The 57,671-nt window shown below is 31.4% G+C and carries 50 protein-coding genes (1 of these 50 running past the window's edge); 29 read left to right on the top strand and 21 right to left on the bottom strand.

The genetic code is table 11. The features are described 5' to 3' along the window. Window positions 1-3,029 (top strand): T9SS type B sorting domain-containing protein (locus CX675_RS00660; RefSeq protein ID WP_205728587.1); only part of this gene is annotated, 3,029 nt, incomplete at its 5' end. Window positions 3,030-3,080: 51 nt separating this feature from the next. Then, window positions 3,081-3,932: a phytanoyl-CoA dioxygenase family protein gene (locus tag CX675_RS00665; RefSeq protein ID WP_130733285.1), complete on the top strand. Its 852-nt coding sequence runs from the start codon at window positions 3,081-3,083 to the stop codon at window positions 3,930-3,932. On the opposite strand, the gene radA is transcribed toward CX675_RS00665, so the two are convergent. The 5 genes from radA to panC all read right to left on the bottom strand — a co-directional run bounded on the left by radA (window position 3,921) and on the right by panC (window position 8,820). After that, window positions 3,921-5,282 carry a DNA repair protein RadA gene (gene radA, locus CX675_RS00670; protein ID WP_130733286.1) on the bottom strand — a complete coding sequence of 454 codons (1,362 nt, stop codon included), beginning with the start codon at window positions 5,280-5,282 and terminating at the stop codon, window positions 3,921-3,923. The two genes, CX675_RS00665 and radA, sit on opposite strands and share 12 nt — an antisense overlap. A 6-nt stretch (window positions 5,283-5,288) precedes the next feature. Continuing rightward, window positions 5,289-6,503: an alpha/beta hydrolase gene (locus CX675_RS00675; protein ID WP_130733287.1), complete on the bottom strand. Its 1,215-nt coding sequence runs from the start codon at window positions 6,501-6,503 to the stop codon at window positions 5,289-5,291. Between the two features lie 89 nt (window positions 6,504-6,592). Beyond that, entirely contained in the window at window positions 6,593-7,531 is a 939-nt protein-coding gene (locus CX675_RS00680) for a lysylphosphatidylglycerol synthase transmembrane domain-containing protein (RefSeq protein ID WP_165395940.1), read from the bottom strand. A 24-nt stretch (window positions 7,532-7,555) separates the two neighbouring features. Then, window positions 7,556-7,906 carry an aspartate 1-decarboxylase gene (panD, locus tag CX675_RS00685; protein ID WP_130733289.1) on the bottom strand — a complete coding sequence of 117 codons (351 nt, stop codon included), beginning with the start codon at window positions 7,904-7,906 and terminating at the stop codon, window positions 7,556-7,558. 65 nt (window positions 7,907-7,971) lie between these two features. Continuing rightward, window positions 7,972-8,820: a pantoate--beta-alanine ligase gene (panC, locus tag CX675_RS00690; RefSeq protein WP_130733290.1), complete on the bottom strand. Its 849-nt coding sequence runs from the start codon at window positions 8,818-8,820 to the stop codon at window positions 7,972-7,974. A 107-nt stretch (window positions 8,821-8,927) separates the two neighbouring features. Between panC and CX675_RS00695 the strand changes: the two genes are divergently transcribed. From CX675_RS00695 to CX675_RS00745, 11 genes are all read left to right on the top strand, one after another. After that, on the top strand, window positions 8,928-9,734 hold the full coding sequence (locus tag CX675_RS00695) for a glycogen/starch synthase (RefSeq protein ID WP_130733291.1): 807 nt from the start codon (window positions 8,928-8,930) through the stop codon (window positions 9,732-9,734). A gap of 17 nt (window positions 9,735-9,751) precedes the next feature. Then, the gene (locus CX675_RS00700; RefSeq protein ID WP_130733292.1) at window positions 9,752-11,389 is read left to right on the top strand and encodes a DUF4270 domain-containing protein; all 1,638 of its coding nucleotides are present in this window, start codon (window positions 9,752-9,754) and stop codon (window positions 11,387-11,389) included. Between the two features lie 8 nt (window positions 11,390-11,397). Beyond that, a complete protein-coding gene (gene glmS / locus CX675_RS00705) occupies window positions 11,398-13,245 on the top strand; it encodes a glutamine--fructose-6-phosphate transaminase (isomerizing) (RefSeq protein WP_130733293.1) in 1,848 nt (615 codons plus the stop codon). Window positions 13,246-13,397: 152 nt separating this feature from the next. Next, the gene (gene atpD, locus CX675_RS00710) at window positions 13,398-14,909 is read left to right on the top strand and encodes a F0F1 ATP synthase subunit beta (RefSeq protein ID WP_130733294.1); all 1,512 of its coding nucleotides are present in this window, start codon (window positions 13,398-13,400) and stop codon (window positions 14,907-14,909) included. A 79-nt stretch (window positions 14,910-14,988) separates the two neighbouring features. Then, complete coding sequence (locus CX675_RS00715; protein ID WP_130733295.1) at window positions 14,989-15,270, top strand: F0F1 ATP synthase subunit epsilon; 282 nt, start codon at window positions 14,989-14,991, stop codon at window positions 15,268-15,270. Between the two features lie 64 nt (window positions 15,271-15,334). Next, window positions 15,335-15,859: a hypothetical protein gene (locus CX675_RS00720; RefSeq protein ID WP_130733296.1), complete on the top strand. Its 525-nt coding sequence runs from the start codon at window positions 15,335-15,337 to the stop codon at window positions 15,857-15,859. Continuing rightward, window positions 15,856-16,998: an aminotransferase class I/II-fold pyridoxal phosphate-dependent enzyme gene (locus tag CX675_RS00725; protein WP_130733297.1), complete on the top strand. Its 1,143-nt coding sequence runs from the start codon at window positions 15,856-15,858 to the stop codon at window positions 16,996-16,998. Before CX675_RS00720 ends, CX675_RS00725 begins: the two co-directional genes overlap by 4 nt. A gap of 75 nt (window positions 16,999-17,073) precedes the next feature. Continuing rightward, window positions 17,074-17,694, top strand: coding sequence for a dethiobiotin synthase (gene bioD, locus CX675_RS00730; protein WP_130733298.1), 621 nt, complete (start codon window positions 17,074-17,076; stop codon window positions 17,692-17,694). 84 nt (window positions 17,695-17,778) lie between these two features. After that, a complete protein-coding gene (gene bioA / locus CX675_RS00735) occupies window positions 17,779-19,050 on the top strand; it encodes an adenosylmethionine--8-amino-7-oxononanoate transaminase (protein ID WP_130733299.1) in 1,272 nt (423 codons plus the stop codon). 131 nt (window positions 19,051-19,181) lie between these two features. Next, the gene (locus tag CX675_RS00740) at window positions 19,182-20,333 is read left to right on the top strand and encodes a beta-ketoacyl synthase N-terminal-like domain-containing protein (protein WP_130733300.1); all 1,152 of its coding nucleotides are present in this window, start codon (window positions 19,182-19,184) and stop codon (window positions 20,331-20,333) included. 42 nt (window positions 20,334-20,375) lie between these two features. Then, window positions 20,376-20,819 (top strand): hypothetical protein, encoded by a 444-nt coding sequence (locus CX675_RS00745; RefSeq protein WP_130733301.1) that lies wholly within the window; start codon window positions 20,376-20,378, stop codon window positions 20,817-20,819. A gap of 57 nt (window positions 20,820-20,876) precedes the next feature. Here the strand turns inward: CX675_RS00745 and CX675_RS00750 are convergent, their stop codons facing one another. The 3 genes from CX675_RS00750 to aspS all read right to left on the bottom strand — a co-directional run bounded on the left by CX675_RS00750 (window position 20,877) and on the right by aspS (window position 23,174). Next, on the bottom strand, window positions 20,877-21,077 hold the full coding sequence (locus tag CX675_RS00750; RefSeq protein ID WP_130733302.1) for a cold-shock protein: 201 nt from the start codon (window positions 21,075-21,077) through the stop codon (window positions 20,877-20,879). Window positions 21,078-21,150: 73 nt separating this feature from the next. Further along, window positions 21,151-21,384, bottom strand: coding sequence for a hypothetical protein (locus CX675_RS00755; RefSeq protein ID WP_130733303.1), 234 nt, complete (start codon window positions 21,382-21,384; stop codon window positions 21,151-21,153). A 44-nt stretch (window positions 21,385-21,428) separates the two neighbouring features. After that, on the bottom strand, window positions 21,429-23,174 hold the full coding sequence (gene aspS / locus CX675_RS00760) for an aspartate--tRNA ligase (protein ID WP_130733304.1): 1,746 nt from the start codon (window positions 23,172-23,174) through the stop codon (window positions 21,429-21,431). Between the two features lie 94 nt (window positions 23,175-23,268). On the opposite strand from aspS, the gene CX675_RS00765 reads away from it, so the two are divergent. Beyond that, entirely contained in the window at window positions 23,269-24,276 is a 1,008-nt protein-coding gene (locus tag CX675_RS00765) for a TlpA disulfide reductase family protein (RefSeq protein WP_130733305.1), read from the top strand. Between the two features lie 153 nt (window positions 24,277-24,429). Further along, a complete protein-coding gene (locus tag CX675_RS00770; protein WP_130733306.1) occupies window positions 24,430-24,774 on the top strand; it encodes a toxin-antitoxin system YwqK family antitoxin in 345 nt (114 codons plus the stop codon). A gap of 122 nt (window positions 24,775-24,896) precedes the next feature. Here CX675_RS00770 and CX675_RS00775 read toward each other — a convergent pair whose 3' ends face one another. From CX675_RS00775 to recA, 4 genes are all read right to left on the bottom strand, one after another. Further along, window positions 24,897-26,702, bottom strand: a complete 1,806-nt coding sequence (locus tag CX675_RS00775; RefSeq protein WP_130733307.1) for a hypothetical protein — start codon at window positions 26,700-26,702, stop codon at window positions 24,897-24,899. Continuing rightward, entirely contained in the window at window positions 26,699-27,241 is a 543-nt protein-coding gene (locus tag CX675_RS00780; protein WP_130733308.1) for an RNA polymerase sigma factor, read from the bottom strand. The genes CX675_RS00775 and CX675_RS00780 overlap by 4 nt, the downstream gene beginning before the upstream one ends. A 16-nt stretch (window positions 27,242-27,257) precedes the next feature. Then, window positions 27,258-27,665 (bottom strand): hypothetical protein, encoded by a 408-nt coding sequence (locus tag CX675_RS00785; RefSeq protein WP_130733309.1) that lies wholly within the window; start codon window positions 27,663-27,665, stop codon window positions 27,258-27,260. A gap of 148 nt (window positions 27,666-27,813) precedes the next feature. Beyond that, window positions 27,814-28,818 carry a recombinase RecA gene (recA, locus tag CX675_RS00790; RefSeq protein ID WP_130733310.1) on the bottom strand — a complete coding sequence of 335 codons (1,005 nt, stop codon included), beginning with the start codon at window positions 28,816-28,818 and terminating at the stop codon, window positions 27,814-27,816. A 307-nt stretch (window positions 28,819-29,125) separates the two neighbouring features. On the opposite strand from recA, the gene CX675_RS00795 reads away from it, so the two are divergent. From CX675_RS00795 to CX675_RS00830, 8 genes are all read left to right on the top strand, one after another. Continuing rightward, a complete protein-coding gene (locus CX675_RS00795) occupies window positions 29,126-30,481 on the top strand; it encodes a rhodanese-related sulfurtransferase (protein WP_130733311.1) in 1,356 nt (451 codons plus the stop codon). A gap of 193 nt (window positions 30,482-30,674) precedes the next feature. Then, window positions 30,675-31,844 (top strand): regulatory iron-sulfur-containing complex subunit RicT, encoded by a 1,170-nt coding sequence (locus CX675_RS00800; protein WP_130733312.1) that lies wholly within the window; start codon window positions 30,675-30,677, stop codon window positions 31,842-31,844. Further along, a complete protein-coding gene (locus CX675_RS00805) occupies window positions 31,825-32,316 on the top strand; it encodes a gliding motility lipoprotein GldH (RefSeq protein WP_130733313.1) in 492 nt (163 codons plus the stop codon). Before CX675_RS00800 ends, CX675_RS00805 begins: the two co-directional genes overlap by 20 nt. A gap of 2 nt (window positions 32,317-32,318) precedes the next feature. Further along, window positions 32,319-34,607 (top strand): penicillin-binding protein 1A, encoded by a 2,289-nt coding sequence (locus CX675_RS00810; RefSeq protein WP_130733314.1) that lies wholly within the window; start codon window positions 32,319-32,321, stop codon window positions 34,605-34,607. Window positions 34,608-34,625: 18 nt separating this feature from the next. Beyond that, window positions 34,626-35,327, top strand: coding sequence for a CoA transferase subunit A (locus CX675_RS00815; protein ID WP_130733315.1), 702 nt, complete (start codon window positions 34,626-34,628; stop codon window positions 35,325-35,327). 2 nt (window positions 35,328-35,329) lie between these two features. Then, the gene (locus CX675_RS00820; protein ID WP_130733316.1) at window positions 35,330-35,989 is read left to right on the top strand and encodes a CoA transferase subunit B; all 660 of its coding nucleotides are present in this window, start codon (window positions 35,330-35,332) and stop codon (window positions 35,987-35,989) included. An 81-nt stretch (window positions 35,990-36,070) separates the two neighbouring features. Next, window positions 36,071-37,237 (top strand): class I SAM-dependent rRNA methyltransferase, encoded by a 1,167-nt coding sequence (locus tag CX675_RS00825; RefSeq protein ID WP_130733317.1) that lies wholly within the window; start codon window positions 36,071-36,073, stop codon window positions 37,235-37,237. A gap of 140 nt (window positions 37,238-37,377) precedes the next feature. After that, the gene (locus CX675_RS00830) at window positions 37,378-40,287 is read left to right on the top strand and encodes a M4 family metallopeptidase (protein WP_130733318.1); all 2,910 of its coding nucleotides are present in this window, start codon (window positions 37,378-37,380) and stop codon (window positions 40,285-40,287) included. Window positions 40,288-40,371: 84 nt separating this feature from the next. On the opposite strand, the gene CX675_RS00835 is transcribed toward CX675_RS00830, so the two are convergent. The 3 genes from CX675_RS00835 to CX675_RS00845 form a co-directional block, all read right to left on the bottom strand. Further along, a complete protein-coding gene (locus tag CX675_RS00835; RefSeq protein WP_130733319.1) occupies window positions 40,372-41,973 on the bottom strand; it encodes a fumarate hydratase in 1,602 nt (533 codons plus the stop codon). Between the two features lie 83 nt (window positions 41,974-42,056). Further along, complete coding sequence (locus CX675_RS00840) at window positions 42,057-43,175, bottom strand: DUF6438 domain-containing protein (protein ID WP_130733320.1); 1,119 nt, start codon at window positions 43,173-43,175, stop codon at window positions 42,057-42,059. A 4-nt stretch (window positions 43,176-43,179) separates the two neighbouring features. Next, complete coding sequence (locus CX675_RS00845) at window positions 43,180-44,601, bottom strand: nucleoside recognition domain-containing protein (RefSeq protein ID WP_130733321.1); 1,422 nt, start codon at window positions 44,599-44,601, stop codon at window positions 43,180-43,182. 197 nt (window positions 44,602-44,798) lie between these two features. Between CX675_RS00845 and CX675_RS00850 the strand changes: the two genes are divergently transcribed. Next, window positions 44,799-47,744, top strand: coding sequence for a S8 family serine peptidase (locus CX675_RS00850; protein ID WP_130733322.1), 2,946 nt, complete (start codon window positions 44,799-44,801; stop codon window positions 47,742-47,744). A gap of 45 nt (window positions 47,745-47,789) precedes the next feature. On the opposite strand, the gene CX675_RS00855 is transcribed toward CX675_RS00850, so the two are convergent. The 4 genes from CX675_RS00855 to CX675_RS00870 form a co-directional block, all read right to left on the bottom strand. Next, on the bottom strand, window positions 47,790-48,503 hold the full coding sequence (locus CX675_RS00855; RefSeq protein WP_130733323.1) for a 3'-5' exonuclease: 714 nt from the start codon (window positions 48,501-48,503) through the stop codon (window positions 47,790-47,792). A gap of 136 nt (window positions 48,504-48,639) precedes the next feature. Next, the gene (locus CX675_RS00860; RefSeq protein ID WP_130733324.1) at window positions 48,640-49,809 is read right to left on the bottom strand and encodes a serine hydrolase; all 1,170 of its coding nucleotides are present in this window, start codon (window positions 49,807-49,809) and stop codon (window positions 48,640-48,642) included. Between the two features lie 59 nt (window positions 49,810-49,868). Next, a complete protein-coding gene (locus CX675_RS00865) occupies window positions 49,869-50,339 on the bottom strand; it encodes a methylated-DNA--[protein]-cysteine S-methyltransferase (RefSeq protein WP_130733325.1) in 471 nt (156 codons plus the stop codon). Between the two features lie 78 nt (window positions 50,340-50,417). Next, complete coding sequence (locus tag CX675_RS00870) at window positions 50,418-50,888, bottom strand: DUF1573 domain-containing protein (protein ID WP_130733326.1); 471 nt, start codon at window positions 50,886-50,888, stop codon at window positions 50,418-50,420. Between the two features lie 145 nt (window positions 50,889-51,033). Between CX675_RS00870 and CX675_RS00875 the strand changes: the two genes are divergently transcribed. The 4 genes from CX675_RS00875 to CX675_RS00890 all read left to right on the top strand — a co-directional run bounded on the left by CX675_RS00875 (window position 51,034) and on the right by CX675_RS00890 (window position 54,587). Then, entirely contained in the window at window positions 51,034-52,326 is a 1,293-nt protein-coding gene (locus CX675_RS00875; protein WP_240723553.1) for a sensor histidine kinase KdpD, read from the top strand. Next, window positions 52,319-53,002 carry a response regulator transcription factor gene (locus CX675_RS00880; RefSeq protein WP_130733327.1) on the top strand — a complete coding sequence of 228 codons (684 nt, stop codon included), beginning with the start codon at window positions 52,319-52,321 and terminating at the stop codon, window positions 53,000-53,002. The genes CX675_RS00875 and CX675_RS00880 overlap by 8 nt, the downstream gene beginning before the upstream one ends. A gap of 78 nt (window positions 53,003-53,080) precedes the next feature. Continuing rightward, window positions 53,081-54,010: an SPOR domain-containing protein gene (locus tag CX675_RS00885; RefSeq protein ID WP_130733328.1), complete on the top strand. Its 930-nt coding sequence runs from the start codon at window positions 53,081-53,083 to the stop codon at window positions 54,008-54,010. Window positions 54,011-54,077: 67 nt separating this feature from the next. Further along, window positions 54,078-54,587, top strand: a complete 510-nt coding sequence (locus CX675_RS00890) for an acyl-CoA thioesterase (RefSeq protein WP_130733329.1) — start codon at window positions 54,078-54,080, stop codon at window positions 54,585-54,587. Between the two features lie 37 nt (window positions 54,588-54,624). Here the strand turns inward: CX675_RS00890 and CX675_RS00895 are convergent, their stop codons facing one another. Together CX675_RS00895 and CX675_RS00900 are read right to left on the bottom strand one after the other, a co-directional pair. Beyond that, window positions 54,625-55,320: an ABC transporter ATP-binding protein gene (locus CX675_RS00895; RefSeq protein WP_130733330.1), complete on the bottom strand. Its 696-nt coding sequence runs from the start codon at window positions 55,318-55,320 to the stop codon at window positions 54,625-54,627. A gap of 42 nt (window positions 55,321-55,362) precedes the next feature. Further along, window positions 55,363-56,829 (bottom strand): DUF5687 family protein, encoded by a 1,467-nt coding sequence (locus CX675_RS00900; protein ID WP_130733331.1) that lies wholly within the window; start codon window positions 56,827-56,829, stop codon window positions 55,363-55,365. Window positions 56,830-56,944: 115 nt separating this feature from the next. On the opposite strand from CX675_RS00900, the gene CX675_RS00905 reads away from it, so the two are divergent. Further along, window positions 56,945-57,671 carry the 5' portion of a ferredoxin--NADP reductase gene (locus CX675_RS00905; RefSeq protein WP_130733332.1) on the top strand. The gene runs 326 nt beyond the window's last position, so only the first 727 of its 1,053 coding nucleotides appear in the window; its start codon is at window positions 56,945-56,947; the stop codon falls past the right edge of the window.

Raw genomic sequence — 57,671 nt, forward strand, 5'->3', positions numbered from 1 at the left:
TTTCACCCAATAGTGAAGTGTTGTATTTTACTGAAGAGATTCCTGCTACTGTAGTTTATCAATGTGATTTAACTGCTTCTACTATATCTAACACTGTTTTGCCAGTTTATTCTGGTTCAAATCCTTTGGCTACGGCTTTACAGTTAGGCCCCGATAATAAAATATATATAGGCCAATTGGCTGCGAATAAATTAGGTATTATTAATGATCCTAATACTTTGAATATAGGATGTAATTTACAAATGAATGCTGTCGACTTAGGAGGTAGATATTGTTTTAGAGGCTTACCCCCTTTTGTGTCTTCTTTTTTCTTTACTCCAAATATTCAATTTGAAAACAATTGTGTAGGAGAGAATATACAGTTTCAGTTTAATACTAGTCAGCCTGTTTTAAGTGCTAATTGGGATTTTGGAGATGGTTTTACTTCTACTGCTATTTCTCCTTCTCATGTATATACGTCTATTGGGAACTATACTGTTTCTGTTCAAGTAACTACTGTACAAGGCACTGGAAATAATACTAGAGAAATTATTATTTCAGCAGTACCAATTGCGACAGAACCTAATAATATCTTAATCTGTGATACAAATAATGATGGGTTCTATAATTTCAATTTAACACAAAATGCATCCGCTATTCTTAACGGTCAATCTGCTACAGCGTTTGGTGTGCATTATTATGCAAATGCTACTGATTATGCCAATAAGATTGTTATAGCAAACCCAAGTGCCTATCAAAATTTAATAGCGTACCAATCTCAAACAATAGTAGCGGAAGTATATAATTTAGAAAATGGCAATTGTACAGCAACCACTACTTTTGATATTCAAGTATTTGAAATTCCAACTCCATTAACTATTGTTCCTGCTATTAGAAAATGTGATGATACTAGTTTTGGTACCAACAATGATAATCGAATTGTGTTTGATTTAACCCAAAATGAAAATACTATTTTAAATGGTCAGTCGAGCAACAATTTTACGGTTTCTTATTATAGTGATTCTGGTTTTACCAATAGTATAGCTACTCCTAACTCATATGTTAATACAAATTCTTTTGAAACGATTTATGTTCAGGTTATTAATATTTTCAATGCAAATTGTATTGCAACAACCTCATTCGAAATAGAAGTATATCCAAATCCTGTAATCAATTCACCTGTAACTCTAAAACAATGTGATGATGATAACGATGGATTTAGTGCTTTTAATTTAACAGAAGCTGAAAATTTAATAGTTACCAATGCAACTGAATTTACTATTGCTTATTTCGAAACGCTATTAGATGCCGAAAACAATAACAATATCATTACTAATGTTACGGCTTACACCAATCAAACGGTAAGTACAGATACTGTATATGTTAGAATAACCAATACTAATGGTTGCTATAGTGTTTCACAATTGAATCTTGTAGTTTCCACTACTTTAATTTCAAACAACATTCAAGAAACTTTTACCGTTTGTGATGATATGGCTTCTGGTTCTAATACCGATGGAATTGCCTCTTTCGATTTTAGCAGTATTAATGCACAAATTTTGGCGCAATATCCTAGTGGACAATTAGTAGATATTACTTACTATCGTAATATAACGGATGCCTTAGCAGAACAAAATGCGATTGCAGATATTTCTAACTATACTAATATTGGCTACCCAAATTATCAAGAAATTTATGTACGAGTAGATAGCCAGCTGAATAATGAATGCTTAGGTTTAGGTCATCATGTTACTTTATATGTTGAAAGGATACCCGTGGTGCAACCTCAAGTTTACAATCATTGTGATGATGATCAAGATGGTGTTTTTGGTTTTGATACTACCAACTTAGAAACTGACTTATTGAATGGATTAACAAATGTTACACATAGTTATTTCGATTCTCTAGGCAATCCTATAGCCATGACCAATCCGTTTTTTACTACGTCTCAAATAATTACAGTTAGAGCTACTAACAATTCAGCTACTGGTTGTTATTTCGAAACCACCATAACTTTTACAGTAGATGATTTGCCAGAAGCATTTCCAATACCTGTTGGTTTAATAACCGTTTGTGATGACGAAGTAAATCCTAGTTTCCAAGACGGTTTATATGCTTTTAATACCAGTAATTTTGAAAGCACTATTCTAGGTAATCAAAATGGAATGATAGTAACTTATTTTGATGAAAATGGAAACCCATTATCTAGCCCATTACCTAATCCCTTTATTTCAGGTTCCCAAAATATAACAGTTAACGTATCGAATCCATTAAATACGACTTGTGCTGCTAGTATGATTATCCCATTACAAGTAAACCCAGTTCCAGAGGTTGAATTAATTGGTGATGGGTTGGTCTGTAGCGATAATACTTCTTTTACACTTAATATCGATGCAGGTTTAATAGATTCAAGTACCCAAAATGAGTATAACTATCAATGGTATTTAGATAATTCACTTTTACCTAATGAAACGAATTACAATCTTGTGGTAAATAATGAAGGTGTTTACTCAGTGATAGTGACTAATGCAACGAATTGTTCGAGAACAAGAACAATAACAGTTACGGCATCTGATGTAGCTACCATTAATAACATTCAAATTAATGATTTAACCGACACGAATTCTATTATCGTTTCGGTATCAGGAAACGGAAGCTATGAATATAGTTTAGACAATGAAAATTATCAATCTTCCAATATATTTACTAATTTAGATGCTGGTATTTATACAGTTTATGTAAAAGACAGCTATGGTTGTGGAGTTACCACAAAAGAAATAAGTATTTTAGGTATTCCAAAATTCTTTACACCTAATGGAGATGGATTTAATGATACTTGGAATATTAAAGGAGTAAACAATACTTTCAATTCCAAAACGATGCTTTACATTTTTGATCGTTATGGTAAATTACTAAAGCAAATTAGCCCTTTAGGAAACGGATGGGATGGTACTTTTAATGCACAACAAATGCCATCAGCAGATTATTGGTATACCATAAAACTAGAAAATGGAAGAATACTTAAAGGCCATTTTACATTGAAAAGATAAGATTTTTTTATTGAGTATGTTATTTTAAAAAAATGTATATATTCGTGTATTATGCATTCACAAATCACAACCACACAATTAAAGCAGTTTTACGAACAAGGTTTTGTAAAAATAGAAAATTGTTTGTCTCCAGCATTATTACAAAAATTGCGTACCTTTTTTGATGAAGTAATAGCTGATGAAAATGACCTCCAAAAAGTAACCATTTCAGTGGGTGAAAAAAAGTTCATTACAAATGTGGAATTGCTGTGTTATAAAAATAATTTGGCTTGTTTAGAATTGTTGGGTCTGCCTTTTTTACTAGACATGGCTCAAAAAATTTGTGGACCCGATTTTTTTGCGATTCAAGAATTTGCGGTAATTAAAAATTCGGGTGATCAATTACCCGTTTTATGGCATCAAGACATGATGCATGAACGCACAGGCAATTGCTTTACGGTGGGTATTTATGTAGACGATGCCCATGCAGGTGATGGGGCTTTAAAAGTCGTTCCCAAAAGCCATTTGAGTTCAAAAACCATTTGTGAATTGGCACAAGAAGAAGCTATTGAAGTACCTATGAATGCAGGTGATATTCTCGTTCATGATATGATGTTGGCACATAGTTCTGCTATTTTACAAAAGCATGATAAAAGACGTGTCATTTATTTCGAATTTTTGTCGGCCAAACAAGTCGCTACAGAAGGAATTTATACAGCTGAATTAGTGGAAAACAGAACCCAATTGTTAGCTGTTGCCACCAGTTATTACCACTTGCAAAACCCTTTATTGCCGCAATTTCAGTGGAAAAAAAAGGTAACTTGCTATGAAAATGAAGAACAAATTAGAACCGCTTTACATACTATTTATGCCATGCCAATTCACGCCAAGCCATCTAATTATTGTTTTGAATTACCCAAATAACTCACTAACTACATCTTCAATTTTGGATACTAAAACCACTTTGATAGCGGTATTTTTTAAGGTAATTTTATTGTGTTTAGAAACCAAAATAGTAGTAAAACCTAGTTTTTCTGCTTCTTGAATGCGTTGGTCTATTCGGTTAACAGGTCTAATTTCACCGGAAAGACCTACTTCACCTGCAAAACAAAAACCTTCTTCTATACTGATGTCTTCGTTTGAAGATAAGATAGCAGCCACAACAGCCAAATCAATAGCAGTATCATCAACCGAAATTCCACCAGTAACATTCAAAAAAACATCCTTCATACCTAAACGAAAACCTGCTCTTTTCTCTAATACAGCTAAAATCATGTTCAAGCGTTTGGCATTATATCCTGTCGTACTTCGTTGCGGTGTTCCATAAACAGCCGAACTTACCAAAGATTGAATTTCTATCATTAAAGGACGCATTCCTTCTAAAGTACACGCAATTGCTGTGCCTGATAAAGCTTCTTCTTTATGTGAAATTAAAATCTCTGAAGGATTGTCTACTTCTCGTAAACCGTTGCCTAGCATTTCATAAATACCTAATTCTGCAGTAGAACCGAAACGATTTTTTAGAGAACGCAAAATACGATACACATGATTACGATCGCCTTCAAACTGTAGCACCGTATCTACCATGTGTTCCAAAATTTTTGGACCAGCAATAGTACCATCTTTAGTAATATGACCAATTAAAATCACAGGAACATTCGTTTCTTTAGCAAATTTAATCAGTTCTGCGGTACATTCTCTAATTTGAGAAATACTACCCGCTGAGGATTCTATATAATCGGTGTGTAAGGTTTGTATTGAATCTATAATGACAATTTCTGGTTCCATTTCCTGAATTTGTCTGAAAATATTTTGTGTTTTGGTTTCAGTAAGAATGTAACAATTGTCGCTGTTAGGAACAATACGTTCCGCACGCATTTTAATTTGTTTCTGACTTTCTTCCCCAGAAACATATAACGTTTTGTAAGGTAATTTTAAAGAAATTTGAAGTAAGAGTGTGCTTTTACCAATACCTGGTTCTCCTCCTAAAAGTGTTAAAGAACCAGGAACTAAACCGCCTCCTAACACACGATTTAATTCATTGTCTGTGGTGTTGAGTCGGATTTCTTGTGCCGAATCAATTTCTTTAATTAATAATGGTTTAGGGGCTTTGGAAATCGAATTAGTTTCTGTTTTCCAAGCTTTTTTTTCTTCTTTTTGAATAACTTCTTCTACTATGGTATTCCATTCTTTACAAGCATGACATTGGCCTTGCCATTTTGAAAAAGAAGTGCCACAATTCTGACAATAAAAAGCTGTTTTTACCTTAGCCATATCTTTTTATTCTCCTTCTTTTTTCTCTTCACTTCCTTCTTCAGGAGCGGGTTCAACATATTCTTCTACAGTAGAGGCGTCTTCCTTACCTTTTAAGCTTTCCGCTTTATCAAGCATGAATGATTTTGTTATTTCTCTAATTTCTTCTAAAGTATATCCTTTTCTATATTCTTTAACGGCTTTTTTAAATTCACCCGATTTTTCGTAATATAAGGCTTGGTGATAGGTTCCTAAAGTAGTTTTTGGATAGTTTTTGTCTGCATATTTTCCTAGTTCTTGTAATTCAAAATAGGCTTTATTTTTTAAGATGGCAGCTTCAATTGCTTTAAAGTCAGTTAATCTTGGTTTTAATTTCAATCCAAATTTTTCTTCTAACTTCGTATACTTATCAATTAAATATTGTGTATATCCTTTTTCAAGAGTAACAATTTTTTCTTTGTATTCCATCATTGAAATAGGTTGGTACCCATCAAAAATAAAATATAAAGCTTGAGGAATAGCTAAAGCAACAAGCGAATAATGACTTGCTCCTTTAAATTGGTCAAAACGATAATTAAATGTTTTGTTTGGTATAGGAGAAATGGTTTTGTCTAATGCTTTAGCACCATCATTTATGTCGGTTAAGTCTCCTTGGCCAATAGCATGATAATAAAAAATAGGTTTTTTTATCAGCGGTAAACGTTCTGCCACTCTTTTAATCATTTGAGGCGCTAATTCGGCACCAAGAGAAATATAGGCATTAAAAACAGGATCGTCTTTGTATAAATAGAAATTCAAGAAACCTGCTGTGGTATCATGACCAGCAATAATTCTAAAAGGTTGAGTTCTGTATTTACCTTCTATGTAGGGTAATAATTCAAAGCCAATGAATTCGAAAAAACTAGCTCCTTTTCCCGAAGGCAAGCCTGTTTGGTCATAATCGCTATCATCGAAGCGTTGTTCTCCATAGTTTTGATTGATGGCTACTATAATTGTTTCAGGTAAATCATCCCAATAATTACCATATTTTAAGTTGCCTTCAAAAGGATTTAAAAGATATTCTCCATCTAGTAATACTAAAACTGGGAATTTTTTTTCGATATCAAATTCATAATTTCCTGGTAAAGAAACGGTAAATGTTCTTTCTTGACCTAATTTTTTCGATTGGATAGATTCTGTAATTCTTTGCGAAAAAGTGAATGAAGTAACTAAGATAAATAGTAAAAGAATTCTCGTTTTCATATAGTTATAAGTTAGTTTTGTGTTTTTTCAGGGATAAACTATATTAATGTATGTTGATTCATGCATTAAAATATGTGGCAATATACTAATTAATTTTTATTGAAAAGATTCAAAAGTAAATAAGAAATTAATCCTAAAACAATAGTTAATATGGTTTGTGAAGTCCAGATAATCCAACCTAAAGCAGTGCCAGCATCTTCGGCGATACCATATAGTAAAAGTACTTTTGCTATAGAAATTGGGAAAGCACCAATACCTCCATTTGTAAACCCTACAGCTAAAGTTCCAAAAATAAATCCCATAATTACAATATCAAAAGAAATAGAAGCTGTTTCGGGTATTGAAAAAACACAAACATAAAACATCATTAAATAAGAAAACCAAATAAAAAAGGAGTGTGCTAAATACTTCCATTTGGTTTTCATTTTTAAAATACTGGTCATTCCTTCCACTAGTCCATTAAATTTACTTTTAATTTTTAGGATAAAAGACCATTTAGACCAACGCCATAGAAATAAAAAGAGAATCATTCCTGCTAAGGCAATTCCAAAAAGTAATGCAATTTTATGAGGTGATATGTGTGAAAATATGAACGTATTAATTTTTTCAAACTGGATTAAAAAAGCAGTGATTACAAAGAGTAAAAAAATGAGTAAATCTACCACTCTTTCCGCTACAATTGTTCCAAAACCTTTGTCAAAAGGAACTCCTTCATAATTTTTTAAAATAACAGCTCTACTTATTTCTCCTGATCTTGGAATAGTTAGATTTAATAGATAAGAGATGCTTACAGCAAAAAAGGAGTTGTAAAATTTAGGTTGATACCCTAAGTGATTTAATGAATATTTCCAGCGATATGCTCTTGACCAATATCCGAATAAAGAAATAAAAATAGACAAAAAAACATAAAAGTAGTTTGCTTCCCTAAAATAGTCTTTTATTCGTTTTAATTCTGTTTCAGTAAAAGACGAAAATTGATAATATATAAGAGCTATTCCAATAAGTAATGGAATAACAGTTTTTAACAATTTTTTGAATGAAAACTGCAAAACTTATGTTAGTGAATTATCTTTTTCGTTTGGAAAAACTAAAGTAGGCTTGAATTTTTTAGCTTCTTCAAAGTCCATAGAAGCATAAGAAATAATAATAATAATATCGCCTCTGTGAACTTTTCTTGCAGCTGGACCATTTAAAGTAATTTCACCTGTATTTTTGGGACCTTTAATGGCATAAGTTTCTAATCGTTCTCCATTATTAATGTTAACGATTTGTACTTTTTCACCTTCAATAATATTAGAAGCCTCCATTAATGTTTCATCAATGGTAATACTTCCTATGTAATTCAAATCGGCTCCTGTAACGGTAACTCTATGAATTTTTGATTTAACTACTTGAATATGCATGGTGCAAAGGTAATTATTTTGGATAAATTAATTATTTTTTTTTAAGAAATCTAATTGGCTATTTTTTAGTATAAAGAGATGTTGTCTATTAGTCTAATATTTTCGATATAAACAGCTATAAAACCTCTGTATTTTTTGGTTTTACTTTTCCTTACACAAGTACTTAACGTTTCTTCGTCAGCAATTTCAAAATATTCCAAATTAAAATCAGGATGTTTTTCAAAAACGTTAGAAACTATTTGGGTTACTTCTTTTGCAGATTTTGTTTGAAATTGCGTTTTTGCTGCTAGTAAAGTTTGATAAATAATTGCTGCTTTTTCTCTAGCTTTAGGGGAAAGTCTTTCGTTTCTTGAGCTCATTGCTAAACCATTTTTTTCTCTAAAAATAGGACATCCAATTATACATACAGGAAGATTGTGTTTTGCAACTAATTTTTTTACAATTTGTAATTGTTGGAAATCTTTTTCTCCAAAATACGCTTTTTGAGGTTGTATAATTTCAAAAAAGCGTTTTATGATAGTGCCTACACCATCAAAATGACCAGTTCTATGTTTTCCTTCCATTTTTGTTTCCAATCCATCATAGTTGAAATGTTCCGATACAATATCTTTTAAATAAATATCTTCAACTGATGGAGCGTATATTAAAATGTCTTTATGTAGCATTTTTATTTTTTCAATATCAGATGCTAAAGTGCGAGGGTACTTTTCTAAATCTTCTTTGTTGTTGAACTGTGTTGGATTAACAAAAATACTTACAATTACAGAGTCATTTTCTTTCAGTGCTTCTTTCATTAAAGAAAGGTGGCCTTCGTGAAGAGCTCCCATAGTAGGGACAAAACCTATTGTTTTATTATCATTAGTTAATAAACTTAAATGAGAAGATAAAACGTTCTGTTCAGTAAAAATAACCATAAGGTTTTAGATTAATTAGGATGCAAACTTACTATTTTACTAGATAAATCCATAAATTTTTGTAATTTTGCATGTTTTTTAAAAACAAATGTTAAACAAAATAAATTATGGAAGATAAGAGGATATTGTACGTATCATCTGAAGTGGTGCCTTATTTAGCAGAGAATGAAGTTTCATTACAATCATATGAATTTCCTAAAATGATAAATGATATTGGAGGCCAAATAAGAATTTTTATGCCACGATATGGAAATATTAATGAAAGAAGACATCAACTGCACGAAGTGATTCGTTTATCGGGAATGAATTTAGTGGTTAACGATATGGATATGCCTCTTATTATAAAAGTAGCTTCAATACCAAAAGAAAGAATTCAAGTATACTTTATAGATAATGATGAGTATTTCAAAAGGAAGGCTACTTTTACAGATGAAGAAGGTGTTTTGTATCCTGATAACGATGAAAGAGCTATCTTTTTTGCAAAAGGTGTTGTTGAAACGGTAAAGAAGTTAAACTGGGTTCCAGATGTAATTCATGTGCATGGTTGGATGGCCTCTTTATTGCCTGTTTATTTGAAGCATTATTATAAAAATGAAGGTATTTTTGCTGATACTAAGATTATAACTTCTGTGTATAATTTAGGTTTTGAAGGAGAACTAAATTCTGAGTTAGTTGGGAAAATGAGTTTTGATAATATTTCGAAAGAGACTACAAAAGATGTTGTTACTCCTAATTATGAAAACTTGATGAAACTTACCATTGATCATTCAGACGGTTTAGTTGTAGGGTCTGAGAATTTAAGCTCAACTTTAACAAAATATATAGAAACTTCGGGAAAACCTTTTTTACCTTTCGCGTCCAAAGATAGTGTTAGTGAGTTATATACTGATTTTATCAAAAAACATATTTTATAAATTACTGTTTTATTTATATGAAAAAAATTGCTTTAAATTGTGCTTTATTGTTAGCTGTTGTTTTTTTTAATTCTTGTGATAAAGATTTTAACTCTTTAGGATCTGATATTATTGGGGAAGAGCACTTTGGTTTAGAAAGAAGAGATGATTTTAGTCTTGTATCCTTTACAAAGGCAACAGGAGAAGTTCAGTCTAATAATTTGCCTTCTAATATGTTAGGGGTATACGATGATCCTTATTTTGGAAAAACTAAAGCTAGCTTTGTAACACAATTATCGTTGTCTGTAGTAAATCCTAATTTAGGTATTGAGAGGGAAATGCAGGCAAATGATTCGGTATTTTTGTATGTGCCTTATACAAGTACTAAAACGGCTACAGGAGAAGGGATTGAGCCAAATACATATGAGTTAACTTCTGTTTTTGGAAATGAAAATGGTACATTTGATTTAAAGATATTTGAAAATGGATATTTATTAAGAGATTTTGATGCTATTGATCCTTCTATTCGTCAAAGATATTATTCAAATGAAAATACTACTTTAATTGAGCCTAACTTAATTGGTTCTCAACTTAATGATTCTTCTGAACCTCTAGAAAATACAGGTTTTAAATTTAGTAATGAGGAAATCATTATTTATAAAACCAATGGTAATGGGGAGTATTTAAATAGTAATGGGCAAGTTACCACAGATTTAACCAAAAGAGTAGTCAAAGAAAGGCTCGCTCCAGGAATGTGGATTAATTTGAATAAAACTTTTTTTGAAAATAAAATTGTTAATGCCAATGAATCAGATTTGTTAAATAATAACATCTTTAAAGAATATTTTAAAGGATTGTATTTTCAAGTAACAGAAACCACGGGAGTAAATGCTTTGGCGTTATTGGATTTTACAAAAGGATATGTAACGGTTCAGTATCATGCTAAAGACGATGAAGCTACAGATCCTTTGAAGAAAAAATCGGTTAAGATAAATCTATCTGGAAATACTATCAATTTTTATGAAAACACATTCAGTTCAACTTATGTAACAGCTTTAAATAATTCAAATACTACTACAGGTGATGAATTGTTATATTTAAAGGGAAATAAAGGCTCTGTGGTTTTTATCGATTTATTTGGGCCAGATGCGGATTCAAATAATGTTCCAGATGAATTAGATGAGTTGAGAAATGATAACGTATTAATTAACGATGCATTTCTTACTTTTTATGTTAAAAACGATGGTCAGAAAAATGCTAAAAGAATCTATTTGTACGATGCTACAAATAATAAAGCATTGTTAGACTATGTCTATGATAGTACAACGGCTACAGATCCTAAAAATAACAAATTGCTTTTTGGAGGTATTCTAGAAGTAGAGGATGATAATGAAGATTTGGGGGTAAAATTCAAAGTAAGATTACGTAATCATATTAATAATATTGTTAATGGTGAAAATGAAAACACTAATAAAAATGTTAGATTAGGATTATCGGTAACTGAAAATATTGCTAATTCATCTAGTTACTATGTTTTTGATGAAGTTGCTTTTGGTAATGAAAAATTGCCAGTAGCTTCTGTTATTAATCCGTTAGGGACTATTGTTTATGGAAACAATACTCTAGACGAAAGTAAAAAATTGAAGTTAGAAATTTATTATACAATACCTAATTAATTAAGCTTATGTGTGGAATTGTAGGTTATATTGGGCACAGAGATGCTTATCCTGTTCTTATTAAAGGATTAAAAAGGTTAGAATATAGAGGGTATGATAGTGCAGGTATCGTTTTGTATGATGGTAACGATACTAAGTTGTCTAAGACAAAAGGAAAAGTATCCGATTTAGAAGCTAAAGCTGAAAAAGAAGATGTAAAACATGGAAATATAGGTATGGGACATACTCGTTGGGCTACACATGGTGTACCTAATGACGTTAATTCTCATCCACATTATTCAAATTCAGGAAATTTGGTGATTATTCATAATGGAATTATTGAAAATTATGAGCCTATTAAAAAAGAATTGCTAAATAGAGGGTATACTTTTCAATCTGATACAGACACAGAGGTGTTGGTAAATTTGATTGAAGATGTTAAGAAAAAAGAAAATCTTGGTTTAGGAAAAGCAGTTCAGGTAGCTTTAAACCAAGTGGTAGGAGCTTATGCGATTGCTGTTTTTGATAAAGAAAGACCAACTGAAATTGTGGTTGCCCGATTAGGTAGTCCATTGGCTATAGGTATTGGTGAAGATGAATTTTTTATCGCTTCGGATGCCACTCCTTTTATAGAATACACATCCAATGCTATTTATCTAGAAGATGAAGAAATGGCAATTGTACGATTGCATAAGCCTATGAAAGTTCGTAAAATTAAAGATGATTCTTTAGTTGATCCCTATGTTCAGGAATTACAAATGAATTTGGAACAAATAGAAAAAGGAGGGTACGAGCATTTTATGTTGAAAGAAATATACGAGCAACCAAATGTTATAAAAGACACTTACAGAGGAAGACTTTTGGCAAACAAAGGAATCATTCAAATGGCAGGTGTTGAAGATAATATTGAGAAGTTTTTAAATGCAGAACGAATTATTATTGTGGCTTGTGGAACTTCATGGCATGCTGGTTTGGTGGCTGAATATATTATAGAAGAATTTGCGAGAATACCAGTTGAAGTGGAATATGCTTCAGAATTTAGATACAGAAACCCAATTATAAACAAAGAAGATGTGGTAATTGCTATTTCACAATCAGGCGAAACTGCAGATACTTTGGCGGCTATAAAATTAGCTAAAGAAAATGGAGCTTTTGTTTTTGGAGTATGTAATGTAGTAGGTTCTTCTATTTCAAGAGAAACACATGCGGGTGCTTATACACATGCTGGTCCAGAAATCGGTGTGGCTTCAACAAAAGCATTCACAACTCAAATAACAATATTAACATTGCTTGCTTTGCGTTTAGCCAAAGCAAACGGTAAAATGGCAAATTCGGATTACCAACGTTATTTGTTAGAATTGGAATTAATACCAGAAAAAGTAGCGGAAGCATTAGCAACAAATGATGTAGCGAAAGAAATTGCGAAAATTTATAAGGACGCTCCAAATTGTTTGTATTTAGGAAGAGGATATAATTTTCCAGTGGCATTAGAAGGAGCTTTAAAATTAAAAGAAATATCTTATATACACGCTGAAGGTTATCCTGCTGCAGAAATGAAGCACGGGCCAATTGCTTTAATCGATGAATCTATGCCAGTTGTAATTATTGCGCCAAATAAAGGGCATTATGATAAAGTAGTGAGCAATATTCAAGAAATTAAATCCAGAAGCGGAAAAATAATTGCAGTTGTTACAAAAGGAGACGTACAAGTAAAAGCATTGGCAGACCATGTTATAGAAATACCTGAAACAACGGAAGCATTAACGCCTTTGTTAACTACAATACCATTACAATTATTGTCTTATCATATAGCTGTAATGCGAGGTTGTAACGTAGATCAACCTAGGAATTTGGCAAAATCAGTTACGGTAGAATAGTATTATTAAAGCGAAAATTTAAATTTTCGCTTTTTTATTGCAAAAAATTCAAAAAATAAATTGCAAAAGTGTCGACAAAAAAACTATCTTTGCACTCTGAAAAATAGAAGAGTTTTTCAATACTAAATAGCTATTTAATAAATACATAAGCAATGTCTAAAGTTACAGGAAAAGTTGCAAAAATTATCGGACCAGTTGTTGACGTGGTATTTAACACGGAAAATGCTGAGCTTCCTAAAATTTATGATTCATTAGAAATCACTAAAGCAGACGGAACAAAATTAGTATTAGAAGTACAATCTCACATTGGTGAAGATACTGTTCGTACTATCTCTATGGATTCTACTGACGGTTTGTCTAGAGGGCAAGAAGTTGTTTCTTTAGGAACACCAATTCAGATGCCTATTGGTTCTGAAGTGTTTGGTCGTTTATTTAATGTAATTGGTGATGCAATTGATGGTTTAGGTGATTTACCTAAAGAAGGATCAAATGGTTTACCAATTCACAGACCTGCACCAAAATTTGAAGATTTATCAACTTCTACAGAAGTTTTATTTACAGGTATTAAAGTAATCGACTTAATTGAGCCTTATGCAAAAGGAGGTAAAATTGGTTTATTTGGTGGTGCTGGAGTAGGTAAAACAGTATTAATTCAGGAGTTGATTAATAATATCGCTAAAGGTCACGGAGGACTTTCTGTATTTGCAGGAGTTGGTGAAAGAACACGTGAAGGAAATGACCTTTTAAGAGAAATGTTAGAGTCTGGAATTATCAAATATGGTGATGATTTCATGCATTCTATGGAAGATGGAGGATGGGACTTAACAAAAGTAGACAAGAATATCATGAAAGATTCTAAAGCTACTTTCGTATTTGGTCAGATGAATGAGCCACCTGGAGCACGTGCACGTGTTGCTTTGTCAGGTTTAACAATTGCTGAGTATTTTCGTGATGGAGCAGGAGATGGACAAGGGAAAGATGTACTTTTCTTCGTTGATAATATCTTCCGTTTTACACAAGCTGGATCTGAGGTGTCTGCATTATTAGGACGTATGCCATCAGCAGTAGGTTATCAACCTACATTAGCAACTGAGATGGGTGCTATGCAAGAGCGTATTACTTCAACAAAAACAGGATCTATTACATCTGTTCAAGCGGTTTATGTACCTGCGGATGACTTAACTGACCCTGCACCAGCAACTACGTTTGCTCACTTAGATGCAACAACAGTATTGTCTCGTAAAATTGCTGAGTTAGGGATTTATCCAGCGGTAGATCCATTAGATTCTACTTCTCGTATCTTAACTCCGGAAATTTTAGGTAAAGATCATTACGCTTGTGCTCAAAGAGTAAAAGAGATTTTACAACGTTATAAAGAATTACAAGATATTATCGCTATCCTTGGTATGGAGGAATTATCAGAAGATGATAAATTAGTTGTATCAAGAGCGCGTCGTGTACAACGTTTCTTGTCTCAGCCTTTCCACGTAGCAGAGCAGTTTACTGGTATTCCAGGTGTATTAGTAGATATCAAAGAAACTATTAAAGGTTTCAACATGATTATGGATGGTGAATTAGATCACTTACCAGAAGCAGCATTCAACCTTAAAGGTTCTATTGAAGAAGCTATCGAAGCTGGAGAGAAAATGTTGGCAGAAGCATAATTTAGTTGTTAGTTGTTAGTTGTTAGTTGTTTGTAAAACAGCCATCAACCTTCAACCTTCAACTGTTAACAAAAAAAATATGATTTTAGAAATTGTATCACCGGAAGCAACATTATTTAAAGGAGAAGTTACATCTGTAGCTGTTCCAGGTGTAAATGGTGAATTCCAAATGCTAAATAATCACGCACCAATTGTGTCTTTATTAGTAAAAGGAAATGTGAAAATAAATGCTCAAAAAATAGCCATTGAAAAAGAATTCATTTCTAAATTCAATAAAGTTAATGAGCAAACTTTTTGGTTACCAATTAATTCTGGTACTATCGAAATGAAAGATAATAAAGTGATTGTTTTAGCTGACTAAAACAAATATGCTAAATTAACAATTAAAGTCCTTCTATAAGAAGGACTTTTTTTATTTTTGGATTATGAATGAAGGCATTGTAACAGAAAAAGTAGTTATATATGACGATACTCTAAGTGTTTTAGAGTCAATTATGGCATCTATAATGTATACTCTAGTGATTGTAGTTGTTTTATTAATGGTATTTGTTTTTTACAGTTTTGGTATTAACAAAAATACATTTGGAATGACTCCAGCTTTTGTAACAGCTTTTTTTATGTTTCTTGTGCCTGCTGTAAATATTTCAGAAGTTAATATTGTTGAAATAGATTTTAAGAAGAGTAAGATTTTTACTACTCAAAAGATTGTTTTTTATAAAAAGGTTAAAGTTGTCAATGCAATAGAATTTGAATATGTAGCATTGAATAAATCTAATTTTTCTTACGTTATTACAATTTGGTACAAAGGGAATAGGCATTTTACTATTTTAAGTTTTTATAAAAAAGAAAAAGCGTTATTGTATGCTAGATTACTTTGTAAACAAATGGAGGTCGACTTATTAGATAAAACATCAGGCTTTTCTAAATGGATAGATAATTCAGATTTATGAAATTTCCAAAACTACTACAGGATAAACTCGAAACGCGTAAATTAAGCAATGCTTTACGAAGTATTCAGCCACAAACTAAATTAATCGATTTTGCAAGTAATGATTATTTAGGCTTTTCTAAAAATGAAGCTATTTTCAAAAATGTTCATCATTATTTAATGACTAAAAGATTAACTCATAATGGCGCAACAGGTTCTAGGTTATTATCGGGAAATCATGAAGTATATTTTGAAGCAGAATCTTATATAGCAAATTTTCATCAATCGGAAGCAGCTTTAATTTATAATTCAGGTTACGACGCTAACGTAGGGTTTTTTAGTGCAGTTCCACAACGAAATGATATTATTTTGTATGATGAGTTTAGTCATGCTTCTATTCGAGATGGAATTCAAATGAGTTTATCTAAAGCGTATAAGTTTAAACACAATGATTTGGTCGATTTGGAAAAACTATTGCAACGTTTTTCTACGACTAATACTGAAATTTATATAGTTACCGAATCTGTTTTTTCAATGGATGGTGATTCTCCAGAAATGGAAAAATTAGTAGCAATATGTCAACAATATGACGCTTTGTTAGTGGTAGATGAAGCTCATGCATTGGGTGTCTTCGGTAATGAACATAAATCTAAAGGCGAAGGATTGGTACAACAATATCAATTACAAGATAAAGTTTTTGCTAGAATAATAACTTTTGGAAAAGCTTTAGGTTGTCATGGCGCAGCAATTTTAGGAAATCATTCTTTAAAAGAATATCTCATCAATTTTAGCAGAAGTTTAATTTATACTACAGCGCTTTCTCCACATGCAGTTGCTACCATCTTATTAGCCTATAAAGAGTTAGCAAAAAGCGAAAAAAGGATTCAAAAGTTAGTAGAAAATTCTATTTTTTTTAATTCAATTGTCTCGCCAAAGCATTGTATGACTCAATTCCAATCTTCCATTAAATCGATTGTAATTCCAGGAAATGAAAAGGTAAAACAAATTGCCACTTATTTGCAAGATAAAGGATTTGATGTAAAACCAATACTTTCACCAACAGTTCCTATTGGTCAGGAGAGATTGCGTTTTTGTTTGCACACCTACAACTCTAAAAAGGAAATTCAGCAAGTAGTATCTCTTCTTTTGCTTAAATTATAAAAAATACAAGGGTTTTTTAATTGTCTTTTTCTCTATTCTTCCCGACCTTTGCCTGAAATATTTATAGCTTATAAAATGAAACTATTTATAACAGGAATAGGAACCGATGTAGGAAAAACAATTGCTTCAGCTATTATAGTAGAAGCATTGCAGGCAGATTATTGGAAACCAATACAAGCTGGCGATTTAGACACTTCAGACACACATAAAATTAAACAATATGTTTCAAATGGAAAGACTGTCTTTCATTCGAATAGCTATGCTCTTAATACACCAGCAAGTCCTCATTTTGCAGCAGAAATAGATGGAGTAACAATAGATCTTGCAGAAATAAAAGTTCCAGTAACATCGAATCATTTAGTTATTGAAGGTGCAGGAGGTATTTTGGTACCGCTTAATAGTGAGATAACTATAATCGATTTAATTCAGCCAGATTATAAAGTTGTTGTTGTTTCTAGGCATTATTTAGGAAGTATTAATCATACCTTACTTACCATAGAAGCATTACAAAATAAAAGAATTGAAATTGCTGGGATAGTATTTAATGGCGATGCAAATGAAGCAACCGAATCTATTATTCTTTCAAAGACCAAGCTACCTTGCTTAGGAAGAATTGAAAACGAACCTTATTTTGATGCAGCTGTGATTCGTTATTATGCCACCAAATTCAAAGAGAATCTTTTAAAAATTAAATAATGAATTACCAAAGAGAAAAGAAAAATAGACTTTTATCTTTGTAAACTATTTTACTGTAACTTCTAAATTCTAATTTCATTCAACATGACACTTTCAGAAAAAGATACGCTATACAATTGGCATCCTTATACACAACATAAAACAGCTTTTCCACATCCAGTTATTGTAAAAGGACAAGGCGCATTACTTTGGGATGAACATGGAAAAGAATATATAGACGCAATAGCGAGTTGGTGGGTAAATCCATTTGGACATGCTAATACTTTCATCGCAAAAGCAATATATAATCAATTAACGCAATTAGAACATGTTTTATTTGGAGGGTTTACGCATGAACCAGTAATACAACTCTCAGAAAAACTCGCTACTATTTTACCATCTAATCAAAAGAAGTTTTTTTATTCTGATAATGGCTCTACTGCAGTTGAAGTTGCTTTAAAAGGTGCCCTTCAGTTTTTTTATAATAAAGGGCAAAAAAGGACTAAAATTATTGCTTTTGAAAATGCTTTCCATGGCGATACTTTTGGAGCTATGGCAGCCAGTGGTATTTCCTTTTTCACCGATGCTTTTCAAGGATCGCTATTAGAAGTGATTCGTATTCCAGTTCCAACAGAAGGAAATGAAAGTATGGCCTTAGAAAGATTAAAAGCATTACTAGAAACTAATGAATACGCGGCTTTTATATTTGAACCACTAGTACAAGGAGCTGCTGGAATGGTCATGTATTCTCCCACTGTTTTAAATCAGTTGATGGTACTTGCCAAAGAATATAATGTGTTTACTATTGCCGATGAAGTAATGACTGGTTTTGGTAAAACTGGGAAGAATTTTGCTTGTGATTATTTGGAACAACAACCCGATATGATGTGCTTGTCTAAAGCATTAACAGGAGGAACCATTCCTATGGCAATTACGAGTTTCTCTCAAGAAATTTATGATGGTTTTTATGACGATGATACGAATAAAGCCTTATTTCATGGACACACTTTTACCGCTAATCCCACCGGTTGTGCAGCAGCATTAGCGTCTATAGAATTGTTGCAAACAGAAGAAATTCAAGAAAACATTCAACAGGTATATCAACATCATTTGGCTTTTGCAGAAAGAATCAAAACTCACCCAAAAGTAAAAACAACTCGCGTTTTAGGAGTCATTTTTGCATTGGAAATAAAAGTAGAGGGAGCACATGATTATTATGGAAACTTGCGTAACACATTGTATGAATTTTTTATAAAAAAAGGCATCATTTTAAGACCAGTAGGAAATATTATTTATATTTTGCCTCCTTATATTATTAATGACATTGAATTAGAACGAGTATATACTATTATTGAAGAAGCTTTAACCTTGATTTAATTTTGTAAGGAACAAATGTCTCGGTATATTTGCAGTCTATTTTCCTGCTGTACACTATATCTTTTCTTTCGATTACATCTCAAGAAAAGGATATCGTTTCCATCAGGGTTATTCGAAAAATCATAAACCTTTTGAATCAAAAAATTGCCATAACCGCTTTAGCTTCTATTTCTGCTTTAGGAAATGATAAGTCAACCATTTGGAGTCACTATCTAAATGATAAAAGTGCTATTACAAAAGAAGCGATAGGAAACCAACAAGTTTGGGTTGCTACACTTCCAAATGAGATAAAAGATGAGATTAAAAAACTGCAAGAATCTGATGTTAAGTATCGCAATTTAGATCTCTCTGTTTTATATGCGATTTATGTTTCAAGACAAGTTGTACAGCAAACAGCTTGGGATAAAAATACTGTTTTTGGTATCAATATAGGTTCCTCAAGAGGAGCTACAGCCTTATTCGAAAAATTTCATTCCGAGTTTATTCATACTCAAAAAGTAAATACTTTAGCATCACCTACTACAACTTTGGGAAACATATCCAGTTGGGTAGCTAATGATTTACAAAGTACAGGTCCAGAAATTTCTCATTCCATTACTTGTTCCACTTCCTTGCATGCGTTATTAAATGGTGTGGCTTGGATGCAAGCTGGTTTGGTTGAAAAATTCATAATTGGTGGTTCAGAAGCACCATTAACCCCTTTTACCATAGCACAAATGAAAGCTTTGAACATCTATTCAAAAAGAGAAGGAAACTATCCTTGTAGAGCTTTTGATTTAGACAAAAAAGAAAATACGATGGTGTTAGGTGAAGGAGCAAGTGCTATTGCTTTGGAATTAGGAGAAAACAAGAAAGCTTTAGCTTATGTAGAAGGTATTGGATATGCCACAGAGATATTAAAGCATAATATTTCAATTTCAACGGAAGCTGATTGTTTTCAAAAATCGATGCAAATGGCTTTACAAAAGACAAATTTTAATGAAGTGGATGCCATTGTGATGCATGCGCCAGGAACTATAAAAGGTGATTTGTCTGAATTTAAGGCGATTCAAAAAGTATTTGGTAAAGAGGTGCCTTTTTTAACCACAAATAAATGGAAAGTGGGTCATACATTTGGTACTTCTGGAATGTTGAGCCTAGAATTAGCCATACTTATGCTACAACAACAAAAAGCAATTTCAATTCCATTTTACGAACAAGAATTACCAAAACAAATTAGAAAAGTACTTGTAAATGCCGTTGGGTTTGGAGGAAATGCAGTAAGTATTTTAATTTCAAAATAAGATATAAATTCAATAAGAAGTTATAAAAAAGAAATTCCTTTTGTGAATCGTTTTTTCGGCATAGCCCTTGTTTTTTTTGGAATTACCATGTTTTTGATTACAGGAAGTTTGATGGCGTTAATTTTTGTTGCAATTGGATTAGGTTTAAATGTAGCAGAGGGATTGGAAATTAATTTACCCGCTAAAACTTTTAGGACGTTTAATTCATTGTTTGGTTTTAAAATAGGGCGTTGGGAAACCATTCCAAACTTCGAATATGTATCTGTTTTTAAAACAAAAGAAAGTCAGACAGTAAGAGTGGTAACTGCAGAAACGACTCAGAAATATGATATTATTCTCATAAATCTATTCTACAATAGAAATAAGCATATCACGTTTTATAAAACCGATAATATTCAAAAAGCTTTTGAAGTAGCAGATCATTTTAAGCTAGCTTTAGATGTAGCTATTTTGGATGCCACTGGTAAAGAAAAGAAATGGTTATAAAAAAGTCCTGCTATTGCAGGACTTTACTTTTCTAGGTAATCAAAAAATAATTATATATTAGTCTTCGATAACTACTACGTGAGCAGCTATTTTACCTTTTCTACCTTCTTCTTCTTCGTAACTTACTCGCTCTCCTTGTGTCAATGAATCAACTTTCATTCCGCTAGCGTGTACAAAGATGTCTTTTCCAGTTTCTTCATCAGTGATGAAACCGTAACCTTTTTCTTCATTGAAGAATTTAACTGTGCCTGTTCGCATGTTGTAATAAAAATAATTAATAATACTCAAAGATATACTTATTTATGAAACAAACACCCTATTAATTGAAAAATTATTGATTTTCAGACTTTTCTCTATTTTTATCGAGCTGGGAATTTAAGAATTCTTTTAATTTACTTTTTTTATATCTATGGAAAATAAAAAGTGGCATTATTCCAAAAGCAATGATTAATACCCCAATACCAATCCATTTATCACCTGATTTGGCAACTTCAGAATTCAAATAGGAACCATAGCCTAAAAATCCAAAAAAAAGTAGAAGTAAAGTGATTAAAATATATTTCATTTTGTGTATGATAAAAAAGGACTCATTACGAGTCCTTTGCTTATTTATTTCAATTTAATGTGTAATTCTTCTAATTGTTTGTCATCAATTTTTGATGGAGCATCAATCATGACATCTCTTCCAGAATTATTTTTAGGGAAGGCAATAAAATCACGAATGGTTTCCTGTCCTCCTAAAATAGATACTAATCGATCTAGTCCAAAGGCTAGTCCACCATGAGGAGGTGCTCCAAACTCAAAAGCATTCATTAAGAAGCCAAATTGCGCTTGTGCTTCTTCTTTACTAAATCCTAATAAATCAAACATTCTAGATTGTAATGCTCTATCGTGAATACGAATAGAACCACCACCAATTTCATTTCCATTCAAAACCATATCATATGCATTTGCTCTTACTTTTCCTGGTTCTGTTTCTATTAGTTGAATATCTTCAGGTTTTGGAGAAGTAAAAGGATGATGCATCGCATGATAACGACCACTTTCTTCATCCCATTCTAAAAGAGGGAAATCGACCACCCATAAAGGCGCAAATTCATCTGATTTTCTTAATCCTAAACGTGTTGCTACTTCCATTCTAAGAGCGGAAAGTTGAGTTCTTGTTTTGTCAGCATTACCCGATAAAACTAAAATTAAATCTCCCGCTTTAGCATTAGTTACTTCAGCCCATTTTTTTAAATCGTCTTGGTCATAAAATTTATCTACAGAAGATTTGAAGGAGCCATCTTCCTCACATTTTACATATACCATTCCTGAAGCTCCTATTTGAGGTCTTTTTACCCAATCAATTAAAGCATCAATCTCTTTTCTTGTGTATGAGGCACAGCCAGGAGCAGCAATTCCCACTACTAATTCAGATGAATTGAATACACCAAAATCTTTGTGTTGAGCTACAGTATTTAATTCACCAAATTTCATTCCGAAACGAATATCTGGTTTGTCATTTCCATACGTTTTCATGGCATAATCATAGGTAATTCTAGGGAATTTGTCTACTTCAATACCTTTTATTTCTTTTAACAAATGACGTGTTAAGCCTTCAAACATGTCTAAGATGTCTTCTTGCTCAACAAAAGCCATTTCACAATCTATCTGAGTAAATTCGGGTTGACGGTCAGCTCTTAAATCTTCATCTCTAAAGCATTTTACGATTTGGAAATATTTATCCATACCACCTACCATTAATAATTGCTTAAATGTTTGTGGAGATTGAGGTAAAGCATAAAACTGCCCTTCATTCATTCTACTTGGAACGACAAAATCTCTTGCTCCTTCGGGAGTAGATTTAATCAAGTAAGGTGTTTCAATATCGCAAAAACCTTTGTCAGAAAGGTATTTACGAACTTCCATACTTACCTTATGACGGAATAATAAATTGTTCTTTACAGGATTTCTACGAATATCTAAATAACGATATTTCATTCGAATGTCTTCTCCACCATCTGTTTCATCTTCTATAGTAAAAGGAGGAAGCATGGCTTCATTTAATATGTTTAATTCAGAAACTAAAATTTCAATTTCACCAGTAGGTATATTTGGATTTTTAGACTCACGTTCAATAACGGTTCCTTTTACTTGAATTACAAACTCTCTACCTAGGGTTTTCGCTTTTTCAAAAACGCTAGTGTCTGTTCTTTTTTCATCAAATATTAATTGGGTTAAACCATAACGATCTCTTACATCAACCCAAATCATAAAACCTTTATCACGAGATTTTTGTACCCAACCTGCTAATGTTACTTCTGTATTTATATGTGAAGCATTCAATTCTCCACAAGTATGACTTCTATACATTTTATTAAAATTTATGCAAAAGTAATAACAAATATTAATTTTATCGCCTAAATTTATTAGATTTGAGGATTATTTTTAATTCAATTTAAGTCTTATGAAAAAATTGGTAATTTTATTATTGTTTGCAGTTTTATCTGTTCAAGCTCAGGATGCATCAAAGATGGTTTCTTTTGAGGGTAAAATCGCAAATCGCAATTCAGATTCTATAGTATTAGCGTCTGGTAAAAACTTTAAGAAAACAGTACGTCTTAATAAAAAAGGTCAATTTAAAGATGCTTTTGAAATTCCAGCAGCTGGTTTGTTTCAATTGTTTGATGGTTCTGAAACCACTATGTTGTTTTTAAAAAATGGATATGATTTAAAATTAACAATGGATGCAAAAAAGTTTGATGAGTCTATTAAATATGAAGGAAAAGGTGCTGTAGAAAATAATTATTTAGCTCAAAAAGCGTTAACAGACGAAGCATTTGAAAAAGATTTAGATTTTCTATTTACAGAAGATGAAGCAACATTTCAGGCTAGTTTGGAAAAAAAGAAAACGGATGACTTAGCGGTTTTAGAGAAATCTGGGGTTGATGCTTCTTTATCTCAAATGTTAACAGCAATGATTCAACAAGAAGCGATGATGTTGAATCAATTTTATTCGCAAAAGAAAATGGCTGAAAAAATGAATGGAGCGGCTAGTCCTTCGTTCAACTTTGAAAACCATAAAGGAGGCAAGACAAAATTAGAAGACTTTAAAGGTAAATATGTTTACATTGATGTTTGGGCTACTTGGTGCGCACCTTGTAGAGCTGAAATACCTTATTTGAAAAAAATTGAGGAAAAATATCATAACGATAATATTGTTTTTGTAAGTATATCTGTTGATACACAAAAGGATCATGAAAAATGGCAAAAATTTGTAACAGATAAACAATTAGGAGGTGTTCAATTATTTGCAGATAATAATTGGAATTCAGATTTTATTAAAGCGTTTGGAATTAATGCGATACCAAGATTTATTTTAATCGGGCCTAATGGGAAAGTAATTTATGCTGATGCTCCAAGACCATCATCTCAAACATTAGATTCAACGTTAGGAGAGTTTTTCAATAAATAAATTCAAAGAAATATATCAAAAGCCAATGTGTAAAGCATTGGTTTTTTTGTACTTAATTTTCCAATGTTACCAAATTGTTAAGTAAAAGTTTGTTTTGTGTAAATTTTTTTTTATATTTGTTACAGAATCGTTAACCTATTAATTTAAAAAGATATGAGAAAGACAGTTATTGCAGCAGTTTTATTGGCTTCAGGAATGATGTTTGCACAAGAAGTAGAGCCAAAATATGAAGTAGTTAATCAAATGGTTAAAGCTACTTACTTTTATGATAATGGTCAGGTTAAGCAAGAAGGCTTTTATTTAGATGGTAAACTTCATGGCAGATGGGTTTCATATAATCAAGATGGATCTAAACAAGCTATGGGTGAGTATGATAAAGGAAATAAAACAGGTAAATGGTTTTTTTGGAATGATACAGCTTTAAATGAAGTTGATTTTGCAGATAGTAGAATTGCTGAAGTAAAAAAATGGTCGAAAGAAGCATTAGTTAAAAATTAAAATCTGTCTTGTTTATAATTAATATAAATTAAAAAAGTCCCAATTTATTGGGACTTTTTCAGTTTCATGCTTTTTTAAATAAAGATGAAACACCTAACTAAAATTTAAAGCTTAACCAAAAGCTAAAACTTAAAACTGATTCCTGAATATAAACCTATAATATAAGGTTTAAAGTTTCCTGAACCCGAATTAAAAGTATTGATTTGGTATTTAAATACAGGTTGTACATTAAATTGAAAAGATTTTAAAAAGTTGTAATTAAAACCCAAACCGACATTACTACTAAAATGTATATTGTTTAAATTATTAGCCTCTCCTATTTCCATTTCAGAACCATTCGAAACTAACGAAATATTGTTTTTGTTTAAGAATAAAGTACTCATTCCTCCAATAAACTCAATACCAATCTTTTTGTCTAAAATTTTATAACTTAGCTCTAACGGGACTTCTATATATCCCATTTCCTGATTTAAACTAGCCTGATTTGATTGTGTAATGTTTTCTACATCTGCTGAAAGAGAACTTACTTCTTGAGGAGAAGGGGAACTTCTTAGAACTAAATTTTGTGCATTGCCATTTTTTGCAATATTTAAACCAGAAGAGTTTACTTGTCCTAAGGTGCTTGAATAATAAATATTGTTTGTATTGTAATTAATATTGATGGCATTAATTCCTGATCTAATACTTACCTTATTTGTTATTTCATACTGTAACCCTAAACCGTAGCTAAGGGTTTTGGCATAGCTTTTTTCATTACTTGTAAATTGCTCATCTATAGGCGATCCATTTGAAATGGAATTGAAATAAACGGGTGCTGCATTACTGCTTATCACCCATTTACTTCTTTTCTCTTTTTCTTTTTCATCAGCATTCTTTCCCTCTTCCTTTTCTTTTAGCAATTGTTCTAAGGCATTTACTTCAGCTATTACATCAGTAGCTACCATAGTACTATCTTTAATAATATTATCCTTTTTTTGAATTTGATTTTTATTTCCTAAATTGGCTTCTGCAACAGCAGTTGTTGTAGACTGAAACAAATTATCTCTCTTTACTACACTGTTTTTTTCTAATGAATTATTTTCAATACTAGTTTTGTCTTTTACAACCTGGGTGTTGTCGTTTAAGTTTTCCAATTCAGATGCAACTATAGTTTTATTTGTAAAATCGACAATATTTTTGTTAGTTATGACACTGTTTTTATTTTCTTTATTTGAAATTTTATCAAAAACATTTAAGGAACTATTTTCTGAAGAATTAGTTTTTGAATTATTTTGTGTAACTTGATTTGGATTATAATTGATACTATTTTCTTTATTATTATCTAAAGAAAGATTAGTTTCCTCCACTTTCGATAAAACAACTGTTTCTTTTGAATTTAAAAAAGGAGTATCTTTTTTAGTTTTTTGAATTAATGTATTTTCTTCTTCGTTATTTTTTGTATCGAAACGTTTTGCTTTTGAATTCTTTTCATGAGAAACATAATTTTTATCAGATGAAACAATAGTCTTATTTGTTTTGTTTTTTACACTTTTTCCTTGAAAATCAACTTCTTTATATGCTTCAGTGCTTTCTTCTACCGTGTTGTTGTCTTTAGAAACTATAGTTTCAGATTTTTGATAAATATTCTCGTTTTTATTTTCAATTGTTGTTTTATTGTTTTTTTCTTTCGTTTTATCAAAAACTACTTTCTCATTGTCTTGTAATAAAATATTGTTTTTTGAACTATTGTAATTTATAACTAAAAATAAAATTAAAAAAAACGATGCGGCAATTCCCGAAGCTTTAAGCCAAATAGGGAAAACTCTTCTTTTTTTCTTTTTTTCTTGTATTTTAGAAGCAATTATACTCCAAGAATCTTCTGGAGGAGAAACTTCAAAATCCTTGAATTTCTCTTGAAATAAGCGTTCTATATTTTTATGTTCTTTCATTTCGTATTTGGAATTGAAATCGTAGTATTGGCTTCAATTTTGTCTTTTAAAATGGCTTTAGCTCTGGCTAAATTTGATTTTGAAGTACCAATATTAATTGTTAACATTTCGGCTATTTCTTTGTGAGAAAAGCCATCCATTACATAAAGATTAAATACTAATCGATATCTATCAGGTAACTCTTGAATTATTTTTGTTAAAAAATCAAGAGAGACTGATTCTTCATCCACTTCAACTTCGGAATTATCTGGGATGTTTTCGGAAATAATTTCAAACACACCTTGATTTCTATATTGTTGAAGAATGTAGTTTATAACAACTCTTTTTGCCCAACCCTCAAAAGATCCTTTAAACTGAAATTGATTTATTTTCTCATATATGAGTAGAAATCCTTCTTGTAAATTGTCTTGCGCCTCTTCATAATTCCTCGAATACTTAAGACTAACTGCAAATATCTTAGGACTTAATAGTCTGTATATTTGCTCAAAAGCCTTAGTATTTCCCTTTTTGCAATCATTTATGAGTTGGTCAATAATCAAAATTTAAATCCTTTTATCAAATAACTGGGACTTCTACCTCGTAAAAAATATCTTCTCCATTTTCATCTGTTCCTTGCCAGAATTTAAAGATGTAAGAACCGTTATTGGTTACATGAAAATTAAATGTGGCTTCTACAAGTTCTGAATCAGCTGGTACACAATTGTCTCTTTCAAATACCACTGTTCTTATAGCTATAATTCTAGTATTTAAATCTTTGTCATAATAGAGACCATCATAAATATGACAGGTTGTTGGGCGATAATATCTCAATTTAATTTCATAGGTGTTGCCAAGTTCAAAACTGTCTGGAACTATAGCTTCTTCTACTCCTAAAATTTGAAAGTGATATCTTTCTCCGTCGTCAACATTACAAGAATTTAATACTAAAAAAATACTTAGTAAAAAAAATATTCTCTTCATCATATAGTATATTGTTAAATTTATTTTATTAATCATAAAATTATCCTTTTAAAAGGAATTAGAGCACTGTAATTTAAATTAGGATGGAAGTTTTTTAAAAGGGTTGCGTACAAAATAAAAAAATCACGAAATATTTCGTGATTTTTTTATTTTAAGCATTATTTTCTTTTATGGTTTCCTTTATCTTTATTTCTAATTCATCCATCAATTCTGGATTATCTTTAATTAACGATTTAACCGAATCTCTACCTTGTCCTAATTTAGTATCTCCATAACTAAACCATGAACCACTTTTCTTAACAATTTCAAATTCTACTGCTAAATCGAGTACTTCTCCTACTTTAGATACTCCTTCACCATACATAATGTCGAATTCTGCAGTTTTAAATGGTGGTGCCACTTTGTTTTTAACTATTTTAACTTTAGTTCTATTACCAATTACATTTTCACCATCTTTAATTTGGGAAGATCTTCTAATATCAACACGTACGGAAGCATAAAATTTTAAAGCATTACCTCCAGTTGTTGTTTCTGGACTTCCAAACATTACTCCAATTTTATCACGCAATTGGTTAATGAAAAACACAGTACAGTTGGTTTTGTGAATTGTTGCTGTTAATTTTCGTAAGGCTTGAGACATTAAACGCGCATGTAATCCCATTTTGGAATCTCCCATATCGCCTTCAATTTCACTTTTTGGAGTTAATGCAGCAACGGAGTCAATAACAACTATGTCAACTGCTCCAGAGCGAATTAAACTTTCAGCAATTTCAAGAGCTTGTTCTCCATTGTCTGGTTGGGAAATGATTAAATTATCAATATCGATTCCTAGCTTTTGAGCATAAAAGCGATCAAAAGCGTGTTCTGCATCAATAAATGCAGCTATTCCACCCGCTTTTTGTGTTTCAGCAATAGCGTGTAGTGTTAACGTTGTTTTACCCGAAGATTCTGGTCCGTATATTTCAATTATTCTTCCTTTTGGATATCCATTTACACCAAGAGCTAAATCCAATCCTAAAGAACCAGATGAAATGACTTCTACTTCTTCTACAGCAGCATCTCCCATCTTCATTACAGTTCCTTTTCCGTAGGTTTTATCTAATTTGTCTAATGTTAATTGTAAGGCTTTTAATTTTGCGTCTTTATCTGTGCTCATAATTATGTATATTTTGCGTAAAAATACCTAATTTTTATCTTTTTGCAATGAAATTTTATTAACAAGTTATTTTTCTTATTCTAAAGAGATTAAAAACAAACTAAAAGTGTTTTTTTGGAGTTAATAAGCCCTTTTATTTTATAATTTGTTGATGAAAGATTTATTATTAACTGGACCTAATCAACTAAATTAATATTTGATTTTCTGAATAAGGTAATTTCTGTCTTTAAAATAAAAGTTTATCTTTGCAATCAAAATCCTTCCATTTAGGGTTTATAAAATAATTTCTCACTTAAACGTTTATAGCATGCAACTGTATAACACCTTAAGCGCAGAAGAAAGAGCCGAGCTAATTGATCAAGCGGGCAAACAACGTTTAACGTTGTCTTTTTATGCGTATGCCAAAATTCTAAATCCTCAACAATTTCGTAATGACTTATTTTTAGCATGGAATCCTTTAGATGCTCTTGGGAGAATCTATGTGGCTCATGAAGGAATAAATGCTCAAATGAGTGTTCCAGCAGATCACTTTGAAGCTTTTAGAGAGACACTAGAAAGTTATGATTTTATGAAAGGCATTCGTTTGAATGTTGCTGTAGAGCAAGATGATCATTCATTTTTAAAATTAACGATTAAAGTGCGTCATAAAATTGTTGCTGATGGACTGAATGATGCTACTTTTGATGTGACTAAAAAAGGAGTTCATTTAAAAGCGAAAGAGTTTAATGAAATTTTAGATGATCCAAATACTATTGTAGTAGATTTTAGAAACCATTATGAAAGCGAAGTGGGTCATTTTAAAGGTGCTATTACTCCAGATGTAGAAACTTTTAGAGAAAGTTTGCCTATTATTAATGAGCAATTAAAAGATTTCAAAGAAACGAAAAACTTGGTAATGTATTGTACAGGAGGTATTCGTTGCGAAAAAGCTTCTGCTTATTATAAACATCAAGGCTTTAAAAATGTGTACCAATTAGAAGGAGGAATCATAAATTATGCGAAACAGATCAAAGAAGAAGGTTTGGAAAGCAAATTTATTGGTAAAAATTTTGTTTTTGATAACCGTTTAGGTGAGCGTATTACAGAAGATATTATATCACAGTGTCATCAGTGTGGAGAACCTTGCGATAATCACACAAATTGTGTAAACGATGGTTGTCATTTATTGTTTATTCAGTGTGACGAATGTAAAGCTACAATGGAGAATTGTTGTTCTACTGAATGTCAAGAAGTAATTCATTTGCCTCTTGCAGAACAAGTGAAGCTTAGAAAAGGAAAGCAAGTAGGCAATAAGGTTTTTAGAAAAGGTAAATCGGAAAAATTAAAATTTAAGCATTCTGGAGTATTATCGGATGAATCTTTAGATGTAGTTTCAAAAACAAAAACAATTCGTGAAAAAATAAAAGTAAAAAAAGTATTACTTGGGAAAGCAGAACATTATTTTGTGAAGGCAAAAGTGGCGCAATTTTTAATTGAAAATCATGAATTAAATATAGGAGATAAAATTTTAATTACAGGTCCAACAACAGGAAATGAAGAAATAGTATTAGAAAAAATGTTAGTAAATGGAAAAGAAGTATTTCAAGCTAAAAAAGGAGACAAAGTTACTTTTCAAGTCCCATTTCGAATTAGATTATCGGATAAATTGTTTAAAATCAAGTGATTATTTGTTGTGATGTAAAAAACAATTTTAAAATATACTTTAAAAAACCTATTTACGTTAAAATGTAAATGGGTTTTTTGTTTTAATGCTAATTTTCAGTTTCAAACGATAAGTAAATTTGTATTATCTTTACGCTCAAAATACGTTTTAGACAAGTAGTGCTGTTTAAGCGCAATCAATATATATTCAAATTATGGCATGTAATAACTGTTCGACTGGAACTACTACAGACGGAGTTCCTAAAGGATGTGGCAATAAAGGATCATGTGGCACAGGTAGCTGCAATAAATTAACAGTTTTCGATTGGTTATCAAATATGACTTTGCCTCAAGGTCAGGAACCTTTTAATTGTGTAGAGGTTCGTTTTAAAAATGGAAGAAAAGAATTTTTCAGAAATCCTGAAAAATTAACTATGGTTATGGGAGATATTGTAGCTACAGAAGCTTCCCCTGGACATGATGTAGGTATTGTTTCTTTAGCTGGTGAATTGGTAAAAATTCAAATGAAAAAGAAAAATGTAACTATAGATAACGAATTACCAAAAATTTATAGAAAAGCATCACAAAAAGATATCGATATTTGGAGTGAGGCGAGAAACAAAGAAGAAAAAGTAAGAATGCGGGCTAGAGAAATTGCGATTTCACTAAATTTAGAAATGAAAATTTCTGATGTTGAATTTCAAGGAGACGGTTCCAAAGCCACATTTTATTACACTGCAAATGATCGTGTTGATTTTCGTCAATTGATTAAAGACTTTGCTAGAGAATTCAGTATACGCATCGAAATGAAACAAGTTGGTTTCCGTCAAGAAGCCTCTCGATTAGGAGGGATTGGTTCTTGTGGAAGAGAATTATGTTGTTCTACTTGGTTAACTGATTTCAGAAGCGTAAATACATCTGCAGCTCGTTATCAACAGCTATCTCTAAATCCGCAGAAATTAGCAGGACAATGTGGTAAATTAAAGTGTTGTTTGAATTATGAATTAGATACATACCTCGATGCTTTAAAAGATTTTCCAGATTTAGATACTAAATTGTACACAGAAAAAGGAAATGCACATTGTCAAAAAGTAGATATTTTTAAAGAATTAATGTGGTTTTCTTACGAAAATCAGCCTGCACATTGGCACGTTTTATCAGTATCAGACGTAAAAGAAATTTTAGCAAAAAATAAGCAAAAAATAAAGATTAGTGCTATTGAAGATTTTGTGGTAGAGGTTAGCAAAGAAATTGAGAAAAATTTCCAAAATGTTGTAGGACAAGATAGTTTAACCCGATTTGATCAAAAACCGAAAAAGAAAAACAATAAAAATAAAAAACGTCGTAAACCAACAAATTTTAAGAATGGTCCTAAGAAGGAGTAAAATAAGTATACTGGGTATGTTGTTATTCCTTTTTTTATCATGTGATGAAAAAAGAGTGTTTGATGAATACAAAACGCTAAATGGAAAATGGAAGAAGGAAGATGCAGTTCAGTTTACTTTTGAGCAAAATGATACGGTTAATCCCTATAATTTGTTTTTAAATATTAGAAACAATAATGAGTATCCTTTCAATAATTTATTTGTTACAGTAGCTTTACAACAACCTGATAGTTTGGTTAAAATTGATACTTTAGAATATGCTATGGCAAATCCTGATGGATCGCTATTAGGAGAAGGCTTTTCTGATGTGAAAGAAAGTAAATTATGGTATCAAGAAAACTTTATCTTCAAACAAAAAGGGAAATATACGATAACCATACAACAAGCATTAAGAGAAACAGGAAGTGTTACAGGTGTTGAAGAATTAAATGGGGTTACAGACGTTGGTTTTAGAATTGAAAAAATAAAATAAATATGGCAAAAAAGAAAACAGAAAACAATCAATTTTCTAAATATATTAAGATTTTTTGGAAGACCTTTCTATTTGGTTTAGGTTTTGTTATTTTATTATTTCTCTTTGCTTCATGGGGCTTTTTTGGAGCTATGCCAACCTTTGAGACATTAGAAAATCCCGATTCTAATATTGCTACCGAAATCATGTCTTCTGATGGAGAAGTGTTAGGTAAGTTTTATGCGCAAAATAGAGTTCCTGTTACTTTTGAAGATTTACCAAAAGATTTAGTGAATGCTTTAGTTGCCACTGAAGATGAGCGTTTTTACGAGCATTCTGGTATTGATGCTAGAGGAACGTTAAGAGCTGTTTTAAGTTTAGGAAGAGATGGTGGTGCTAGTACGATTAGCCAGCAGTTGGCAAAAAATTTATTTCATGGAAGTGATGGATCTAAAAATATTATTTTGAGAATTATTCAAAAAATAAAAGAATGGATAATAGCAACTAGGCTAGAACGTCAATATACTAAAAATGAAATTATTGCCATGTATTTAAATCAGGTAGATTTTGTAAATGGTGCTATTGGAATTCGTTCAGCCTCTAAAATTTATTTTAACAAAGAACCTAAAAATTTAGCAACAGAAGAAGGAGCAGTTATTATTGGGATGTTAACCAATCCGTCTCGATTCAATCCAAAACGATTTGAGGAAAGATCAAGAAACAGAAGAAATATTGTTCTTGGACAAATGGTACGAAGTGGTTTTTTGAAGGAGAGTAAAAAAATCGAACTCCAACAAAAACCTATTGTTTTAGATTTTAGACCTGAAGATCATAATCAAGGTATTGCGACATATTTCAGAGAGTATTTGAAAGTGTACATGAAAGATTGGGTAAAAAATCATAAAAAAGAAGATGGTTCAGAGTATGATATTTATAGAGATGGTTTAAAAATTTATACTACTATAGATTCACGTATGCAAAAATATGCTGAAGAAGCAGTACAAGAACATTTAACCATTTTACAAGCCAAATTCTTTGAATTAGCAAAAAAAGAAAAAAATGCACCATTTATAAGAATTACAGACGAAGAGACAGAAAAAATTATAAAAAGTGCCATGAAGAATTCGGAGAGATGGCGAATTATGAAAGAAGATGGAAAGTCGGAAACAGAAATTTTAAAATCTTTCGAAGTAAAAACAAAAATGAAAATTTTTTCATGGAAAGGTGAGAAAGATACCATTATGACACCAAGAGATTCCATTCGCTATTATAAACATTTCTTGCAAACAGGTATGATGGCTATGGAACCACAAACGGGTCATATTAAAGCTTGGGTAGGAGGAATTAATCATAAGTATTTTCAATACGATCACGTAGGGCAAGGTGCTAGACAAGTAGGTTCTACCTTTAAGCCTTTTGTGTATTCAACAGCGATAGAGCAGTTAGGGATGTCTCCTTGTGATTCAATCATAGATGGTCCTTTTACCATGCCAAAAGGAAAATGGGGAATTTCTAAAGCTTGGTCACCAACTAATGACGGAGGTGCATTTAAAGGGATGGTAACATTAAAGAAAGCATTGGCTAATTCACTAAACCCTGTTTCTGCCAAACTAATGGATCGCGTAGGACCTCAGGCTGTAGTAGATATGGCTAGAGATTTAGGTGTTTCAACTGATATCCCAGTTACACCTGCAATTGCCTTAGGAGCTGTAGATATTACTGTAAAAGAAATGGTTGGAGCATTTAGTACTTTTGTTAATCAAGGAGTGTATATTGCACCAACGTTTATCACTAGAATTGAAGATAAAAACGGTGTAGTCTTAGATCAAGTAATTCCACAATCTAAAGATGTAATGAATAGAGATGTGGCTTACGCAATTATTAAATTAATGGAAGGGGTAACCGAATCTGGAACAGGAGCTCGTTTAAGAGGTGGTTCTGTAAATGGTTTAACTAATTATAAATATAGATTTAGTAATCCAATAGCTGGAAAAACAGGTACAACACAAAACAACTCTGATGGTTGGTTTATTGGCATGGTACCAAATTTATCTGCAGGAATCTGGGTAGGTAATGATGATAGGGCAGCTCATTTTAGACGAACACTTTATGGTCAAGGAGCTTGTATGGCATTGCCAATTTGGGGTTTATTTATGGATAAATGTTACAAAGACAAAGAATTGAATATCTCCAAAGAGAGTTTCGAAAAACCAGAAAAAATAAGTATCCGTGTAGACTGTACTGTAGCAACTCCTACAATAGATTCTACAGATACAGATAGACCTAATATGGATGAATTTCAAGATCTTTGATTTTAAAGTATAAAAATTATGATTAAGCGAACAGTAAATAATGTTAGTGAAGCATTGCAAGGAATAGAAAGCGGAATGACGATTATGTTAGGAGGCTTTGGCCTTTGTGGAATTCCTGAAAATAGTATAGCTGAATTAGTAAATAAAAAAGTAACTGGTTTAACCTGTATTTCTAATAATGCAGGTGTAGACGATTTTGGATTGGGACTTTTATTACAAAATCGACAAATAAAAAAAATGATTTCTTCTTATGTGGGAGAAAATGCTGAGTTTGAAAGGCAAATGCTCTCAGGTGAATTAGAAGTTGAATTAACACCACAAGGAACCTTAGCCGAAAAATGTAGAGCAGCACAAGCAGGAATACCAGCATTTTTTACACCTGCAGGTTATGGAACTGAAGTTGCTGAAGGAAAAGAAACAAGAGAATTTAACGGGAAAATGCATGTAATGGAATTGGCATTCAAAGCTGATTTTTCAATTGTTAAAGCGTGGAAAGGTGATGAGGCAGGGAATTTAATTTTCAAAGGAACGGCCAGAAATTTTAATGCAGTTATGGCTGGAGCAGCAAAAATTACTATTGCGGAAGTTGAAGAGTTAGTACCAGCAGGTACATTGGATCCAAATGAAATACATATTCCTGGAATTATGGTGAATCGTATTTTTCAAGGTGTAACATTTGAGAAAAGAATTGAGCAACGTACAACTAGAAAAAGAATGTAATCATGGCATTAGATAAAAATCAAATTGCAAAAAGAATAGCTAAAGAAGTGAAAGATGGTTACTATGTAAACCTCGGTATTGGAATACCTACCTTAGTGGCTAATTTTGTTAGAGAAGATATATCTGTTGAATTTCAAAGTGAGAATGGTGTTTTAGGAATGGGACCATTTCCTTTTGAAGGTGAAGAAGATGCAGATATTATCAATGCAGGTAAGCAAACGATAACCACTTTGCCAGGAGCTAGTTTTTTTGACTCGGCTTTTAGTTTTGGCATGATTAGAAGTCAGAAAGTAGACTTGACAATTCTGGGTGCTATGGAGGTTGCCGAGAATGGGGATATTGCAAACTGGAAAATACCAGGTAAAATGGTAAAAGGTATGGGAGGAGCTATGGATTTAGTGGCTTCAGCCGAAAATATTATTGTGGCGATGATGCATGTAAACAAAGCAGGTGAATCAAAATTGTTAAAGCGATGTTCTTTGCCTTTAACTGGAGTAGGTTGTGTGAAAAAAATCGTAACTGAATTAGCCGTTCTTGAAGTTACACCAGAAGGTTTTAAATTGTTAGAAACAGCTCCTGGTGTTACTGTAGAAGATGTAAAAAATGCTACAGAAGGGACTTTGATTATAGAAGGAGATATTCCAGAAATGATTCTTGATTAATCAAAAATAATAAAATAATACAAATATAATAGAGCCACAATCCACTGTTTATTGTAGTGTGTTGTGGCTAATTTTTACAATATGAGTTATCCAAAAGTAATTTTAAAGAAAGGAAAAGAAAAGTCAATTTTAAGAAGACATCCATGGGTTTTTAGTGGCGCTGTTTATGGTGTAAGTAGGATAATTAATGATGGTGAAATGGTAGATGTGGTTGATTGTAACAATGCGCATTTAGGAACAGGTTTTTTTAGTGATAGAGGAAGTATTGTTGTTCGAATCTTAACTTTTAATAACGAAGTTTTTGATGCTGGTTTTTGGAAAAGAAAAATTAATGCGGCTTGGGAATTGCGCTTGACATTATTGAATTTAGATCAAACGAATGCTTTCCGAGTAATACATGGGGAAGGAGATGGAATCCCAGGATTAATTATAGATTACTATAACAAAAACTGGGTAATTCAAGCACATGCATCAGGAATTTACTTGCAAATGGAAGCCATAGCAGATGCTATAAAAACAAGTTTAAAAGATTTTTGCGAAACGGTTTATTGTAAAAGTAGTGGAACGCTTCCTAATACTGGAAAAGATTTTTTCTTGTATGGTGATCTAAAGGAAAGTATTGCAAAAGAAAATGGAATTCAATTTCATGTTAATTGGGTAGAAGGACAAAAGACTGGTTTTTTTCTAGATCAAAGAGATAATAGAAAGTTATTAGGAGCTTTTTCAAAAGATAAAAGAGTTTTAAATACTTTTTGCTATACTGGTGGTTTTTCTATTTATGCTATGAGTGCTGGAGCTAGTTTGGTTACTTCTGTTGATATTTCTCAAAAGGCGGTTGATTTAGCAGAGAAAAATATGCAATTAAATTTTCCAAGCGCCAATCATACTGCTGTAGCATCAGATGTTTTTGAGTTTATGAAGGAACATGCTAAACAATATGATGTTATTGTTTTGGATCCTCCTGCATTTGCTAAAAATATTAAAAGTAAACATACGGCAACTCAAGCTTACAAAAGATTAAATATAGCTGGAATAAAAGCATTAGCTCCTAAAGGAATTTTATTTACATTCTCTTGTTCTCAGGTAATAGACGATGTGTTGTTTTATAATACTGTAGCAGCTGCTGCAATTGAAACAGGTAGAAATATTAGAGTTTTACATAAACTAAATCAAGGACCAGATCATCCAACAAATATTTATCATCCAGAAGGACATTATTTAAAAGGATTAGTCTTATTTGTTGAATAATATTTAAAAAAATCCATTTTTTTAGCATAAAAAAATGGATTTTTTTACTTTTTAACAAAAAATATATTTTAAATGTAATTGTAAATGTTAAAAATATGCTACATTTGTTTTTTTAACTAATTTTTAACAAACTAACAATTATGAAAAACAAACTACAAAAAGCATTAGCGCTGTCTATGCTTGTTTCTTTTTCTTTACTATCTCACAGTCAAGAAGTTGGCAAAATGGTAAAAGAAAAAGTACTAAATGAAAATGGGCAACCTAGTTTAATTATTTTTAAAGATGATTCAAAATTGTCTTCTTCTAATTTTCAAACTATTTTAAAAGAAAATTTGAAATTAAACAATGGATTTTCGTTTCAAAAAGTAAAAGAAGATACTGACTATCTAGGTATACTTCATGAAAAATTTCAATTGTATTATAATAATGTTAAAGTAGAGTTTGCGACTTATACAATCAATTCTAAAGGCGGTAGAATTGTTTCTATGAATGGTGAAATTTACAATCCTAAAAAAATTAATGTAAGTCCTGCTATTAATGCTAACAAAGCATTGGATTTTGCAAAAAAGACAACTTCGAGTACTTCTTTTTTATGGGAAAATCAACAAGAAGCTGCTTTAATTGGGTATTCAAAACCACAAGGAGAGTTGGTCTTATTACCAGCATTAGAAAGTATAGGTGTTGAAGGTATGAATCCACAATTACAATTAGCGTATAAATTTGATATTTATGCTACAAATCCGGTAAGTAGAGCAGATGTATATATAGATGCAATAACTGGTGAGGTATTGTTTTATAATGCAACGATAAAACATGCTACTAATTTTGGTCATGGTTCAGCACATTTATTTACAAAAAACCATGTATGTATTGAGAATCATAATACAGAAAAAATTGCAAAATCTTTTGAGTCTTTGGTTGCAGGAACTGCTGCAACAAGGTATAGTGGAAGTCAAAGTATACAAACTACTTTAAGTGGCGGAAGTTATATATTAAAAGACAATACTAGAGGAAATGGTATTAATACTTATGATTTAAATACGGGAACCAATTATAATTCTGCTGTAAACTTTACTGATAATGATAATAATTGGACCACGGCAGAACATTCAGCAAATAAAGATAATGGAGCTTTAGATGCGCATTGGGGAGCTGAGAAAACATATGATTATTGGAGTGCAGTACATAATAGAAATAGTTTTAATAATTCGGGTGCTGCTATAAATAGCTATGTACATTATAGTTCTAATTACGATAATGCTTTCTGGGATGGTTCTAGAATGACTTATGGTGATGGTAGTGGTACTTATTTTGATATTTTAACAGCTTTGGATGTGGCAGCTCATGAAATTGGTCATGCTGTTTGTACTTACACGGCTAACTTGGCTTACCAAAGAGAATCAGGTGCATTAAACGAAGCATTCTCTGATATTTGGGGAGCAGCTGTAGAATATTATGCTGCGCCAAATAAAAGTCCGTGGTTAATTGGAGAAGATATTGAGCGTCGTTCGGGTCATTTGGCATTACGATCTATGAGTAGTCCAAAAAGTGAAGGACAACCAGATACTTATGGAGGTACGTATTGGAGTAATCCTAATTGTGGAACACCAACGCAATCTAACGATTATTGTGGAGTGCATAGAAATAGTGGGGTGTTAAATCACTGGTTTTATATTTTATCCATTGGAAAATCGGGTACAAATGATATAGGTAGTACTTATAATGTAACTGGAATAGGTATTGATAACGCAGCTAAAATTGCATTTCGTTTAGAAAGTGTTTATTTATCAGCTAATTCAACATTTGCAAATGCAAGAACATATGGTATTCAGGCAGCTACTGATTTATATGGAGCAGGTTCTGCCGAAGTAATAGCTACAACTAATGCTTTTTATGCTGTTGGTATTGGTTCTGCTTATTCTGGAGGTGGAGGTGGAGGAACAACTACTTGTTCCACTACAGTTACTTCTTTTCCATATGCTGAAGGTTTTGAAAATACTTTAGGAGCTTGGACACAAGATTCAGGAGATGATTTTGATTGGATTGTAGATGCTAATGGAACACCGTCTAGTAGTACAGGTCCATCTAGTGCTGCACAAGGTACATATTATGTATATGTTGAAGCTTCTAGTCCAAACTATTCCAATAAGAAAACGATTTTAAATTCACCATGTTTTAATTTAAGTAGTGCTTCTTCAGCTACTTTTACCTTTAAATATCATATGTATGGAGCAACTGGTATGGGAGGATTAACGCTACAGGCAAGTACTAATGGTTCAACATGGACTGATCTTTGGACAAAATCTGGAAACCAAGGAAATTCGTGGTTGTCTGCTTCAGTTGGTTTAGCTTCTTACACAGGAGCAACAGTTCAATTACGATTTGTTGGAACAACAGGAACTACTTGGCAAGGAGATATTGCTGTTGATGATGTAGCTTTGTCAACAGGAGGAGTTACTAATCCAACCTGTACTAATGTAAATATCAATTTTGTTTTTGATAATTATCCTGAAGAAACAAGCTGGCAAATTTTAAATTCTAGTGGACAAGTAGTTGAGTCAGGAGGAACATATGGTAGTCAAGCAGATGGTTCTTCGTTAACCATTACAAAATGTTTAGATGCTGGATGTTATACTTTTAAAATTAATGACAGCTATGGTGACGGTATTTGCTGTGCTTATGGTAACGGAAGTTATAGTGTTACATCAAATGGAACAACTTTAGCTAGTGGTGGTTCATTTGGTTCAAGTGAGTCTACTAATTTTTGTGTGGGAACATCTGGTTTAATTAGTGAAGTGTCAACAATTACTGAAACTAGTAAAGGGGTTGATTTTGCAATGTACCCAAATCCAGTAAAAGGAACTGTTTTAAATGTAATCTCAAATGATGGAATGAAAGATTACAAAATATATAACGTAATGGGGCAATTAATACTACAAGGACAAATTAAGAATAATCAAATTAATGTGGGTTCTTTAAACGGTGGAATTTATGTAGTAGAACTGAATACTTATAAAGAAAAAATAACTAAGAAATTTATTAAAGAATAACAATTAATTTGAGTTAGTTATTCATGAAAGAGGCTACAAGTTTTTGTAGCCTCTTTTTTTATATCATTTAGCCTTGTTATATTCTTATAAGTTAGCAAAGAAATCGTTTCCTTTATCATCTGTGATAATAAATGCAGGAAAATCTTTAACTGTAATTTTACGTACCGCTTCCATGCCTAATTCTGGAAAATCAACAACTTCAACTTTTAAAATATTTTCTTGTGCCAAAATAGCAGCAGGACCACCTATTGAACCTAGGTAAAAACCACCATATTTGGCACAGGCATCAGTAACTTGTTTAGACCTATTTCCTTTAGCTAACATAATCATACTTCCTCCAGCAGCTTGAAATTCATCTACATAAACATCCATTCTCCCAGCAGTTGTTGGTCCAAAACTTCCAGAAGGCATTCCTTCAGGTGTTTTTGCTGGACCAGCATAATATACAGGATGATTTTTGAAGTAGTCTGGCATTGGTTTACCAGATTCTAATAATTCTTTAATTTTGGCATGTGCAATATCACGAGCCACTATAACTGTTCCGTTTAATTTTAAGCGTGTTTTAATTGGGTATTTGGTTAACTCAGCTAGCACCTCTTGCATTGGTCTGTCTAAATCAATTTCTATGGCGGGTTGTAAATGGGGAGCTACTTCTGGTAAAAATTGTTTTGGATTAGTTTCTAATTGTTCTACGAAAATACCATCTTTGGTAATCTTTCCTTTAATGTTTCTATCTGCAGAACAAGATACTCCTAAACCGACTGGACAAGAAGCAGCATGCCTTGGTAATCGAATAACTCGCACATCATGAGTAAAGTATTTCCCGCCAAATTGCGCTCCGATAGCACTTTCTTGGCAAATTTCTTGCACTCTTTTCTCCCATTCTAAATCTCGAAAAGCTTGACCGCTCATGTTTCCTGAAGTAGGTAAATGATCAAAATATCCTGCAGAGGCTTTTTTTACTGTTGCTAAATTAGCTTCAGCGGAAGTACCACCAATGACTAAAGCTAAATGATAAGGAGGGCAAGCAGAAGTTCCTAAATCTTTTATTTTGGTACGAATAAAAGTTTCTAATGACTTTTCATTTAAAAGTGATTTGGTTTGCTGATACAAAAAGGTTTTATTAGCTGAACCACCACCTTTGGCTAAAAACAGAAATTCATAAGAGTTTCCTTTTTTGGCATAAATGTCAATTTGAGCAGGTAAATTAGAACCCGAATTTTTCTCTTCAAACATACTAATAGGTACAATTTGAGAATAACGAAGATTCTTTTTTTCATAGGTATTGAAAATACCTTTTGAAAGCCATTCAGCATCATCTGCTCCCGTATAAACATTTTCACCTTTTTTTGCCATAACGATAGCCGTTCCAGTGTCTTGACAAGAAGGTAATTCTCCTTCTACGGCAACAGCTGCGTTTTGTAATAAATTATAGGCTACGAAACGATCGTTATCTGTCGCTTCAGGATCATTTAGAATATTCTGAAGACTTTGTAAATGTTTGGTTCGTAGCATAAATGAAACGTCATTCATGGCTACTTCAGCTAATAATTCTAAACCTTTAGGGTCTACGGTTAAAACTTCGCGATTGCCTAATTGTTCAACAGTAACATAGTCTGAAGTGATTTTTTTGTATTGTGTATCGTCCTTTTCTACAGGAAAAGGTTCTTGGTATATAAAATCCATTTTTTGTGTTTTTTTAGTGGCGTAAATGTAAGGAAACTCAAGTAATTATAGAAATTCATTGGTTTAAATCATAAAATAAAGATTTAATTCCTTCTTGGTTTTGTAAGTATTGGATTTGTATCAATAAAATTGTATCCAATATCAATTGTTTTTGTAGTATTGTCATTATAATAAAAAGTATAATAACGTCCATCTGTTACTATTTTATGAAAAAGAAACCCTCGATTATAGTATGAAAAATTTAAAGTATACTTTGGTTCGAAGGAGGTAGTTGTTACTTTACCTTTTCTAAGTTCTAAATCTAATAAAAATAACTCAGAGTTATAGAGTGTATGTTTGAATGTTTTATTTTCCAAAGAAGGAAAATGAACACGGTTGTCAAAAATGAAAGTTATAGTGTCGTAATGTGCTACTTTTTGGAATAAATAGCTCAACTCATTATAAGCTGCATAAAAATCTATTGGAGCTTTTCTTGCATAATCTTGAATAGTTTTAACTATTTTTCCATTTTTAATAAAGGTTATCGTATTGTTTTGAGCATCGGTAACAGATCTTCCGTATGAATCTTTCATTCCAAAAATATTGATTTTATCAAAATTTTTAAAGATTTGATTTGTTACCGCTCTATCTAATTTAGTAGTTAAGTCTTCTTCATTAGTGTTGTTACCTAAACCTTTAAAGTACATTTTCCCATCTCTATTGATATAAGTTGAATTTATTCCACAACATCCAAACCCTAATGCTCTATCAACGACAATAGCATCATATTGAGTGATGTTTTTATAAGTGTTTTTGTTCTTTACTAAACGATATTCCTTTTTATTTTTATCAATAAGATTTAGCGTGTTTTGATTGATTATTTTAATTTGATAAGTATTCCAAATAGAATCTGTTAAATCCCAAAAAGACAATTTAGAATCTTTAACTTTAAACTTTGTTTTTGTTCCTAAAAAACGTAAAGCTTCAATATCTCTGTCCAATGTGTCTCGTAAAAATCCAAGAATTTTCATTTTTGTAGGTACATATTCGTAAAATCCAAATTGATATTCTAAAATACTGTCATTTAGAATGTTTAATCCAAAGTTATCCTCGTTATCATTTATAGAGTCTACATTAGACCAATTGCCTATAAAAGGATTCTCTTCTTTCTTTTTACAAGAAAAAAGAAGTAAACATAAAAGGAAATATAAATAGTTTTTCATACTATTAAAAAAACCAACTGGCCACTAATACACCTGTAATCACACATATTAAATCTACTAGAAGCATCATGCCTAACGTATAGCGCGTATTTTTAATACTTACTGAACCAAAATAAACCGCTATTACATAAAAAGTAGTTTCGGCACTACATTGAAAAATACAACTTAAACGACCTGCAAAAGAATCTGGTCCAAAAGTACGCATGGCATCAATCATAAAACCTCTAGACCCTCCTGAGCTAAAAGGTCTTAATATAGCAACTGGAAGTGAATCGGTAATTTCTTTTGTTACCCCTAAATGAGAAAAAATAAAAGAAATACCTTGGCTTACAATTTCAAATAAGCCACTGTTTCTCAACAATGAAATAGCTACTAACATTCCCATAACGTATGGGAAAATCATCACACCAGTTTTGAGCCCGTTATTGGCACCTACAACAAAAGTGTCAAACATAGTGGTTTTATGATCGGTAAATTTTTTTTCGTTAAAAAATGAGAAAATTAAGGTAAAACCAATAATGGCTAATAATAACACACCAGATAAATTAGCAGTGAAATAATTTTTACCAATTAAATCCAATTGGTTTACATAGAAAAGTAAGCCAATAATAGCGCCAATTAATCCCATCAAAACAGCTAAAAGGGAGACACTTTTAAAGTTGATGCGTTGTTTCATGCCTACTAACAAGAATGCTGCAATTGTTCCCACAAAAGAAGTAATGATACAAGGAAGCATTACATCTGCTGGGTTGGCAGCATTTTCGGCAGCTCTGTATCCAATAATTGATGTAGGAATTAAAGTTAAACCTGCGGCATGCAAACACATAAACATAATTTGTGCGTCACTTGCTTTGTCTTTGTCTTCATTTAATTCCTGTAAACTTTGCATCGCTTTTAATCCAAAAGGAGTAGCAGCGGAATCCAATCCTAAAAAATTAGCTGCAAAATTTAAGGTCATGTAAGAGATCGATTCATGATCTTTGGGTAAGGAAGGAAACACTTTAGCAAACATAGGGCTTAACTTTTTAGCTAATTTTTCGGAAGCTCCAGATATGATTAATAACTCCATAATACCGCAGAAAAAAGCTAAATAAGCAATCAAAGGTAGTATTAAGTCTAATAAGCTACTTTTTGCCATAGGGAGTAATCCATCCGCTTGTTGTTTCCCACTATATATTTTTACAGTTTGTTTGTTGTAAACATAAGTTGTATTTACATCTACAAATTCATTATTGCCCTTTTTTTTAATACTATCTTGTATAGATTTAGGAATTTCGTTTAAATATTTTTCAGCAATTAAAAGAGGTTCTCCCTGTTTACCATTTAAAACATAATCTATTGAATAATATTTATTGGTAAATAAACCAATTATTATAAAAACAATAGAAGAAACGAAAATTGCTAGCCAAAATCTACTTAAAACCATAAAATTGAATTTTTGTAAATATACGATTAATGCAATATAAGATTTAAAAGATTTCTATTCAAAAAAGTAAGTAAATTTTGATACATTTCTGTTTTTTAACTGAAAAATTTAATAAAACGCACTATTATAAGTATTTGATGGTTTTATCTGTAAAAAAAAACATATTTTTGAGCACTTAAATTCTAAACTATTTATTAATGAAATTAAAATTACTACCCTTAGTCTTTATTACATCTATTTCTTTTTCGCAAACAAAAGATGATGTTGCGAAGATTATAAGAAATTATAATATTCCAGAAATTAAGGAAAAAATTATTTATTTCGAAAATATAGAGAAAAGAGAAAAAGAAATTGCCATAGAAAGAGCCAATGAAATGGGTTGGCCAATTTATATTTATGGTGAGAATGGTTCTTTTCAAGAACTTATGAAATTAAATTCAGATGGGACACCTGTTTATTATGCAACGACAAATGCTAATGCAGCAAAGTCAACTAGGGCTATTCATTTAAATACAGGTGGTACTTTGGGATTAGATTTGAATGGTCAAGGGATGGTTGCTAGGGTTTGGGATGGTGGAACAGTGAGAAGAACTCATACTTTATTTGAAGGAAGAGTAACTACAGTTGATGACCCTTCAGGAACCACATATACAGCTCACGGAACTCATGTAACTGGAACTATTTTAGCCTCCATCACTTCTGCTACTGCTAGAGGAATGGCTTATCAAGCTACAGCTAGAACTTTTAATTGGACAAATGATGAAAGCGAGGCTACTAGTGAAGTTTTAGGAGGAATGTTAATTTCTAATCATTCTTATGGTGTGCCTATTACGAGTGGTACTGGAACGGTTCAACCAGCTTGGTATATAGGTGCTTATACAAGTGCTGCTAGAAATTGGGATGAAATTGCTTATTTAGCACCTTATTATCTTCCAGTAATGTCTGCAGGAAATGAAGGAAATAATAATGATAATCCTAACCCAATTGCAACTGGTTACGATAAATTAACAGGAGATAAAACAGCTAAGAATACATTAATTGTCGCTAATGCTCAAGATGCTGTGGTTACTAATGATGGAACTTTATTTAACGTAAGTATTAATTCTTCTAGTAGTCAAGGTCCTACAGACGATAGAAGAATTAAACCAGATATTACTGGAAATGGAACAACACTAACGTCTACAATTAGTAGTAGTGATACGGCTACTGGCCCTATGACAGGAACTTCTATGGCAAGTCCAAATGTAGCCGGTACCATTTTATTATTACAACAACATTATAAAAATGTTACTAATAATTTTATGAAAGCTGCTACTTTAAAAGGATTAGCTTGCCATACTGCTGATGATGCGGGTAGTGCAGGTCCAGATCCAAAATTTGGTTGGGGATTATTAAATGCTAAAAAAGCAGCACAAACGATTTCAAATAATGGTTTAACTTCTTGGATTTCAGAAGAAAACTTATCGCAAGGAGAAACGTTTACCATGAGTTTTGTGTCAGAAGGAGGAACTAATAACCCACTTATTGCATCTATCACTTGGACAGACGTTCCAGGAGAAGCAAAAACCAATACTGTTGAAAACGATGCAACTCCAGTTTTAATAAATAACTTAGATATTAAAGTAACGAAAGACGGAACAATATATTATCCTTGGAGATTACAAGCAGATCCAACAGCTTTAGCAATAAGAACAGACGATAATAATGTGGACAATGTTGAACAAGTTAAAATAGATAATCCAAGTGCAGGAACATATGTTATTACTGTAACTCATAAAGGGAATTTAACAAATGGGAATCAAGATTTTTCATTTATTGTAACCGGTGTTAAATCTGACTTTTCTTTAACGTCTAAATCAGATGATTTAATCGTATGTAATAATGAGAACGCGGTCTATGTTTTTGAATATAAACAATCAGGTTCTGGAACAACTACTTTTTCTGCGGTCGGATTACCAACAGGTGCAAATGCTGTATTTAGTCCCGCAAGTTTAAGTACAAATGGAACTGTAACTATGACAATTAGCGGGTTAACTAACGCCCAACCGGGAGATTATAGTGTGGGAATTGTAGGGGATAATGGTATTGAAACAGAAACGAGAACAAAACAATTAAAATTATATTCAAATAACTTCCAACCTACAGTTTTAACAACTCCTGTAAATAATGCTAATCCTGTTGCTACATCTATAGTTCTAGACTGGGAAGATCATGTAAATGTAGAGTCTTATAGATTGCAAGTTGCTACAGATGCAAGTTTTAATTCGTTGTTTTTAGATCAATCTAATATTTTAAATTCAGAATATACTTTATCACTTTTAAATGAAGAAACTACCTATTATTGGAGAGTTATTCCATCTAATAGATGTGGTATTGCAACCACTTCAGAAGCAGTAGTTTACTCTTTCAATACAGGAGTTTTAACTTGTGGATATTCTTACTCAGCAACGGATTTTACTGATGCGACTATAAATTCTACGGCAAATAGTACTGCTAGTGTTCCAATTGAAGTGCCTGTAGGGTTTGTTATAGGTGACATTAATATAACATTAGATATAAGTCATACTTATATTCAAGATATGACTTATTATTTAGAAGGGCCTGCTGCTGTAGGCAGCCCAATAATAACATTATTTGACCAGCCTTGTGGAGATAATGATGATATTAATTGTACTATAGACGATAGTGGAGTAAATTTTGTATGTAATGCATCGGCACCAGCTATTTCGGGTGTGGTAAAACCACAAGATTCATTGAATACTTTAAATGGATTAAATTCGCAAGGGACTTGGTATTTAAGAGTGGTAGATCCTTTTAATGGAGATGGAGGTTCAATAAATAATGTAACTCTTACTTTTTGTAATTTAGAGCCCTCTTTAAGCAGTTCTAGTCAAGAATTATCTTCAAAAATTAAGGTATATCCAAATCCAGCTAAGAATAACGTTACTATTAGTTTGGATGAAAAGATAACAGGATTAACTTCTTGTATTTTATATGATATTCAAGGAAGGGTTATTATGAATAAACAATCAACAGAAGGAATGATGAATTTGAATATTGAAGATGTTGTGGAAGGAATTTATTTGTTAACAATTATAAATGGAAATGAAAAAACAACACAAAGGTTAGTGGTTAAAAGATAAAATTTTCAAGTATGATAAAAAAAGAGCTGAAAAACAGCTCTTTTTTTATACATGAATAATTTCGTCTTCTATTAAAATGTCTTCCCTTCTAAATCGTAAAAAGATTTGAGCAACAGCGATTACATCTTTTTCGCAATAAGTTATAATTCTGTCAATGTCATTTTCAATGTAAAAAACACGGGCTACCTCGCTGCCATCAATGTCATCTTTTGGAGAAGGTACTTGCAATACTTTGGTTAATAATTTTAATGAAGTAAAGTGTTTGTAATCTCCAAATTTCCATAATTCTAATGTGTCTAAATGTGGTACTTCCCAGGGTTTTTTGCCGAATAAATTCAGTTTGTTAGGCAATGGAACTCCGTTAATAATCATTCGTCTGGCGATAAATGGAATGTCAAATTCTTTTGCATTATGTCCACATAGAAGGTGTTGAGGTTGATTGAAATGATTGTTCAATAAGTTTGAAAAGTCTTGTAATATTTTTTTTTCATCTCCCCAAAAGCTAGTTATTCTAAAATTTCTAATGTCTGCTTTGTTAGTAAAATATCCTACAGAAATAGTAATTATTTTTCCAAATTCAGCCCAAATTCCAGCACGCTCATAAAAATCTTCTGCAGAAACTTCATCTCTTCTTTGGTATTGGGTTTTATTTTCCCATAATTTTTTAGTTTCTTCATCCATTCCTAAATAACTGTCATACTCAGGAACGGTTTCAATATCTAAAAATAGGATATTGTTAAGATTAATTTTTTCAATCATTTTAAAATAGTTTTATGCTATTAAATAGTTAAATAACTTAATGTTTAATAGCTGTTGGCGTATAGTATAAGAGTGTATTTTTTTAAAATCAAGCTAAATGTAAAGCCTTTTCTATAATGTTAATTGAGAAAGATGATTATTTTTGTGTTTGTTGTCTTACAGATAACATTTTATAACTTTCTTCTACATAAGTATATAAGTCATTACTATGCGGATCAGTTTCTGTTTGTAAACCTTTAATATGTCCTAAACGAACAATAATTAGATTGTCTTCTGGTATTACAATGACAAACTGACCTAAGTGTCCTCTTAAATAAAATAAATTTTTATTATTTATAGTATGCATCCAAAAACCATAACCATATTCTGGACTTTCAGGAAAACGAGGTGTAATGCATTTTTGTACAAAAGTAGAATCTAAAATTTGTGTACCTTTCCAGTTTCCATTATTTAAGTATAATTTACCTAAGCGAGCAAAATCTCTTGCATTACTAGCAATGCAGCAATAGGCTTTTTCAATTCCGTCTGGTTCATGATCTAATTGCCATAAGGCGTTGTTTTCAGCTCCTAAAGGTTGCCAAAAATGTTTGGAAACATAATCAGAAAGGTATTCTCCAGTTGCTTTCTCAATACACATGGCTAATAATTGTGTAGCTCCACTTAAATATTTAAAAGATTGTCCTGGTTTTTCATTTATTTCTAAGCCTAAGATTACCTTTTTTAAGTTGTCATCAAAATAAGCTCGGGTAACAATAGAAAAAGGGCTGTAATATTTTTCATCCCAGCTTAAGCCTGAAGCCATTGAAGATAAATCGCCCACAGTAACTTCTTTAGCAAATGCTCCTTTTAATTCTGGGAAAAAATCGGCTACTTTTTGATCTAAACTTTTTATTTTTCCTTCCATAATGGCTTTTCCCAAGGCCATGGTAACTACACTTTTTGCCATGGAAAAAGAATTGGACTTAGAATCCTTGCCATAACCATCAAAATAGCTTTCATGAACAATACTATCGTTTTTAATAATTAAAAAAGCAACCGTTTGTAGTTCTTTGTGCGTTTTATCTAATGTTTCTGTTGTGGCAATTTTGTTATAATCTTTAGATATATTCCAAGGTTGGGCTACGCCATTCTTTATTTCTCTATTTGGAAAATGAGTGTAATCATCTAAGAAGGCTGTGGTGTATCCTCTAAAATATATTGTTCGTACTGCTCGTAATAAGTAATCAACATCGAAAATGTACATTAAGATAATAATGGATACAAGTATAATTGCAAACCATTTAAAGAATTTTTTTAAGAATTTCATGTGTAGCTTATAGATTTATAAGCATAAAAATAAACAAAAAAACAGTTGTTTTTAAATTTTTAGAAAAGACTTTCTTGTTTTACAGGGTTTTCATAATCTAACAACCATTTTTTTCTCCATAAACCACCTGCATAACCAGTTAATGAACCATCAGATCCAATCACTCTATGACAGGGTACTACAATCCAAAGCGGATTTTTACCATTTGCTGAAGCAACAGCTCTAATAGCTTTAACATCTCCTAGTTTTTTTGATAATTCTAAATAAGAAATTGTTTTACCATATGGAATGTCAAGCAATGCCTTCCATACTTTTTGTTGAAAAAGGGTGCCTTGAGGGTTTAGTTTGAAATCAAATACTGTTCTACTACCTTCAAAATATTCTTTTAACTGCTGAACTGCTATTTTTAACGCTATAGGTATTTTTTTAGAAAGCTCTTCTCCTTCAGTGATTGAAATAATGCTAACCCCTTCTTTATCACCACTAATTTTAGCAATTCCTAATGGGGTTTTAATAAAAACTGTTTGCATTTTTTAAATATAAAAAAAAACCATCTTAAAAAGTAAGATGGTTTCTAGTAAGTAAGATATAAAAAAATTGTTGTTTTATTATTTAAACATAACTGATTTTTCTTCTTTTTTCTCTTCCGTTTTTACGTTTCCTTTAATAATTAATACTTTAGGAGCCGCACCTTCTTCACTTGTTGTAACAGTTACTGTTTTTGTAAAATTCCCAGGATTAGCTGCATTGTAAGTCGCAGTAATGCTTCCTTTTTCACCTGGTTTAATAGGTGTTTTGGTGTAATTTGCTGCTGTACAACCGCAAGATGGTTTTACATTTGTAATTAATACAGTTTCATTTGTTGTATTTGTAAATGTGAACTCATATGAAACAGGTTTTCCTTTTTCAATTTCTCCAAATTCATGAGTCTCTGTATTCCATTTCATTGCAGAAGCTTTTGTTTGAGCTGCTGCTACTGTATTAGGAGCTTTAGTTACTACTTTTTTAGCTTCCACTGCTTGTGCAAAAGATAAAGAAGTAATGAATAATGCAACAATTGATAGTTTAAGCGTTTTCATATATAATGTTTTAGTAATTATTCGATGAAGCAAATTTAAAAAGTAATAGTAACTTTGTTGTTAACTAAGATGTAATGATTGTTAATGACATGTTAACAATGATAAAACAACTAACATATTTTGTACCATTACAAAAAAAACTAAGGTGAAGTTTACACAATTCAATAAAGTAAAGTTATCTCGATTTAATATTGTCATTTTAATTGGTTTCCTAGCGATTTTAGGAGTAATTATTATGCAGTTATTTTTGCTAAATCAAGCCTATTCTTTTGAAAAAAAGGAAGTTGAGGATAAAATTAATTATGCTTTATTAGATGTAGTGGAGCGAATTTATGTAGATAATAACTCAGAACTTATTGTAGCAAATCAAATAAAAAGAGTAGCTCATAATTATTATGTGGTTAATGTTAATGATGTTTTTGAAAATAATATTTTGGAGTTTTATCTTAAGAAAGAGTTTGCCAAAGTTAAATTAGATTTAGATTTTGAATATGCCATTTATGATTGTGGTTCCAATAATATGGTGTATGGAAATTATATTACTTCAAATAGCCAGCCTAGTAAAAAGTGTGTTGATTGTTTTACTAAAAATGATGATTTGATCTATTATTTTGCGGTACGATTTCCAACCCTTAAACAAAGTTATTTTACCAGTTTAAAGCAATATTGGTTATATACTATAGTTTTATTTTTAGTTTTAATTGTTTATGTCTACTCGGTATTACTCATGTTAAAACAAAAAAGATATACTGTTTTGCAAAATGACTTTATTAATAATATGACACATGAATTTAAAACACCCTTAGCGTCAATATTAATTGCTTCAAATTATGCCAATGATCAAAAAGAAATTAAGCAAAATCCAAGATTGTTAAAGTATGTTCAAATTATTATCAAACAAAGTAATAAACTGAATGAACATATTGAACAAATTTTATCTTTAGCGAAAACAGATAGTAATAATATTGAATTGTCTAAAACAAATGTAGATTTAAAAAAGACATTAGATTTGATAAAAGAGAATATCACATTAAAATATGTGAAAAATATTGCGTTCGAATTTGTTTTTAACAAAAATTATTTTGTGAAAGCTGATGAGTTTCATTTTTACAATATTTTTTATAATGTTATCGAAAATGCGGTAAAGTATACAGGAAAAACAACCGTTGTCCAAGTTTCTGTTTTAGAAAGTGACAATTCTTTGTTCTTGAATATAACTGATAATGGAGAAGGAGTTCCCAAAAAAGATTTGCCTTTTATTTTTGATAAATTTTACAGGGTTGAAAGAAAAGACAGTAAGGAAATAGAAGGATTTGGAATCGGGTTAGCCTATGTGAAAAAAATTGTACAATTGCATGGTTGGAAAATAAAAGCAGAAAACACTACTCCAGGTCTAAAAATAACCATTCAAATACCAAAATCAGATATTTATGAATAAAAAAAGAATTTTATATGTTGAAGATGATGAAACCTTAGCTTTTTTAACTTCTGATAATTTAGAACAACATTTTGAAGTAGTTCATTGTAATAATGGAGCTCTAGCTTATCAACTGTTTTGTGATCAAGAATTTGATTTATGTGTTTTAGATATTATGCTTCCAGATATGGATGGATTTGAAATTGCTACAGAAATAAGAAAAAGGAATAAAGAAATTCCTATCATTTTTTTATCTGCTAAGGTTATGAAAGAAGATAGGATTAAAGGATTAAAATTAGGTGCAGACGATTATTTGGTAAAACCCTATTCGATAGAAGAATTAATTCTTAAAATAGAGATTTTCTTGAATAGAAGTCAGAAAAATACTGAAAAAACTACTACACAATATAGTTTAGGCTCTTTTGTTTTTGAATTTGAGAACTATTCTTTGCAAAATGATAAAAAACAAATTACACTCACCGAAAGAGAAGCTTCTCTTTTGAAATTATTTTTAGACAATGTAAATACAGTTTTAAAAAGAGAAAAAATTTTAACATCCTTGTGGGGAAATGACGATTATTTTTCAGGAAGAAGTTTGGATGTTTTTATTTCTCGATTGCGAAAAATTTTAAAAGAAGAAGAAGATGTTAAAATAGAAAATATTCCTAGGATAGGTTTTAAATTGGTTATTGTTTGATTTTTAAAGAGTTGTAATTGTTAATAAAAATTGTTGATAAAATTTTGAAAACTATATTGTTTAAGTAACTTTGCAATTATGTTGTTAGATAAATATATATCCGAATTATTATACCGTTATCAATGTGTAACGGTACCAGGTTTTGGTGCTTTCCTTTCCGAGATTGAATCGGCTAAAATAAACGGAAGTGCTTGTTCTTTTTTACCACCTAGAAAAGTAATATCATTTAATAGTCAAATTAAAAACAATGATGGTTTACTCACAAGTCATGTAGCACAAAGGGAAAATATTACTTATGGAAATGCTATCATAAAAATTGCTTCTGAAGTAAAATTATGGATTGCGGCTTTAGAAAATAAAGATAAAATTTTTTTGAACAATATTGGAGAAATATATGTAAATGGTGAATACAATTGGGTTTTTCAACCTTATAATGAAACTAATTATTTAGTTACTTCCTTTGGTTTAAACCAATTTGTAATCCCTGAAGTAAAAAGAGAAGTGCTTTTAACGCAAGCAGTTGTTGTTGAAGAAAAAGAGCCAGTAGTTTTACTTCCAGAAAAGAGAAAAAATTATTCCTATTTAAAATATGCTGCTGCCATTACCTTGTTTTTAGGTGCTGGTCTTACCACCTATAAAATTATGCATGATCGTCAAGTGGCAACAGACACTTTGTTAGTGCAGAAAGAAGTGCAAGAAGAAGTGCAACATAGAATTCAACAAGCAACATTTTTTATAGACAACCCAGTTTCTGCTGTAGCATTAACTGTAAAAGAAGAAAAAAGACCTTATCATTTAATTGCAGGCGCTTTTAGAAGTGAAAAAAATGCTGAAAAAGCGAAAAAATTACTAGAAGAGCAAGGATATCAAGCACATGTTTTGGAAAAGAATAATTATGGTTTAATTCCTGTTGCTTATGGAAGTTTTAAAACCGTTGAGGAAGCAGAATTAGTTAAAAATAAACTTTACAAAGAAGAAAATATCGAGTCTTGGCTCTTAATAGATTAAAAAAATCCCTTTTTGGGATTTTTTTATGCAATATATTTAGTTGCTTATTATCTTTGCAAAAAAAACAATGCAAGCAAAATACCCTTCTGATTCTTTAACTACTTTAACTGATTTAGTATTACCAGGTGAAACCAATCCACTAAATAATCTTTTTGGCGGAGAGTTACTCGCTCGTATGGATAGAGCGGCAAGTATAACAGCTAGACGTCATTCTAGAAGAGTGTGTGTAACAGCTTCTGTTAACCATGTAGCTTTTAATAGAGCAATTCCATTAGGAAGTGTTGTAACTGTAGAAGCAAAAGTATCTAGAACATTTAACACTTCTATGGAAATTTTTATTGATGTTTGGATCGAAGACAGAGAATCTGGTATTAAAAATAAAGCCAATGAAGGCATTTATACCTTTGTAGCCGTAGATGAAACAGGAAGGCCAATTCAGGTGCCAGCTATTGAGCCGCAAACACCTCTTGAGAAAGAGAGATATGAAGCCGCTTTGAGAAGAAAACAATTGAGTTTAGTCTTAGCAGGAAAAATGAAGCCTAATGAAGCTACAGAATTAAAAGCACTATTTTCATAAAAAAGAAAGTCCGATGATACCATCGGACTTTTATATTTTAAACAGAAAAAAAAGTCTCAAGTTCTTTGAGGGTTTCTGTGGTTGGAATTAAATCTTTAACAATGTTTCCTTTTTCTAAAACCACAATTCGATCAGAAACTTCTACCGTATGTTGTAAATCATGACTAGAAACTAGAACCGTAATGTTCCGATCTTCTGCTAATGATTTGATGATTTTCTTCAATCTAATTTGTGTTGTTGGATCCAAATTAGCGAAAGGCTCGTCTAAGATAATTATTTCAGGATTACCAATTAATGCGCCTACAATTCCTGCTTTTTTTGCATTTCCTTTGGATAAATCTCTTAAATATTTTTTATTGTTTAAAATTTCTCCATTAAAGAAATCTTCATAATTTTTAAGGAATGCATCTACATCTGCTTTATTCCAGCCTCTTAATTCGCCAATGAAGTAAAAATATTCTTCTGGTGTTAGGTAACCAATGAGAAAACTTTCGTCTAAAAAAGAATTAGTAAATACTTTCCAAGATTCATCTGTGTTAATCTGGATATTGTTTGAAGTAATTTTGCCACTTGAAGGTTGAATTAAATCTAATAGAAGACTAAAAAAGGTAGTTTTACCAGCACCATTATTTCCAACTAAACCAAAGCTTTGCCCTTTTGGTATTTCTAAATGTTCAATTTGTAAAACTGTTGTTCCGTTATATTTTTTTGATAAATTGTTTACGTGTATCATGATGTTGTAATTTCAAAATTAATAGTTGTATTCTAGAAAAAATTATCCTTTTTGCTTGTAAGCATCAATAGTAATATATTTTTCTTTTTTGTAAATAGTTTCAATAATTTGGAAGACTTTATTTTTAAATGCTAAACCTAAAACACCTAATAAAGCTACTAATAAATACCCAAATTGCCATCCAAGAGTATAATGACCAATAGCATAGACAAGCATAGGTAATAGTAACTTCGGCAGTGAAATCAATAAAGTTTTTACGTTAAAAGCTTTTTTGTCGCCAAAGGCATTCTTGTTTGAGGTTAAATCTATAGGCGTTTTAATATATGCTCCACCTAATAAAACTAAATGAGAATTTACTCCAATATTAAAAATAGCTCCTGTAAGAATAGCTAAATAAGTCTCTATTCCAAAGAACAAGTAAAAGCTTGATAAAAGAGTAGAGGCAGTTGTAGCAATAACCATTAACCACCATTTTGAAGATAAATAATCTTTATAAGTGATGTTTTGTGTCATCATTAAAGGATAATACGAGCTGTCCCAACTGGGTACAAACTGACCGAAATTAAATAAGAAACCTCCAGAGACAAAAATACCTGCAAAAATTTTCCAAACAGGAGCATTATAGACTTCTATAGAATTAGTAAAAAAAAGTAATCCGTAAAACAAGAAAAGAACACTCATTAAAAGCGTAGTTTTGGCTCTTTTGTTTCTTTTTAACAAACGAATGTCATTTTTTAAGAAAGTACCTAATTTTCCAAATTGATCTAAAAAGGTAAGATTTTCTGTAGTTGCTAGATTTTGTTGTATTGATAAACCTGCATCTAAATATAAATTGGATTTAAAAAAATTAAAATTGATATAATATAGTATAGCGAGTAGTATAACCGGAATAATAATTAAATAAGAATATTCATAAAAAGAAGTAAAAAAAGGATTTGAATATAAAGTAATATCAAATATGTTATAATATTGAAGTACTCCAAAAATGGCAAAAACACCTACAATAGTGTAAAAAATCGCGTCCTTCTTATCTATTAAAATGGCTAAAAAATTGTTGATATAAATAAAAAGAAACATACTTAAACACCATAACACCGCTGTTCCAGTATAGCCTTTTATTAATAAGGTTATGGTAAAAGGAATAAAGAAAAACCAGTGAATAAAATTGAAAAACGAAAATACAGTTTTGTTTAAAACAAAATGAACAATACTATTTTTCTTAACATTTTGATTTAAAAATGGACGAACAGTTAGCGTAGGCATTTTCTGAAAGAAAAACCGAATAATTAAATCGACAATTAGATAATAAAGCGCAAAACTATTTACTGCGTTAAAAGGATTTAGCCCAGCTTTTTCAAGAATATGATAGGATCCAATACCTAAAATAATAAACATAGTCATGAAATAAAGGGCTCCTAAAATCATGAAAATTTTTAAAACTACATTGGTCGAAAAAGAAGAAGATCGAAGGAAAGCTTTCCATTCTAATTTGAGAAATTGTTTTACCATAGTTTTGTTTAATTGGTTTCTTATTGGTAGTAAATAACATTAAAATGTTACGTTTTTTTTAAATTATCATTAGTGAGGCGATTTTGTTTCTTACTTTTGTATAAAATACAAAATAATGTCAACATTCTATAAATTAGTTATAAAAGAAATAAAAAGAGAAACACCTTCTACGGTTTCCATTCTCTTTAATGTACCTGAAGAATTAAAAACATTTTATCATTTTGTTGCAGGACAATATGTTACGTTAAAATTAACATTAGATGGTCAAGAAGTAAGAAGGGCTTATTCTATTTGTTCGTCTCCTAAAAGTGGAGCATTACGTGTTGCTGTTAAAGCAATAAAAAATGGATTCTTTTCTAAGTTTGCCAATGAAAATTTGAAAGAAGGCAATGTAATTGAAGTTGGTTTACCTGAAGGTAAATTTGTTTTTGAACCACAAATTGAAAAGCAGAGAAATTATGTTGCTTTTGCAGCTGGAAGTGGAATTACACCTATTTTTTCTATTATAAAATCGGTCTTAGAAGGAGAACCAAAAAGTACTTTTGTACTTGTTTTTGGAAATAAAACGATAGAAGAAACTATTTTTCATGAACAATTGCAGCAATTACATTTAGAATATGTAGGTCGTTTTTTTGTGCACTATGTGTACAGTAAAATAAACGTAGATGGAGAATTGTTTGGTCGTATCGACAAGTCGGTAGTTAATTTTGTAATAAAGAATAAACATAGCGAGAAAAACTTTGCTAAATATTATTTATGTGGTCCTGAAGAAATGATTAATTTGGTTTCTGATGTTTTAAAAGAAAACAATGTTTCTGAAAAAGATATTAAGTTTGAATTGT

Source organism: Flavobacterium sp. J27 (genome assembly GCF_004303025.1).
Taxonomy (GTDB): Bacteria; Bacteroidota; Bacteroidia; order Flavobacteriales; family Flavobacteriaceae; genus Flavobacterium.

Excerpts from the sequence above, each read along its gene's own strand:
- CX675_RS00825 (WP_130733317.1), top strand. The coding sequence starts at position 36,071 with ATGAGTTATCCAAAAGTAATTTTAAAGAAAGGAAAAGAAAAGTCAATT.
- CX675_RS00860 (WP_130733324.1), bottom strand. The coding sequence starts at position 49,809 with ATGAAATTCTTAAAAAAATTCTTTAAATGGTTTGCAATTATACTTGTA.
- CX675_RS00850 (WP_130733322.1), top strand. The coding sequence starts at position 44,799 with ATGAAATTAAAATTACTACCCTTAGTCTTTATTACATCTATTTCTTTT.
- CX675_RS00785 (WP_130733309.1), bottom strand. The coding sequence starts at position 27,665 with ATGATGAAGAGAATATTTTTTTTACTAAGTATTTTTTTAGTATTAAAT.
- CX675_RS00695 (WP_130733291.1), top strand. The coding sequence starts at position 8,928 with ATGGAAGATAAGAGGATATTGTACGTATCATCTGAAGTGGTGCCTTAT.
- CX675_RS00795 (WP_130733311.1), top strand. The coding sequence starts at position 29,126 with ATGCAACTGTATAACACCTTAAGCGCAGAAGAAAGAGCCGAGCTAATT.
- CX675_RS00890 (WP_130733329.1), top strand. The coding sequence starts at position 54,078 with ATGCAAGCAAAATACCCTTCTGATTCTTTAACTACTTTAACTGATTTA.
- aspS (WP_130733304.1), bottom strand. The coding sequence starts at position 23,174 with ATGTATAGAAGTCATACTTGTGGAGAATTGAATGCTTCACATATAAAT.
- CX675_RS00865 (WP_130733325.1), bottom strand. The coding sequence starts at position 50,339 with ATGCAAACAGTTTTTATTAAAACCCCATTAGGAATTGCTAAAATTAGT.
- CX675_RS00720 (WP_130733296.1), top strand. The coding sequence starts at position 15,335 with ATGAATGAAGGCATTGTAACAGAAAAAGTAGTTATATATGACGATACT.
- recA (WP_130733310.1), bottom strand. The coding sequence starts at position 28,818 with ATGAGCACAGATAAAGACGCAAAATTAAAAGCCTTACAATTAACATTA.
- CX675_RS00830 (WP_130733318.1), top strand. The coding sequence starts at position 37,378 with ATGAAAAACAAACTACAAAAAGCATTAGCGCTGTCTATGCTTGTTTCT.
- CX675_RS00900 (WP_130733331.1), bottom strand. The coding sequence starts at position 56,829 with ATGGTAAAACAATTTCTCAAATTAGAATGGAAAGCTTTCCTTCGATCT.
- CX675_RS00765 (WP_130733305.1), top strand. The coding sequence starts at position 23,269 with ATGAAAAAATTGGTAATTTTATTATTGTTTGCAGTTTTATCTGTTCAA.
- bioA (WP_130733299.1), top strand. The coding sequence starts at position 17,779 with ATGACACTTTCAGAAAAAGATACGCTATACAATTGGCATCCTTATACA.
- panC (WP_130733290.1), bottom strand. The coding sequence starts at position 8,820 with ATGGTTATTTTTACTGAACAGAACGTTTTATCTTCTCATTTAAGTTTA.
- CX675_RS00880 (WP_130733327.1), top strand. The coding sequence starts at position 52,319 with ATGAATAAAAAAAGAATTTTATATGTTGAAGATGATGAAACCTTAGCT.
- atpD (WP_130733294.1), top strand. The coding sequence starts at position 13,398 with ATGTCTAAAGTTACAGGAAAAGTTGCAAAAATTATCGGACCAGTTGTT.
- CX675_RS00820 (WP_130733316.1), top strand. The coding sequence starts at position 35,330 with ATGGCATTAGATAAAAATCAAATTGCAAAAAGAATAGCTAAAGAAGTG.
- CX675_RS00895 (WP_130733330.1), bottom strand. The coding sequence starts at position 55,320 with ATGATACACGTAAACAATTTATCAAAAAAATATAACGGAACAACAGTT.
- CX675_RS00805 (WP_130733313.1), top strand. The coding sequence starts at position 31,825 with ATGGTCCTAAGAAGGAGTAAAATAAGTATACTGGGTATGTTGTTATTC.
- CX675_RS00845 (WP_130733321.1), bottom strand. The coding sequence starts at position 44,601 with ATGGTTTTAAGTAGATTTTGGCTAGCAATTTTCGTTTCTTCTATTGTT.
- CX675_RS00700 (WP_130733292.1), top strand. The coding sequence starts at position 9,752 with ATGAAAAAAATTGCTTTAAATTGTGCTTTATTGTTAGCTGTTGTTTTT.
- CX675_RS00750 (WP_130733302.1), bottom strand. The coding sequence starts at position 21,077 with ATGCGAACAGGCACAGTTAAATTCTTCAATGAAGAAAAAGGTTACGGT.
- panD (WP_130733289.1), bottom strand. The coding sequence starts at position 7,906 with ATGCATATTCAAGTAGTTAAATCAAAAATTCATAGAGTTACCGTTACA.
- CX675_RS00815 (WP_130733315.1), top strand. The coding sequence starts at position 34,626 with ATGATTAAGCGAACAGTAAATAATGTTAGTGAAGCATTGCAAGGAATA.
- CX675_RS00725 (WP_130733297.1), top strand. The coding sequence starts at position 15,856 with ATGAAATTTCCAAAACTACTACAGGATAAACTCGAAACGCGTAAATTA.
- glmS (WP_130733293.1), top strand. The coding sequence starts at position 11,398 with ATGTGTGGAATTGTAGGTTATATTGGGCACAGAGATGCTTATCCTGTT.
- CX675_RS00855 (WP_130733323.1), bottom strand. The coding sequence starts at position 48,503 with ATGATTGAAAAAATTAATCTTAACAATATCCTATTTTTAGATATTGAA.
- CX675_RS00800 (WP_130733312.1), top strand. The coding sequence starts at position 30,675 with ATGGCATGTAATAACTGTTCGACTGGAACTACTACAGACGGAGTTCCT.
- CX675_RS00870 (WP_130733326.1), bottom strand. The coding sequence starts at position 50,888 with ATGAAAACGCTTAAACTATCAATTGTTGCATTATTCATTACTTCTTTA.
- CX675_RS00715 (WP_130733295.1), top strand. The coding sequence starts at position 14,989 with ATGATTTTAGAAATTGTATCACCGGAAGCAACATTATTTAAAGGAGAA.
- CX675_RS00885 (WP_130733328.1), top strand. The coding sequence starts at position 53,081 with ATGTTGTTAGATAAATATATATCCGAATTATTATACCGTTATCAATGT.
- bioD (WP_130733298.1), top strand. The coding sequence starts at position 17,074 with ATGAAACTATTTATAACAGGAATAGGAACCGATGTAGGAAAAACAATT.
- CX675_RS00770 (WP_130733306.1), top strand. The coding sequence starts at position 24,430 with ATGAGAAAGACAGTTATTGCAGCAGTTTTATTGGCTTCAGGAATGATG.
- CX675_RS00835 (WP_130733319.1), bottom strand. The coding sequence starts at position 41,973 with ATGGATTTTATATACCAAGAACCTTTTCCTGTAGAAAAGGACGATACA.
- CX675_RS00755 (WP_130733303.1), bottom strand. The coding sequence starts at position 21,384 with ATGAAATATATTTTAATCACTTTACTTCTACTTTTTTTTGGATTTTTA.
- CX675_RS00675 (WP_130733287.1), bottom strand. The coding sequence starts at position 6,503 with ATGAAAACGAGAATTCTTTTACTATTTATCTTAGTTACTTCATTCACT.
- CX675_RS00665 (WP_130733285.1), top strand. The coding sequence starts at position 3,081 with ATGCATTCACAAATCACAACCACACAATTAAAGCAGTTTTACGAACAA.
- CX675_RS00840 (WP_130733320.1), bottom strand. The coding sequence starts at position 43,175 with ATGAAAAACTATTTATATTTCCTTTTATGTTTACTTCTTTTTTCTTGT.
- radA (WP_130733286.1), bottom strand. The coding sequence starts at position 5,282 with ATGGCTAAGGTAAAAACAGCTTTTTATTGTCAGAATTGTGGCACTTCT.
- CX675_RS00775 (WP_130733307.1), bottom strand. The coding sequence starts at position 26,702 with ATGAAAGAACATAAAAATATAGAACGCTTATTTCAAGAGAAATTCAAG.
- CX675_RS00810 (WP_130733314.1), top strand. The coding sequence starts at position 32,319 with ATGGCAAAAAAGAAAACAGAAAACAATCAATTTTCTAAATATATTAAG.